We start from the raw sequence: 56,011 nt of genomic DNA, 5'->3' as shown, positions 1-56,011 counted from the left end.
TCGATTCCATCATGCAGCGACTTGGCGTGGCCGAAGCCCTGTACCGAGGGGGCGACTACGCCGTGGCCACCCCCACCGATGGCAGCGAGATCGGCCGGGTTCGCCTGGAGCGCGACGACGAGATCAAGGCGCGCATCGATCGCGCTCAAGAGGCCTTCGAAGCCTGGCGCCAGGTTCCGGCGCCGCGGCGCGGCGAGCTGGTGCGCCTGTTCGGCGAGCAGCTGCGCCGCCACAAGGAGGATCTCGGCACCCTGGTGACGCTTGAGTGCGGCAAGATCTACCAGGAGGGCCTCGGCGAAGTGCAGGAGATGATCGACATCTGCGATCTCGCCGTCGGCCAGTCGCGCCAGCTCTACGGCCTGACCATCGCCTCCGAGCGTCCCGGCCACCATATGCGCGAGAGCTGGCATCCGCTGGGGCCGATCGGCCTGATCACCGCCTTCAACTTCCCGGTGGCGCCGTGGGCCTGGAACGCCGCCCTGGCACTGGTGTGCGGCAACAGCCTGCTGTGGAAGCCCTCCGAGAAGACGCCGCTGTGTGCGCTGGCCTGCCAGGCGCTGCTGGAGCGCGCCATGGCCCAATTCGGCGACGAGGCGCCGCGAGACCTCAGCCAGGTCATCATCGGCGAGCGCGAGGCCGGCGAGGTGCTGGTCGACGATCCGCGCGTGCCGCTGATCAGTGCCACCGGCAGCACCCGCATGGGCCGCGAGGTCGCCCCCCGGGTGGCCGCGCGATTCGGCCGCAGCATCCTCGAGCTGGGCGGCAACAACGCCATGATTCTTGCCCCCAGCGCCGACCTGGACATGGCGGTGCGCGCCATCCTGTTCTCGGCCGTGGGCACCGCCGGCCAGCGCTGCACCACCCTGCGCCGGCTGATCGTGCATGAATCCGTGCGCGACGAAGTCCTCGAGCGGGTCAAGAAGGCCTACGCCAACGTCAGCATCGGCGATCCCATGGCGGGCCACCTGGTCGGTCCGCTGATCGATGCGCAGGCCTACGACCAGATGCAGTCCGTGCTCGACAAGGCGCGCAAGCAGGGCGCCAAGGTCTACGGCGGCGAGCGCCGCCTGGCCGAGGAGTATCCCAACGGCTACTACGTGACGCCGGCCATCGTCGAAGTCGAGCAGCAGGACGAGCTGGTCAAGCACGAGACCTTCGCGCCGATCCTCTACGTGATGACCTATCGCGACTTCGACGACGCCATGGCGCTGCAGAACGACGTGCCGCAAGGGCTCTCCTCCTGCATCTTCACCACCGACGTGCGCGAGGCCGAGGCCTTCGTCTCGGACACCGGCAGCGACTGCGGCATCGCCAACGTCAACATCGGCCCGAGCGGCGCCGAGATCGGCGGTGCCTTCGGCGGCGAGAAGGAGACCGGTGGAGGCCGCGAGTCGGGGTCCGACGTCTGGAAGAGCTACATGCGGCGCCAGACCAATACCGTGAACTACTCGCGCGAGCTGCCGCTGGCGCAGGGCATCCGGTTCGACTGACGGCCTTGCGGTGCGGCCCGTTGCCGACCGGGCCGGCGGCAACGGGCCACCCTCGCCGTGTCGGCCCGTGGCGATATCGATGGAGGCAGGCCGCCAGGCAGCTCAACAGCGGGAATGGAGAAGTGGCATGAAAGAGGAGTGCCTCTGGTACGACACGTCGCCCGAGCCGAAACCGGACCTGCCCGCCCTCGAAGGTGCCCAGGTCGCCGACGTGGTGGTGGTCGGCGGCGGCATCACCGGGCTGAGCACGGCCCTGCACCTGGCCGAGGCGGGTACGGCCGTGACGCTGGTCGAGGCCGGCGAGGTCCCCAGCGGCGGCTCGGGCCGCAGTGTCGGCCTGGTCAACGCCGGGCTGTGGATTCCCCCGGATGACATCGTCGAGGCCCTGGGCGAGGAGGATGGCGAGCGTGCCAATGCCATCCTCGGCGCCGCGCCTGCCGAAGTCTTCGCGCTGATCGAGCGCCACGGCATCGAGTGCCAGGCCACCGGCAGCGGTACCTTGCACCTGGCCCACAACGCCAAGGGGGAAGGGGAACTGGCGCGGCGTGCCGAGCAGTTTCAACGGCGCGGTGCACCGGTGGAGCTGCTCGAGGACGACGCCTGTCGCCGCAGGGTCGGCACGCGGCGTATCCGTCGAGCCCTGCTCGATCGCCGCGCGGGTACGCTCAACCCCACGGCCTATACGCGAGGGTTGGCCCGGGCGGCTGCCGCGGCCGGGGCGCTGCTCTATGCCTGCAGCCCCGCGCTGGGCGTCACTCGCGACGGGGACGGCTGGCGCGTCACGACCCCGCGGGGCAGCGTGACGGCACCGCGTCTGGTGCTGGCCACCAACGCCTACACCGAGGAAGACTGGAACCAGGTACGGCAGCACTTCTTCCCCGGCCACTTCTTCCAGGTCGCTTCCGCCCCGCTGGCGGACGAGATCGCCGGCGACATCCTGCCCGAGCGGCAGGGCGCCTGGGACACGCGAATGGTGCTGAGCAGCATGCGGCGCGACGCTGAAGGACGCTTGATCCTGGGCAGCCTGGGGCGTGGCGACGGGCGACCGCTGGCCTACGTGCGCTGCTGGGCAAATCGCATCCAGCGCCACTACTTCCCGCAGCTGGGACGAGTCGACTGGGCCTGTACCTGGACGGGGCGCATCGCGTTTACCCCCGACCATACGCTGCGCCTGTTCGAACCGGCCCCCGGCATCCTGGGCGCCACCGGCTACAACGGGCGCGGCATCACCACCGGCACGGTCGTGGGGAAGGGCCTTGCCCGGTACTTGACGCATGGCGACGACGCGCTTCTGCCGCTCCCGATTCGTTCGCCCAAGCCCATTTACGCCAAGCCCCTGTGGAGTTCGAGCTACGAGGGTGGCTTTACCCTCTACCACAGCGGGCAGTGCCTGCGCGTGCTGATCTGAGGGCCTGCGACGACGCAAGCACAGCGGTCGGCCGGACGCTGGCGCATCTGCCGTACCGACCGAACGCCGACAACCACAACGCCAACATCACGCCGAGGACAACAACATGAGCGACCCGGACGTATCCAAGCCAATCCGCAAGCCAAGCTTTCTCCTCGCCCTGACACCCGTCGTGCTGACGCTTGTCGCCATCGGGGTGCAGATCTTCTATTTCGGCGACTTCACGCCGCACATCCCCCTGGTCATCGGCCTGGCCATCACATCGCTGGTGGGGCTCAGGCTCGGCTTTCGCTGGAAGCGCATCGAAGAGGGCATCTTCCACGTCATCCATATCTCCCTGCCCTCGGTCTCGGTACTCATCTGCGTCGGCATGATCATCGGCGTATGGATTGCCAGCGGCACCGTGCCGAGCCTCATCTACTACGGCTTGACCCTGCTGTCGCCGGCCTATTTCCTGGCCGCCGCCATGCTGCTGTGCTCGCTCGTGTCGCTGTCGCTGGGGACTTCGTGGGGCACGGTGGGTACGGTGGGCCTGGCGCTGATGGGCATCGGTGCCGGGTTCGGCATCCCGGTGTACTGGACGGCAGGGGCCGTGGTCTCGGGGGCCTTCTTCGGCGACAAGGTGTCGCCGCTGTCCGACACGACCAACCTGGCCCCGGCCGTGACCGGCACGGACGTCTTTTCCCACATCAAGAACCTGTTGCCGACCACGATCCCGGCGATGCTGATTGCCCTGGCGATCTATCTCATCGCGGGCTTCATGCTGATCGACGATCAGTCGGCCTCCTTCGAGAGAATCAGTGCCATCACCGCCTCGCTGAACGAGAACTTCACGATTTCTCCCTGGCTGTTGCTGCCTGCACTGCTGGTCATCGTGCTGGCGGTGAAGCGCATGCCGCCCATCCCTTCGCTGTTCGCCGGTGTATTGGCGGGTGCGGTGACCGCGATGCTGGTCCAGGGGGAGGGCCTGCACGCGGTGGTCACCTACGCCAACGACGGCTACACCATCGAGACCGGCGTCGAGTCCATGGACAGCCTGCTCAACCGTGGGGGCATCCAGTCGATGATGTGGACCATCTCGCTGATCCTCATCGCCCTGGGCTTCGGCGGTGCACTGGAGAAGACCGGCTGCCTGGAGACGATCATTCGCGCGATCATGGCCAGGGTGCGCAGCTTCCGGGGGGTGCAGGCGTCGGCCATGCTGACGTCCCTGACCACCAACCTGGTCGCCGGCGACCCCTACCTCTCCATTGCCCTGCCGGGACGCATGTATGCGCCAACCTATCGCGGCCTGGGCTATTCGACGCTGAACCTCTCCCGCGCGATCGAGGAAGGGGGCACGCTGATGTCACCGCTGGTGCCGTGGAATGCCGGCGGGGCCTTCGTCATCAGCGTACTGGGGCTGGGGATCACCGAAGGTAACGTGGAGAACCTTCTCTACATTCCACTGGCCTTCGCCTGCTGGATCTCGCCGCTGATTGGCATCTTCTACGCCCAGTTCGGCCTGTTCTCGCCCAAGGCCAGCGAGGCCGAGCAACGCCTCTGGCAGGAACAGCAAGAGCATATCGCTACCCGCCAGGACCTTGGCGCTGCCGCCGATGCCGCCGTCTCGGTTCAGCCCCCGGCCTCGGCCCCGGCGTCGTCCACTGCATGGAGCCGCTAGGCTGACGCCACGGCACGGGGCGTAACCGCGAGGCGTCTTGCCGGGCATTACCGGCAGGGCGCCTTTCACCTGCCGGCGCCACCGCTGGACCGCCACCACTTCTCCACCGTTGGTGAGGTGCAGGTGGTGCGCTTCATGAACATGACCGGGGCTGCCCCCAGCTCCGCTCTCCCTCGCCTCTCCGATGACGCGGCGACCGTTAGCCGTCGCGCCTGCTCGTCTTTCCCCCTGGCTTGCACTCACGCCTGGCTCTGGCCTGTCGCGGCCCTCTCCGCGGCGGCATTGCCGATGCCAATGCCCCTATTTGCACTAGTCATTGGTGTTGCCGATCGGCGCTGGCCATAGTCCATCCAGACGGCTGGAGAACGCGAAATGAAACTTTGGCGATTGGTGCTGAGAGTGGCTTCCGACTCGAAGGTGTTACAGGACGCCGGTGAACTGAGGCGCAATGTCACCGCCTTCCTGCGCGTGGAAAAAACCTACCAAGTGGCCTGCCTCGGCATCGACATGTTCGGCATCGACTTCCTGGCGGAAGACGAAGAGTTCAATCACATCATGAGTCTGGTGAAGATTCTGGAAACCAGATACCGGCTTTCCATCATGCAGTTCAGCGAGCTTGATGCTGCCAATGAGCCTGGCGTGACAGTAAGGGTCGGTTCCCAACCTGCGACATGTGTCGCGTGAAGAGACGAAGGAGACAACAACATGAAGCTTCCATCGCTGATCGAAATCCCCAACGGTGACAAGGTCGTGCCGACCTTCTCGGATGCCGAGATGCAGGGGCGTCTTGCCCGGCTAAGGGAATACATGGCAGAAAACAATGTCGATGCCGTGGTCCTGACGTCCTATCACAACATCAACTACTTCAGCGATTTCGTTTACTGCAAGTTCGGGCGCGATTACGGGCTGGTCGTGACACAGGATCGGTTTACCACGGTCACCGCCAACATCGACGGCGGCCAGCCCTATCGGCGCAACCGCCTGGGCGACAACATCGTCTACACCGACTGGCAGAAGGACAACTTCTTCAAGGCCGTCAAGCAGCTGTGCGAGGGCAAGCAGCGCGTTGGCGTCGAGTTCGACCACCTCACGCTGCACAACCGGGAGAAGCTGCTCTCTGCCCTGGGCGAGGTGGAGCTCACCGACATCGGCGTGCCGACCATGAAGATGCGCATGATCAAGTCGGCCGAGGAGATCGCCCTGATCCGCCAGGGCGCGCGCATCGCCGACGTGGGCGGCGTGGCCGTGCGCGATGCCATCGCGGCCGGCGTACCGGAGTATGAGGTGGCGCTGGCGGGCCAGGCCGCCATGGTGCGCGAAATCGCCAAGACCTACCCGAACAGCGAGCTGATGGACACCTGGGTCTGGTTCCAGTCGGGCATCAACACCGACGGCGCCCACAACCCGGTGACCAGCCGCCGCGTGCAGCCCGGCGACATCCTGAGCCTGAACACCTTCCCGATGATCTCGGGCTACTACACCGCGCTGGAGCGCACCCTGTTCTGCGAGCACGCCTCGGACGAGCACCTGCGCCTGTGGGAGGTCAATTGCGAGGTGCATCGTCGCGGTCAGGAGCTGATCAAGCCCGGCGTGCGCTGCTGCGACATCGCCCACGAGCTCAACGAGATCTTCGCCAAGCACGACCTGCTGCAGTACCGCACCTTCGGCTACGGCCACTCCTTCGGCACCCTGAGCCACTACTACGGCCGCGAGGCGGGCCTCGAGCTGCGCGAGGACATCGAGACGGTGCTCGAGCCCAACATGGTGGTTTCCATGGAGCCGATGATCATGGTGCCGGAAGGGCGCCCCGGGGCGGGCGGCTACCGCGAACACGACATCCTGGTGGTGAACGAGCACGACGCCGAGAACATCACCGGCTTCCCGTACGGGCCGGAGCACAACATCGTCAAGTGAGCACTCGAGGGGGCGACAAGCCCCCCTTCTGCCTACAAGAACAACGTTACAGGAGTCCGATCATGGTCCTGCACTCCGGCCCCTTCCGGGGGGTCAACCCGCTGGTAACCATGGTGTCCATTGTCTTGATGGTCACCTTCATCGCATTCGCCATACTCTTCCCCCAGACGACGACCGAGCTGATCGACAGGGGGCGCACCTACGTCACGTTCTACTTCAACTCGTGGTATGTCGGGCTGGCCGCGAGCTTCCTTGTCTTTCTCCTCGCACTGGCGTTCAGCAAGTACGGCAGCCTGAAACTGGGCGCGGAGCATGACAAGCCGGAGTTCGGCTACTTCACCTGGTTTGCCATGCTCTACGCCGCCGGACAGGGGATCGGCATCATCTTCTGGTCGATCGCCGAGCCGATCATGCATCTCTCCCAGGGGACACCCTTCTCCGAGGCAGTGGGAAACGGGGAGGCGGCGGACGTGGCCATGCGGCTGGCCTATTTCCACTGGGGGCTGAACGCCTGGGCCATCTACTGCATCGTGGCCCTGAGCCTCGCGCTGATGGCTTATCGCTATGGAAAGCCCCTGAGCATTCGCTACACGCTCTATCCCATTCTCGGGGAGAAGGTCAATGGGTGGATTGGTAACCTCATCGATATCATTGCCGTCTTTGCCACTCTCTTTGGTATTGCAACCTCCCTGGGGCTTGGTGTTCAGCAAATCAATTCCGGTCTTAATTATCTGTGGGATGTGCCTGTCAACCGCCTGGTGCAAGTCACGCTGATCGCGGTCATTACCGTGCTGGCGCTGATCTCGGTGCTGACCGGCCTGAAGCGCGGTATCAAGTATCTCTCCCAGGCCAACATGTGGCTGACCTTCCTGCTGCTGGCGTTCTTCTTCATCTTCGGACCGACCCGCTACATCATCGGTGGTTTCCTCGATTCCACCGGAGATTACCTGAGATCGGTCATTCCCTTGAGCTTCTACACCGGCAGCAACGTAACGGCGGCCAACGGGGCGGACTCCTGGCAGGATTCCTGGCAGGGATGGTGGACGGTCTTCTACTGGGGCTGGTGGATGTCGTGGGCACCGTTCGTGGGGGTCTTCGTCGCTCGCGTCTCCCGCGGGCGGACCATCCGCGAATTCATACTTGGCGTGGTGGGCGTCTCCTCCCTGCTCTCCTTCGTCTGGCTGTCCGCCTATGGCGGCACCGCGCTGTACGAGGAGCTGTTCGGCAGCGGCGGCATCTCCGAGGCCGTGTCCAAGGACGTCTCGCTGGCGCTGTATGCCACCTTCAGCGCCATGGACCTGGGCGTCATCGGTGTGCTTGCCGGCTTCTTCGGCACGGTGCTGGTCGCCACCTATTTCATCACCTCCTCCGATTCGGGCACCCTGGTCATCACCACCATCCTCAGCGAGGGCAATCCGCATCCGCTCTCCCGGCATCGCGTTTTCTGGGGGCTGATGGAGGGGGCCATCGCGGCCGTGCTCTTGCTGGTGGGAGGGACCTGGGCGCTGTCGACACTGCAGACGGCCGCCATCCTCTCGGCACTTCCGTTCTCGCTGATCATGGTGCTGATGGGGATCTCGATACTGCGTGCCGTCCAGCAGGACAGCCTGTTTTGCGAGAAGCGCTCACTAAAGCCCGTTTCGGAGGTGAAAAGCTGATGAACAGCGTCAAGCTGGCGGAGATGGACTGGATGTCCTACCGCGACAGGGTCAAGGACGGCGAATGCACGATTCTGCTGCCGGTGGGGGCCATCGAGCAGCATGGGCCGCACATGTCATTGAACCCGGACGTGCTGATACCGGAGCACATCGCCTGCCGCGTGGCAGAGCGCAGCGGCAACATGCTGGTCGCGCCGCCGATTGCCTACGGCTACAAGTCGCAGGTGAAGTCGGGGGGCGGCAATTTCTTTCCGGGCACCACCTGCGTCAGCGGTCGCTCCCTGGAGGAGTACGCCTATGACGTGATCCTCGCCTACGTGGCGCACGGCAACCGGGAATTCATCGTGGTCAACGGCCACTTCGAAAACTCGATGTTCCTGGTCGAGGCGGCCGATCGGGCGGTCGAGCATGCCCGGCTATCCGGCATCGAAATCAAGGTGGTGCTGCTCTCCTACTGGGATTTCATCAGCGCAACCACCATCGAGAAGGTCTTCCCCGAAGGCTTCTCGGGCTGGGCGGTCGAGCACGGCGGCGTGCTGGAGACCTCGATCATGCTGAAGATACATCCCGAGCTGGTGGACATGTCGAAGGCGGTCGACATCCCGCCGGCCGAGTTCCCGCCCTACGACGTCTTTCCGCCGGATCCAGCCTGGGTGCCGAGCTCGGGTACCCTTTCGTCGCCGGCCAAGGCAACGGCGGAGAAGGGGAAGTGGATACTCGACGAGTGTATTGCCGGGATCTGCCGGACCTTCGGCTGAAGCAGGAGGCGTTGGCAACCGCTGCGGTTGCCAATGCGCCAGCTACAGGTTGGCGAGCCCGGAACGCAGGAAATCGAGCACGTGGCGGGAGGCCACATTGAGTTCCCGCTGTTTGTAGTAGAGGCCGATACACACCCTGCCGAGCTCGGGCAGAGTGCTTGAGCTGGCGGCGTGCTTCAAGTGTTCGGGTATCACCGACCTGGCCATCGCCGTGATGCCCAGCCCCTCTTCCACCGCCGAGAAGATGCCGAGCAGGCTGGTGCTCGTGTACATGAAGCGGAAGGGATGCTGCTGCGACTCCAGGGCGTCTTCCATCAGGGAGCGATAGACACAGCCTTGGGGGTAGGCGATCAGCGGAATGGGGTCGTCATGGCCGTTGATCAGTCGGCTATCCTTGTAGACCCACTCCAGCCCCTCCAGTCGATAATCGCGGGCGTCCCTGTCCTCGTCCTCCTTGGCATGCTCCATGGCCAGGGCGATGTCGTAGTGGCCCTTCTGGTAACGCTGCAGAATCACCTTGCTGATCTCGCAATCGACCTCGACGACGATGTTGGGGTAGACGCGAGACAGATTCCTCAGGGCCTTGGGCAGAAACGCCAGCTCGAAATCGTTGGGAATACCGAGCCTGACCTTGCCGGAAACGTTGTCGCCCCGAACCTTGGCGATGATCTGATCGTTGATCTCCAGCATCTGGCGTGCGGCCTCGTAGAGGTATTCGCCATCCTCGGTCAGTTCCAGGCTGGAGCCGCGCAGGAAGATCTTGGTGTTGAGCAGCTCCTCGAGCTTCTTGACCTGAAGGCTGATCGCCGGCTGCGAGCGGCCCAGCAGCTCGCCGGCGCTGGTGAAGCCGCCGAGGTCCTTGATGGTGACGAAGGTGCGCAGAAGGTCGGTGGGTATGTTGGTCATTGTCTTGCCGTTGTCGTGTCGGGTGCCGCCTCAGGTGGCTTCGACCTGCCGGAGGACGCAGGCAGCACATCGCCCTTTGCCTGAGTCTATCTTGTAATGGCTTCCAGAGTGTCACACAGCCGCTTGCCAGGCTCGCAGAATGCGATAGAGTCGAGGCGATGGGCCTCGTTCGCCCGGTAGTACCCTTCGTGACGCAGGAGCCGCCATGAATCTTCCTCTCAGGGGCGAGCCCCTCTCGGTCGGCTTCGTCCTGCTGCACCGCTTCACCCTGCTGCCGTTCGCCGCCTTCGTCGACTGCCTGCGCCTGGCCGCCGACGAGGGCGACCGCAGCCGCCAGCTGCGCTGCCACTGGACCTTCATGACCAGCACGGGGGGGCCGGCGACTTCCAGCTGCGGGGCTTCCATCACGCCTTGCGAGCCTTTCCGCGATCCGCAGGAGTTCGACTACATCGTGGTGATCGGCGGTGTCCTCGACGACGCCGATCAGCTCGATACCATGGCACTGGCCTACCTGCGTCGGGCGGCGAGTGCCCAGGTGCCGCTGGTCGGGCTGTGCACCGGGGTCTTCGCCCTGATCCAGGCCGGCCTGATGGGTGGCCGGCGCTGCTGCGTCAGCTGGTACCACCACCGCGACATGATCCAGCGCTTTCCCACCATCGAGCCGGTGGCCGACCGGCTGTTCGTCGATGATGGCGACCGGCTCACCTGTGCGGGCGGTTCGGCGGGGGCGGATCTGGCCGCCTATCTGGTCGAGCGGCACCTGGGCAAGGCCTGGGCCATGAAGAGCCTGCGCATCATGCTGCTCGACGAAGCCCGCATCGGTGCGCATCCGCAGCCGCAGCCGGTGGTGTTCGGCAAGATCGAGGATCGCCTGGTGCGTCGTTCCATCGCCGTGCTCGAGCAGCACCTGGGCGAGCCGATCTCGATGGAGACGCTGGCCGAGCGGGTCGGCACCTCGCGGCGCAACCTGGAGCGCCGCTTCCGCGAGACCCTGGGCGTCGGGCCGCAGAAGTTCGCCCGCGACCTGCGCCTGCGCTACGGGCTGTGGCTGCTGCACTACACCGGCAAGAGCGTCACCGAGATCGGCGAGCGCTGCGGCTTCGCCGATACGGCCCACTTCTCGCGCCACTTTCGCAGCGCCTTCGGCATGCCGCCGTCGGAGATGCGCAAGCGTGCCGAGGAGCCGGGAAGCGACCGCGTCGATCCCTTCTTCCTGCATATCGAATCCCGTCCGGCGGTCTGACCGCTGCGTCGCTATTTCCCGCCTCACGGGTGCTGTAGGCGTGCCGCCATGCTTGCCGGCCGCGCTTCGACGAAAGTGGCGGGCACCTTCACCGCGGGCCTGTCATTCAGCAAAGCTGTCGCATTTATTCAATCTTTCTCTCTCTTGTGAGCCTTTAATCGACGCATGAGCCGAAAACCTCCCCGCGAGGATGATCCAGGCATAAGGATTTCAAATTTCTCACCCCTGCGGGTTGCCGATAGATTCGCAAGACAGCACCCCGTGCAGACACGTCACCGCGACAACAGGTCACAACAACAGGAGTCAGTCATGAACCAAGCCGGTCTCGCATCCTTCGATGCCCAGGTTGCCGCCGCCATCGCCGACGAAGTGGCGCGCCAGGAGGCGCACGTCGAGCTGATCGCCTCGGAAAACTATGCCAGCCGCGCGGTCATGGAGGCCCAGGGCACCCAGCTGACCAACAAGTACGCCGAGGGCTACCCGGGCAAGCGCTACTACGGCGGCTGCGAGCACGTCGACGTGGTCGAGAAGCTCGCCATCGAGCGCGCCTGCGACCTGTTCGGCGCCGACTACGCCAACGTCCAGCCCCACTCCGGCGCCCAGGCCAACGCGGCCGCCTTCATGGCGCTGGTCAAGCCGGGCGACACCGTGCTCGGCATGAGCCTGGCCCACGGCGGCCACCTGACCCACGGCGCGGCGCCCAACTTCTCCGGCAAGCACTACCACGCCGTGCAGTACGGCCTGAATGCCGAGACCGGCGAGATCGACTACGAGGAGGTCGAGCGGCTGGCGCGCAGCCACAAGCCCAAGCTGATCATTGCCGGCTTCTCCGCCTACTCGCGGGTAGTCGACTGGCGGCGCTTCCGCGACATCGCCGACGAGGTCGGCGCCTGGCTGATGGTCGACATGGCGCACGTGGCGGGCCTGGTCGCCGCCGGGCTCTACCCCAGCCCGATTCCCCATGCCCACGTGGTCACCACCACCACGCACAAGACCCTGCGCGGCCCGCGCGGTGGCCTGATCCTCTCGGCCCACGGCGACCAGGAGCTTTACAAGAAGCTCAACGGCGCGGTCTTCCCCGGCCAGCAGGGCGGGCCGCTGATGCACGTGATCGCGGCCAAGGCGGTGGCCTTCAAGGAGGCCATGAGCCAGTCCTTCGTGCAGTACCAGCAGCGCGTGATCGACAACGCCCGGGCCATGGCCAAGGTCTTCGTCGAGCGCGGTTACGACGTGGTCTCCGGGGGCACCGACGACCATCTCTTCCTGGTCTCGCTGATCCGCCAGGGCGTCACCGGCAAGGATGCCGACGCGGCGCTGGGCCGCGCGCACATCACCGTCAACAAGAACGCCGTGCCCAACGACCCGCAGAGCCCCTTCGTCACCTCCGGCCTGCGCATCGGTACCCCGGCGGTGACCTCGCGCGGCTTCGACGTGGCCGACTGCGAGGCGCTCGCCGGCTGGATCTGCGACATCCTCGACGTGCTGGCCGAGCAGGGCAACACTGAGGCCGTGGAGGCCGAAGTGCGCGAGAAGGTCGCCGAGCTCTGCCTGCGGCACCCGGTCTACGGCACCGCCACACCGGCCGCGGCACACGAAACCGCCACCGCCTGAACCGCATGGGACCGGCCCTGTCCGCCAGGGCCGGTCGAGGAGAGAAAAGATGCAACGCTATTCGGGATTCGGGCTGGCCAAGCACGCCCTGAGCCACCATGAGAACTGGGAGCGCCAGTGGCGCAACCCCACGCCGAAGAAGCAGTACGACGTGATCATCGTCGGCGGCGGCGGCCACGGCCTGGCCACCGCCTACTACCTGGCCAAGGAGCACGGCATCCGCAACGTGGCGGTGGTCGAGAAGGGCTGGCTGGGCGGCGGCAACACTGCGCGCAACACCACCATCGTGCGCTCCAACTACCTGTGGGACGAGGCCGCGGCGCTCTACGAACACGCGATGAAGCTGTGGGAAGGGCTGTCGCAGGACCTCAACTACAACGTGATGTTCTCCCAGCGCGGCGTGATGAACCTCGGCCACACCCTGCAGGACATGCGCGACATCCAGCGCCGGGTCAACGCCAACCGCCTCAACGGCATCGACAGCGAGGTGCTCACCCCCGAGCAGATCCAGCAGATCGTGCCGATCATGGATTGCTCGAAGAACGCCCGCTATCCGATCCTCGGCGCCTCCTGGCAGCCGCGCGCCGGCGTGGCGCGCCACGACGCCGTGGCCTGGGGCTTCGCCCGCGCCGCCGATGCGCTGGGCGTGGACCTGCTGCAGAACACCGAGGTCACCGGCTTCAAGATCCGCGACGGGCGCGTCTTCGGCGTGCACACCAACCGCGGCGACATCGAGGCCAAGACCGTCGGCTGCGTGGCGGCGGGCAACTCCGGGGTGCTGGCGAAGATGGCCGGCTTCCGCCTGCCGCTGGAGTCGCATCCGCTGCAGGCGCTGGTCTCCGAGCCGCTCAAGCCGGTACTCGACACCGTGGTGATGTCCAACCACGTGCACGGCTACATCAGCCAGACCGACAAGGGCGACCTGGTCATCGGGGCCGGCATCGACGGCTACAACGGCTACGGCCAGCGCGGCAGCTACCCCACGGTCGAGCATACCCTGCAGGCCATCGTCGAGATGTTCCCGATCTTCTCGCGGGTGCGCATGAACCGGCAGTGGGGCGGCATCGTCGACACCTGCCCGGACGCCTGCCCGATCCTGTCGAAGACGCCGGTGAAGGGGCTGTTCTTCAACTGCGGCTGGGGCACCGGCGGCTTCAAGGCCACCCCCGGTTCCGGTCACGTATTCGCCTGGACCCTGGCCAAGGGTCAGGCCCACCCGCTCGCGGCGCCCTTCTCCATCGACCGCTTCCACAGCGGGGCACTGGTCGACGAGCACGGCGCGGCCGGGGTCGCACACTAAGGAGGCACTGCCATGTTTCATATCTACTGCCCCTACTGCGAGGAGCTCCGCGAGGAAGAGGAGTTTCACCCCAAGGGCCAGGCGCACATCGAGCGGCCGAAGGACCCCGAGGCCTGCAGCGACGAGGAGTGGGGCGACTACCTGTTCTTCCGCGACAACCCGCGCGGCATTCATCATGAGCTGTGGGTGCACGCCGTCGGCTGCCGCAAGTTCTTCAACATCACGCGTAACACCGTGACCTACGACATCCTCGAGACCTACAAGATGGGCGAGCAGCCCCGTGTCACCGCCGAGAGCCTGGCGAGCCAGCAAACGCAGGGCAACGTGCAAGTGGCGAGCGGTGGGCAACAGACCGTGGGCGCCAGCAGCGCCGCCGCGGAAGCGATCAAGGGAGAGCAGGCATGAGCAAGTCCTTGAAACAGCCGAATCGCCTTCGCGAAGGCGGGCGCATCGACCGTTCGCGCAAGCTGAGCTTCACCTTCAACGGGCAGCGCTATCAGGGCCATGCCGGCGACACCCTGGCCTCGGCGCTGCTGGCCAACGGCGTCGACATCGTCAACCGCAGCTTCAAGTACTCGCGCCCGCGCGGCATCGTCGCCGCCGGCGCCGAGGAGCCCAACGCGCTGGTGCAGCTGGGCAGCAGCGAAGCGGCCCAGGTGCCCAACGTTCGCGCCACCCAGCAGGCGCTGTTCGAGGGCCTCGTGGCGCGCAGCACCAACGGCTGGCCCAGCGTTCAGCGCGACCTGATGGGCATGGTCGGCAAGCTGAGCGGAAGCCTGATGCCGCCGGGGTTCTACTACAAGACCTTCATGGCCCCGGCCTCCATGTGGATGACCTACGAAAAGTACATCCGCAAGGGCGCGGGCCTCGGGCGCAGCCCCATGGAGCCCGATCCGGACATCTACGACCACCTGCACCAGCACTGCGACCTGCTGGTGGTCGGCGCCGGGCCGGCCGGCCTGGCGGCGGCGCTGACGGCGGCACGCAGCGGGGCCCGGGTGATCCTGTGCGACGAGCAGGAGGAAATGGGCGGTTCGCTGCTCGACAGCCGCGAGCTGCTCGATCACCAGCCGGCGGCCCAGTGGGCGGCACGTGTGCTGGAGGAGCTGGCCGGACTCGACAACGTCACGCTGCTGGCCCGCACCACCGCCAACGGCTACCACGACCACCACTTCGTCACGCTACACGAGCGGCGCACCGAGCACCTCGGCGAGACCGCCGCGGTGAAGGGGGGCTATCGTCCCGCGCGTTCGCGGATGCACCGCGTGCGTGCCGGTCAGGTCATCCTGGCCACCGGCGCCCACGAGCGTCCGCTGGTGTACGCCAACAACGACGTGCCGGGCAACCTGCTGGCCGGGGCGGTGTCGACCTACATTCGCCGCTACGGCGTGGTTCCGGGCAACAAGCTGGTGCTCTCCACCAGCAACGATCACGCCTATCGCGCCGCCCTCGACTGGCAGGACGCCGGCCGCGAAGTGGTGGCCATCGTCGATGCCCGCCTCTCACCCAGCGGTGACCTGGTCGAGCAGGCGCGCGAGCGCGGCATCCGCATCATCGAGGGCTCGGCGGTGCTCGAGGCCAAGGGTGGCAGCCGTGTCAGCGCGGCGCGTGTCGCCGCCATCGACATCGGCGCCTTCAAGGTCACCGGCCAGGCCGAGACGCTGGCCTGCGACACCATCGCCAGCTCCGGCGGCTACAGCCCGGTGATCCACCTGGCCTCGCACACCGGTGCGCGGCCGACCTGGAACGAAGAGATCCTCGGCTTCGTGCCCGGCCTGGTGAAGGGCGTTCATGCCGCCGGCAGCGCCCACGGCGTGCACGACCTGGGCGAGGGTTTGGCCGACGGCGTCGCCGTGGCCGCCCGGGCCCTGGAAGCACTCGGCGTGAGCGCCAGGGCGGTCGAGCTGCCGCAGGTCGATGCCCGCCGCGAAGGCCTCGCCTGTGCGCTCTACCAGGTGCCCCACGAGAAGCCGACGCTGCGCGCGCCCAAGCAGTTCGTCGACCTGCAGAACGATGTCACCGCGGCGGCCATCGAGATCGCCACCCGCGAAGGCTTCGAATCGATCGAGCACGTCAAGCGCTATACCGCCATGGGCTTCGGCACCGATCAGGGCAAGCTCGGCAACATCAACGGCATGGCCATCGCCGCCCGCTGCCTGGGCCGGAGCATTCCCGAGGTAGGCACCACGGTATTCCGCCCCAACTACACGCCGGTCACCTTCGGTGCCATCGCCGGGCGCCACTGCCGCGAGCTGTTCGACCCCGAGCGCTACACCGCGCTGCACCAGTGGCACGTGGAGCACGGCGCCGAGTTCGAGGACGTCGGACAGTGGAAGCGTCCCTGGTACTTCCCGCAGACGGTCAACGGCAAGCAGGAGACCATGCACGAGGCGGTGGCCCGCGAGTGCCTGGCGGTGCGCGAGAAGGTCGGCATCCTCGACGCCTCCACCCTGGGCAAGATCGACATCCAGGGGCCGGACGCCCGTGAGTTCCTCAACCGCGTCTACACCAACAAGTGGCTGAAGCTCGAGGTGGGCCGCGTGCGCTACGGCCTGATGTGCAAGGACGACGGCATGCTGATGGACGACGGCACCACCAGCTGCCTGGGCGAGAACCACTTCCTGATGACCACCACCACCGGCGGCGCCGCCGGCGTGCTGGAGTGGCTGGAGCTGTGGCACCAGACCGAATGGCCGGAGCTGCAGGTCTATTTCACCTCGGTGACCGACCACTGGGCGACCATGACGGTGACGGGCCCCGAGGCGCGCAAGCTGCTGGCCGAGGTCACCGACATCGATCTCGCACGCGACCAGTTCAAGTTCATGGACTGGCGCGAGGGCACTGTGGCAGGCGTGCCGGCGCGGGTATTCCGCATCTCCTTCACCGGCGAGCTGGCCTACGAGATCAACGTCCAGGCCAACTACGCCATGCACGTCTGGAAGACCCTGTTCGAGCACGGCGACAAGTATGGCCTGACACCCTACGGCACGGAGACGATGCACGTGCTGCGGGCCGAGAAGGGCTTCATCATCGCCGGCCAGGACAGCGACGGCTCGGTCACGCCGGAAGACCTGGGCATGCAGTGGGCGGTCGGCTACGACAAGCCGTTCTCGTGGATCGGCAAGCGCTCGCTGTCGCGCTCCGATACCCGCCGCTCGGACCGCAAGCAGCTGGTGGGCCTCAAGCCGAAGGACCCCACGGTGGTGCTGGAGGAGGGCGCGCAGATCGTCTTCGACCCGGAGCACGCCATTCCCATGCCCATGGTCGGACACGTGACCTCGAGCTACTACAGCCCGACGCTGGGCGGCGGCTTCGCTCTGGCGGTGGTCAAGGGCGGCCATCAGCGCATGGGCGAGACCGTCTACCTGCCCATGGCCGACGGCAAGACCCACGCCGCGGAAATCGTCGGCACGATCTTCTACGATCCCAAGGGAGAGCGCCAGAATGTCTGATTCCACAGCGACCCGGGCCAACGTCTACGATGTGCGCCCTGCCAGCGAGGTGCCGGCGGAGTCCCCGCTGGCCTGGTCCTGCCACACCAGCGGCCGCCCGAGCGTCAGCGCCAACAGCCGCGTGGTGCTGCGCGAGCGCGCCATGCTCGGCCACCTGATTCTGCGCGGCGGCGCCATCGTGCTCGACGAGGCGGTGCGCGGTGTGCTCGGCTTCGGCCTGCCGGCGCGACCCAACGCCCTCAGCCTGAGCGACGACGGCGAGCGCTCGATCCAGTGGCTCTCGCCGGACGAGTGGCTCGTGATCGTGCCCGGCGGCGAGGAGTTCGCCCTCGAGCAACGCTTGCGCGAGGCCCTGGGCGATGCCCACTACGCCATCGTCAACGTCGGCGGCGGTCAGACCCTGCTCGAGCTCGAGGGCGACAAGGCCCGCGAGCTGCTGATGAAGTCGACGCCCTACGACGTGCACCCCGACGCCTTCCCGGTGGGCAAGGGCGTGACCACGGTGTTCGCCAAGAGCAGCCTGATCCTGCGCCGCCCCGACGAGGCGCGCTGGGAGCTGGTGGTGCGCCGCAGCTTCGCCGACTACCTCTACCGCTGGCTGCTCGATGCCGGCGCGGAGTACGCCATCGGCGTGGAGCAGTGACTCGGCGTCTCGTTTGCCAGGCGCGTTTGGCCGGGGTTTCCCCGGCCCTTTTTCCATACGGTGCCCGTTGGCACCAGCCGCCGGAGGGGGCAGCATGAAGCGACACGACGACATCTGGATCATGGCCGCGCAGTGCCCCAGCCGCCTGGGCACCGTCGACGTGGTGACCCGCTTCCTCAAGGAGCGGCGTTGTTACATCACCGAGCAGCAATCCTTCGACGACCGCCTGAGCGGTCGCTTCTTCATCCGCACCGAATTCCGCCCCGAGGAGAGCGGCTTCGATGCCGGCGCCTTCCACGCCGCCTTCGCCGAGCGTGCCGCGGAATTCGATATGGCCTTCGAGCTGACGCCACCCGACAGGCGCCTGCCGGTGGTGATCATGGTCTCCAAGGCCGACCACTGCCTCAACGACCTGCTCTACCGCTACCGCACCGGGCAACTGGCGATCGACATCCGCGCCATCGTCTCCAACCACCCCGACCTGGCGTCGCTGGCGGAGTGGCACGGCATTCCCTACCACCATTTCCCGATCACCGCCGAGACCAAGCCCGAGCAGGAGGCCCAGGTGTGGCGGGTGATCGAGGAGAGTGGCGCCGAGCTGGTCATCCTGGCGCGCTACATGCAGGTGCTGTCGAGCGAGATGAGTGCCAGGCTCGCCGGCCGCGCGATCAACATCCACCACTCGCTGCTGCCCGGCTTCAAGGGCGCGCGCCCCTACCATCAGGCCTACGAGAAGGGGGTCAAGCTGGTCGGCGCCACCGCGCACTACATCAACGACGACCTCGACGAGGGGCCGATCATCACCCAGGGCGTCGAACCGGTCAGCCACGCCGACTACCCGGAGGACCTGGTCGCCAAGGGCCGCGATATCGAATGCCTGACCCTGGCCCGGGCGGTGGCGCTGCATGTGGAGCGACGTGTGTTCCTGAACAGGAACCGCACGGTGGTGTTCCAGCGCTAGGCGATGCCTGAAAACTGCATTCGCTCGCCAACTTTGTCAGACAACGCCTTGTGCGCATTGAGTCCCTGGCCGTAGCGGGCTAGCTTGGTGGGCAACCGTTACCACCAGGAGACCCGCATGGCGGCCCCCTTCGACGAGCACGACCCTTACCTGTGGCTGGAGGAGGTCGAGGGCGAGCGCGCCCTGGCCTGGGTGAAAGCGCGCAATGCCGAGTGCCAGGCCAGGCTCGCCGATGCGCCGGGCTTCTGTGAGCTGCGCGACGACCTGCAGGCGATCCTCGAGGCCGATGACCGCATCCCCTTCGTGGTCAAGCGCGGCGAGTACCTCTACAACTTCTGGCAGGACCGCGACCACCCCCGCGGGCTGTGGCGGCGCACCACGCTCGAGGAGTACCGCAAGGTGCGGCCCGAGTGGGAGGTGCTGATCGACCTCGACGCGCTCAACGCCGAGGAGGGCGAGAACTGGGTGTGGCACGGCGCCCACTGCCTGCGTCCCGCCTCGCCCGGTGCGCCCTGGCGCCACTGCCTGGTGTCGCTCTCCCGCGGCGGCGCCGACGCCGACGTCACCCGCGAGTTCGATCTGATCGAGAAGCGCTGGGTCGACGAGGGTTTCTACCGCCCCGAGGCCAAGGGCAGCCTGGGCTGGATCGACCGCGACACGGTCTATGTCCAGACCGACTTTGGCGAAGGCTCGATGACGACCTCCGGCTACCCGCGCATCGTCAGGCAGTGGCGGCGCGGTACGCCGATGGCCGAGGCCGAGACGGTCTTCGAGGGCGAACCCGACGACATGGCGGTGGGCGCCGGCCACGATGCGACGCCGGGCTTCGAGCGCGACTTCGTCAGCCGCGCCCGGGCCTTCTACGACAGCGAGCTCTACCTGCGCCAGGCCGGCGGCAAGCTGCGGCGCATCGAGGTGCCCAACTCGGCCCACAAGCAGGTGCACCGCGAGTGGCTGCTGGTGGAGCTGCGCGAGCCCTGGGAGGTCGCGGGCACCACCCATCCCGCCGGCGCCCTGCTGATCGCCGACTTCGCTGCCTTCATGGATGGCGAACGCGAGCTGCGCGTGCTGTTCACCCCCACCGAACGCACCTCGCTCTCCGACGTCACCTGGACCCGCCGCCACTTGATCCTCAACGTGCTCGACGACGTCAAGCACCGGCTCTACGTCATCACCCCGAGCGAAGGCCAGTGGCAGCCCGAGCCGCTGCCCGGCGTGCCGACGCTGGGCAGCGTCAGCGCGAGCGCGGTGGACGACGAGGAGAGCGACGAGGTGTTCGTCATCGTCAGCGACTACCTGACGCCGACCACGCTGCTGCACGGTCGGGTCGGCGAGGAGCTGGAGACCCTCAAGCAGGCCCCGGCGCTGTTCGACGCCGAGGGGCTGGAAGTGACCCAGCACTTCGCCACCAGCGAGGACGGCACGCCGATTCCCTATTTCCAGGTGGCGCGCCGCGGCCTCGAGCCCAGCGGCGAGCATCCGACCCTGCTCTACGGCTACGGCGGCTTCGAGGTGCCGCTGCTGCCCGGCTACAGCCCCGGCGTGGGGCGCGCCTGGCTCAGCCGCGGCGGGGTCTACGTGGTGGCCAACATCCGCGGCGGCGGCGAGTACGGCCCGCGCTGGCACCAGGCGGCGCTGCGCGACCAGCGCCACAAGGCGTTCGAGGACTTCGCCGCGGTGGCAGAAGATTTGATCGAGCGCGGCGTCACCTCGCCGCGGCGGCTGGGCATCCAGGGCGGTTCCAACGGCGGCCTGCTGGTGGGCAACATGCTCACTCGCTATCCCCAATTGCTCGGCGCCGTGGTGTGCCAGGTACCGCTGCTCGACATGCGCCGCTACCACCTGCTGCTCGCCGGCGCCTCGTGGATGGCCGAGTACGGCGACCCCGAGAGCGACGACTGGCAGTTCTTGCGCGATGTGTCGCCCTACCACAACCTCGATCCCGCGGCCCACTACCCGCCCATGCTGCTGATGACCAGCACCCGCGACGACCGCGTCCACCCCGGCCACGCGCGCAAGATGATGGCGCGCCTGGGCGAGCAGGGGCACCGGGCGCTCTACTACGAGAACGTCGAGGGCGGCCACGGCGGCGCGGCCGACCATCGCCAGCGCGCCCATATGCAGGCCCTGGCGTTCAGCTTTCTCGTCCAGCAGTTATTCGGCGATGAAGCGCTGGCACCGCGCTAGTCGGTGGTTTCCAAGGCATAGCCATGTCGGGCCTGGAAGCGTTGCAGTTCCTGGGGGCGCGGCGGTTGCCCGGTGAAGATCTCGACATAGGCGGGGATGCGCTGCATGCGAACCTCGAGGGCTTCCTGGGTCTTCATCGAGATGTAGCCGATCTGGGTGAGGTAAATGGTGCGGCCGCGCACGTTGGCCGCCAGCGGCGCATAGCCGAAACGCTCGAACATGCGGGTCAGCGCCTCGATGCGCATTTCGTCCGCAATATCGATCTCCCTCGATACTCCCTCCGACTGCAGCGCCCAGCTGCGCATGGCGAACTCCAACGGGGAGTCGAACAGCCCGGGGTCCAGCCAGCAGTCGAAGACGTTGAGGATCGCCTCGGTAATGCTCTCGGCATAGGCCTCGGTCTGGCGCACCAGGCCCTGGGTGTTCTTCTCCCGCCAGCGCTCGATCAGGGCGTCGAGCAGCGCCTCGCGATCCTTGAAGAACCAGTAGAAGCTGGTGCGCGACACCTTGAGCCGCTTGGCCAGCGGCAGGATGCGTACGCTATCCACGCCGGAGTCGAGCAGCAGTTCGAAGGCCGCATCGAGCCAGGCCTCGCGGGAGCCTTTCCATTTGGTATCGCGGTCGGTGCCACTCGGCATCAGCGGTTGTCTCCGTTTAGATATCCTTCACCAGCCGCAAAGCATCATAGATCGCCGCATGGGTATTGCGCGACGCGACGGCATCGCCGATGCGGAACAGCTGGAAGCGGCCTTGCGGGTTGCGTACGACCGCCTGGGGCCGGCCGGCGATCAGGTCATCGTAGTCTACCTTGCCGCCGTTGCTCGAATGCGGCTTGAGCTCGAAATAGACGTCGGCCATCGGCGTGATGCCATAGTTGACCACCACCTGGTCGATGCGCCGCTCCTGGTCCAGGTCCTGCTTGCCTGGAGAGACGTAGTCGCTGGTGATCCTGGCGAGCAGCTCGCCGCCAATCCGCTCCACGGACTTGAGCCGGTAGGTGGGGGTGAAGGTGACGTCGGGTCGCTGCAGGGCGCGCATGTAGGGCACCAGGTTCATGGCCATGATCTCCGCCGAGAAGGTGCGGTCCGGGGTCATGATCTCGAGTTCGGCCCCGGTGGCGGCAATGATCTCCGCCGCCTGCATGGCGGCATGATCGCCGGCATCATCGAACAGCAGCACGCGGCTCCCCGGCGCCACGTGGCCCGACAGGATATCCCAGGTGTTGACCACCAGGTCGTGCCCCACCGCTGGCTGGTCCTCCATGGGGTAGCCGCCGGTAGCCACGATCACCACGTCCGGTTGCTCGGCGAGCACGTCCTCGACCTCGGCCCAGACGTTGTAGCGGATCTCGACGCCGAGCGCCTCGCAGCGCGCCAGGCGCCAGTCGATGATGCCCATCATCTCGCGGCGGCGCTCGCTCTGCGCCGTGAGGCGTACCTGACCGCCGGCATCGCTGGCCGCTTCCAGCACCACCACGTCATGGCCTCGTTCGCCGGCGACGCGGGCGGCCTCGAGCCCGGCGGGTCCGGCGCCGACGATCACCACCCGGCGCTGCTGTGCTGCCTTGGGGATGGTGTGGGGCATGGTGGTCTCGCGCCCGGTGGCGGCGTTGTGGATGCAGTAGGCGGCGCCGCCCTGGTAGATGCGGTCGAGACAGTAGTTGGCGCCGACGCAGGGGCGGATCTCCTCCTCGCGCCCCTCGACGATCTTGCGCACGATGTGCGGGTCGGCCATGTGGGCGCGGGTCATGCCGATCATGTCGACCTTGCCCGAGGCGATGGCATGGCGGGCGGTGGCGACGTCCTGGATCTTGGCGCCGTGGAAGGTGGGGAAGTCGACCTGGCGCTTGATCTCGCCGGCGAAGTCGAGGTGCGGGGCGCTGGGCATGCCCTGGATGGGGATCACGTCGGTGAGACCCGCGTCGGTGTCGATATGCCCGCGCACCACGTTGAGGAAATCGATCAGGCCGCTCTCCTTCAGGCGCCGCGATATCGCCATGCCGTCGCTGGCCGTGAGCCCGCCTTCCAGCATCTCGTCGCCGGTATAGCGCACGCCGACGATGAACTCGTTACCGACCCGCTGGCGAATGGCCTGCAGTACGTCGAAGGTGAAGCGCAGCCGGTGGTCCAGATCGCCGCCATAGGGGGCCTCGAGGGTGTTGGTCAACGGCGACCAGAACTGATCCATCAGGTGGCCGTAGGCCTGCAGCTCGATGCCATCGAGGCCGGCGGCGTGCATGCGCTCGGCGGCGTCGGCGTAGTCGCGGATCAGGCGCTCGATGTCCCACTCCTCGACCTGCTTGGGGAAGGCGCGATGGGCCGGCTCGCGGCGATGGCAGGCCGATACCGCCGGCAGCCAGTCGCCCTTGTCCCAGCGGGTGCGCCGGCCCAGGTGGGTGAGCTGGATCATCACCGCGGTGCCGTGTTCGTGGCAGGCGTCGGCGAGTTCTCGCATCCACGGCACCACCTCGTCCTTGTAGGCGAGGATATTGTTGAACACCGGCGGGCTGTCCCTGGCCACCGCCGCGGACCCGGCGGTCATGGTCAGGCCCAGGCCGGCCTTGGCCCGCTCGACGTGATAGGCGCGGTAGAGCGCCTTGGGCATCCCGTCCTCAGGGTAGGCCGGCTCGTGAGAGGTCAGCATGAGCCGGTTCCTGAGGGTGAGGTGCTTGAGCCGGAAGGGCTGCAGCAGCGGGTCGTTGGCCATGCTCGGGACTCCCTGTTGTTGTATATCCAACAACAGTAGATGGGAGTGTACACTTGTGTCAATTTAGTGTTCAGCCGTGTCTCGTTTGCGGAGAACTGCGCCGGTGAAGGTGTCGGGACCTTTCCTCAACGCCGCGGAATGCCGATACGCCGCCCGGCCGCCTCCGGCCAGGCGGCGGCTTCGGCTCGCGGCAGGGCGTCGATCTGTTCGGCGACCGCAGGCGGGAAAGGCGCGGGGCGGTGGATTCCCGTGTCGATGCCCATCAGCATCTGCTCGCTGGTGGCGAGTGCCTCACCGGCGTCGTCGCGCATCGTGAAGAAGACGTGCAGCCGCTTGGCGTCACGGTCGAGCAGCAGCACCTCGACGGCCAGCGCCTGGTCCTGGTGGGCCTCGCGCCGGTAGCAGAGATGGGTCTCCAGAGTGAAGAGCGTGTAATCCAGGCGCGCGCGCCCCTCGGCATCCAGCCCGATCCCCTCCATCAGCGTATCCACCGCCAGCGAGAACACCCTCGCGTACTCGGCATCGTTCATGTGCCCGTTGTAGTCGACCCATTCCGGGGCGACCCGGGTCGTCAGCAGTGTCATGGGTGGCTCTCTCCCGCTTGCATCAGTAGTTGCGTCTATTGTCGGCGAGGCGAAACTGGCCGAGTGGTTTGCCAAGAATCGGTCTCGATACCGTAAATGCAACTGCCAACAGTCGAAACAACGCTGAAAAGACTTCCTAAGGTAATTCTGGCTTTCTTGACTAAGGTATGGGAGAAACCTCTCCAGGGCGACTGCCCATCAAACGCTTGATTGAGGACATAACAAGATGCTACCCAAGAAGACCCTTCTGGCCACTGCCGTGATCGGCGCCATGCTGGCCACCGCCGCGAATGCTGAAACCCTGCGCTGGACCCGCTCCGCCGACAGCCTGACCATGGACCCCCACTCGCAGAACGAGGGGCCGACCCACTCGGTCAATCACCAGATCTTCGACACCCTGATCTACCAGGACATGGACGTCGAGTACCAGCCGGGCCTGGCCACCGAGTGGAGCGTGAAGGAGGACGAGCCCACCGTCTGGGTGTTCAAGATTCGCGAGGGCGTGACCTTCCACGAGGGCCAGTCGCTTACCGCCGACGACGTGGTGTTCTCCATCAATCGCGCGCGTCATGAAAATTCCGACATGCGCGGCCTGCTCACCTCCATCGCCGAGGTGCGTGCGGTCGACGATTACACCGTCGAGGTCGAGACCAGCGAGCCCAACCCGCTGCTGCCCAACAACTTCACCAACCTGTTCATCATGAGCCGCGAGTGGGCCGAGGAGCACGGCGTCGAGGAGCCGCAGAACTATGCCGCCGGCGAAGAGACCTACGCCGTGCGCAACGCCAACGGCACCGGTCCGTTCCGTGTCGAGAGCCGCGAGCCCGACGTACGTACCGTGTTCGTGCGCAACGATGACTACTGGGGCATCGACCACTACCCGATGGAGATCAGCCGCCTGGTGTTCACGCCGATCGAGTCGGCGTCCACCCGCGTGGCGGCGCTGCTCTCCGGCGAGGTCGACTTCCTGCAGGAGACCCCGGTGCAGGACATCGAGCGCCTGGCCGAAGCCGACGGCATCAAGAACGAGCAGGGCGCCGAGAACCGCACCATCTTCCTCGGCATGGACATGGGCTCGGCCGAGCTGCGCACCGCCGACACCGACGACAATCCCTTCGCCGACCGCCGCGTTCGCGAGGCGATCAACCTGGCGGTGGACGCCAACACCATCCAGCGCGCGGTGATGCGCGGCAACTCCCAGCCGGCCGGGATGATCGCGCCGCCGTTCGTCAACGGCTACAGCGAGGAGATGGACGAGGTTCTCGAGGCCGATACCGCACGCGCCCAGGAACTGATGGAAGAGGCCGGCTACGGCGACGGCTTCCGCGTCACGCTGAACTGTCCCAACGACCGCTACGTCAACGACGAGCAGATCTGCCAGGCGGTGGTCAGCATGCTGGCGCGCATCGGCATCACCGTGGACCTGGAGGCCCAGACCCGCTCGCTGCACTTCGCCGAGCTGGCCCGCGAGGAGTACGACTTCTACCTGCTGGGCTGGGGCGTGCCCACCATGGACTCCGAGTACATCTTCAACTATCTCTACCACACCAAGGACGGCGACCGCGGCTCGTGGAACTTCACCGGCTACTCCGACGAGCGGATCGACGAGCTGACCGTGGCGATGGGCCAGGAGATCGACGAGGAGGCGCGCAACGAGATGATCGCCGAGGCGTGGGAGATCGTCCACGACGAGATCCTCTACATCCCGATCCATCACCAGATGCTGACCTGGTCGATGCGCGACGACATCGACTTCCAGGTGCAGAGCGAGAACACGCCGCACTTCAAGTATCTCAAGTTCAATCAGTAAGTCTGACTAGACACGACCCCTGGCCGTCAAAAGCGGCCAGGGGTATCGTCGTTATTTGGTGATCCCATGCTAGCGTTTCTGATCCAGCGCGTGCTGCAGGCCATCTTCGTGATGTTCGTGGTCGCGCTCATCTCGTTCTCGCTGTTCCACTACGTCGGCGACCCGGTGCTCAACATGCTCGGCCAGGAGGCCACCGAGGCCGACCGCGCCGCGTTGCGGGCCCAGCTCGGCCTCGACCAGCCGGTGGTGGTGCAGTTCTGGAAATTCGTCGTCAATGCCGCCCAGTTCGAGTTCGGCATTTCCTACCGTTCGGCCCGCCCGGTCACCGACCTGATCCTCGAGCGGCTGCCCGCCACCCTGGAGCTGGCGATCATCTCGGCGATCTTCGCCGTGGTCATGGGCATCGGCCTGGGCATTTACACCGCGCTGCGCCGGCGCAGCTGGCTGGCCAACTTCATCATGACCGCCTCGCTGATCGGCGTGTCGCTGCCCACCTTCCTGATCGGCGTGCTGCTGATCTATGTCTTCGCCGTCGAGCTCGGCGTGCTGCCGGCCTTCGGGCGCGGCGAGACGGTGCGCCTCGGCGACTGGTGGACCACCGGCCTGCTGACGGCGAGCGGCCTGCGCTCGCTGATCCTGCCGGCGATCACCCTGGGGCTGTTCCAGCTCACCCTGATCATGCGCCTGGTGCGCGCCGAGATGCTCGAGGTGCTGAGTACCGACTACATCAAGTTCGCCCGGGCGCGGGGGCTGTCGAAGCGGGTGGTGAACCTGCGCCACGCGCTGAAGAACACCATGATCCCGGTCATCACCATCATCGGGTTGCAGCTCGGCACCATCATCGCCTTCGCCATCATCACCGAGACGGTGTTCCAGTGGCCCGGCGTGGGGGCGCTGTTCATCACCGCGGTGCGCTTCGTCGACGTGCCGGTGATGGCCGCCTACCTGATGATGATCGCGCTGGTGTTCGTGGTCATCAATCTGGTGGTGGATCTGCTCTACTACGCCGTCGACCCGCGGCTGCGCGTGCAGGGAGGTGGCAAATGAGCCAGGATGTCCAGACCCGAAACGACACGGCGCCCGTCGTGCCGCCCAAGCCGAGCAAGTGGCGCACCTTCCTCGACAGCGACATCGTCTACTCGTGGAAGCGCCAGCCGGTAGTGATACTCGCCACCCTGGTGACGCTGGTGATGTTCGCCGCGGCGCTGTTCGCGCCGTGGATCGCGCCGCAGAACCCGTTCGATCCGCGCCAGCTGGAGCTGATCGACGCCTTCGCGCCGCCCATGACCACCTCCGACTTCACCGGCAACTTCTACCTGCTGGGCAGCGACAGCCAGGGCCGCGACGTCTTCTCGGCGATTCTCTACGGCTCGCGCATCTCGCTGCTGGTGGGCTTCGCCGCGGTGATCTTCGCCCTGGTGCTGGGCACCGCCCTGGGCCTGCTGGCGGGCTTCCGCGGCGGCTGGCGCGACGCCCTGATCATGCGCATCGCCGACGTCCAGCTCACCTTCCCGTCGATCCTGATGGCGCTGCTGATCTTCGGCGTGATCCGCGGCTTCCTGCCACGCTCGATGCACGCCGAGGTGGCCATCATCGTGCTGATCATCGCCATCGGGCTCTCCGACTGGGTGCAGTACGCCCGCGCCGTGCGCGGCGCCACCATGGTCGAGAAGAGCAAGGAGTACGTGCAGGCGGCCAGGGTGATCGGCCTGCCGGCGCGCAAGATCCTGTTCCAGCACATCCTGCCCAACGTGCTGCGGCCGGTGCTGGTGATCGGCACCATCGGCCTGGCGCTGGCGATCATCGCCGAGGCTACGCTGTCGTTCCTGGGGGTCGGCATGCCGGCCACCCAGCCGAGCCTGGGCACCCTCATCCGGGTGGGCCAGGACTACATGTTCTCGGGAGAGTGGTGGATCCTGCTCTTCCCCGGGATGGCGCTGCTGCTGCTGGCGCTCTCCGTCAACCTGCTGGGAGACTGGTTGCGTGATGTCCTCAACCCCAAGCTCCGTTAACCAAAGCGCTGGCATCGGCCACGAGCCTACTGCCGCGGCGCAGGAACCGGTACTCTCCGTGCGCCATCTGCGGGTGGAGTTCCCCACCCGCCACGGCACCCTGGTGGCGCTCGACGACGTCTCCTTCGACATCGCCCCCGGCGAGGTGCTGGGCGTGGTGGGCGAGTCCGGTGCCGGCAAGTCGATGACCGGCAACGCCGTGATCCGGCTGCTCGAGCTCCCTGGACGCATCGCCGCGGGCGAAGTGCATCTTTCGGGCAAGCGTATCGACGACCTGCCGGAAGAGCAGTTCGTGCCGCTGCGCGGCCGCCATATCGGCATGATCTTCCAGGACCCGCTGACCAGCCTCAACCCGCTGTTCTCGATTGGCGACCAGCTGGTGGAGACGATCCGCGCCCACCTGCCGATGAGCGAGCGCGAGGCCCGCGAGGAGGCGCTGAGGCTGCTGCGCGAGGTCGGCATACCGGCCCCCGAGAGCCGCCTCGACAGCTACCCGCACCAGTTCTCCGGCGGCATGCGCCAGCGCGTGGTGATCGCCCTGGCGCTGGCGGCGCGCCCCGAGTTCATCATCGCCGACGAGCCCACCACCGCCCTCGACGTCTCGGTGCAGGCGCAGATCCTCGCCCTGCTCAAGCGGCTGTGCGCCGATCACGGCACCGCGGTGATGCTGGTGACCCACGACATGGGGGTGATCGCCGAGACCGCCGATCGCGTGGCGGTGATGTACGCCGGCCGGCTGATCGAGATCGGTCCGGTCGACGAGGTGGTGCGCAACCCCCAGCACCCCTACACCAAGGGGCTGATGGCCTCGATCCCCGGTATCGCCAGACGCCTCGAGCGGCTCTACCAGATCGAGGGCGCCATGCCGCGGCTGGCGGCGATTCCCCCAGGCTGCGCCTTCAACCCGCGCTGCCCCCACGCCCAGCAGCGCTGCCGCGACGAGAGGCCGGACCTGATGCCGGCCGGCGGCAGCCGCGCCGCCTGCTGGCTGCACGACCCGGTCGACCCGCTGCCGCCAAGGCTGGACCTGGAAGGACAGGAGGTGAGCCATGTGCGCTGATACGGCAGTGAAACCGGCGAGCCCGGCGGCGCAGGGCGAGATCCTGCTCGAAGCCCAGGACCTGGCGCGCTACTTCGACGTCTCCAAGCCCTGGCTCAACCGGGTCATCGAGCGCAGCGAACGGCTGACGCTCAGGGCAGTGGACGGCGTGGGCTTCTCCATCCGCCGCGGCGAGACGCTGTCGCTGGTGGGCGAGTCGGGCTGCGGCAAGTCCACCGTGGCGCGGCTGGTGGTGGGGCTCTACGGCCTCACCCGTGGCAGGCTGACGTTCGACGGCGAGGACATCAGCGACCTGGCCAGCCGCACCGGACGCCAGGCCGCGGGGGTGCGCAAGCGCTTCCAGATGATCTTCCAGGACCCCTACGCCAGCCTCAACCCGCTGTGGCGAGTGGGCACCATCATCGGCGAGCCGCTGCGCTTCTTCCGCCCCGAGATGAGCAGCACCGACCGCCGCCGCCGGGTGGGCGAGCTGCTCGAGCAGGTGGGCATGTCGGCCATGGATGCCAACCGCTATCCGCACGAGTTCTCCGGCGGCCAGCGCCAGCGCATCTCGATCGCCCGGGCGCTGGCCAACGAGCCGGAGTTCATGATCTGCGACGAGCCGACCTCGGCGCTCGACGTCTCGGTGCAGGCGCAGATCCTCAACCTGATGCGCGACCTGCAGGACGAGTACGGGTTGACGTATCTCTTCATCAGCCACGACATGGCGGTGGTCAAGCACATGTCGGACCGCATCGCGGTGATGTACCTGGGGCGCATCGCCGAGATCGCCCCGGCGGAGCAGCTCTTCGAGCACCCGCACCATCCCTACTCGAAGATGCTGCTGGCCGCGGTGCCGTCGCTGGAGGGAGTGGGCAAGGAGCGCAGCGTGATCCAGGGCGAGGTGCCCAACCCGGTGCACCCGCCTTCGGGCTGCGCCTTCCACCCGCGCTGCCCCCACGCCAACGCCCGTTGCCAGGCCGAGGTGCCGCGGCTGATCGCGCGCAGCGACGGCAGCGAGGTGGCCTGCCATGGCGTCGAGGAGGGCCGGTTGCCATGAGTCGGCCTCGCTGATGCTGGAGCTGCTCTCGCCACTGTCGGCCGGAGTCAACCTGGGCCTGGTGCTGCTCTCGGCGATCACCTCGGCGCTCTCCGCGGCGGCGGGCATCGGCGGCGGCACCCTGCTGATCATCGCCATGGCCCAGGTGATGCCGGCCACGGCGCTGATCCCGGTGCACGGCATGGTGCAGCTCGGCTCCAACGGCGGCCGTGCGGCGATGACCTGGCGCCACGTGCGCCGCGACACCGTCGCCGCCTTCCTGCCTGGCGTCATCGTGGGGGCCGTGGTGGCGGCGTGGTTGCTGATCCGGCTGCCCTACGGCGTGCTCGAGCTGTGCATCGCCGCCTTCGTGCTCTACTCCTGCTGGGGGCCGGGCCTGCCCCAGCGCGCGGTGGGGCGTACCGGCACCGTGATCGCCGGTGCCGTGACCACGCTGCTCTCCAGCCTGGTGGGCGCCAGCGGGCCGATGGTGGCGTCGTTCATCAAGCTCGGCATGAGCGAGCGCCTGCCGCGGGTGGCGACCTTTGCCTCCTGCATGACCCTGCAGCACCTGACCAAGGCCTTCATCTTCGGCTTTGCCGGCTTCGTCTTTCGCGACTGGCTATGGCTGATGCTGGCGATGGTGGCGGCCGGCTTCCTCGGCACCTGGCTGGGCCTGCGCCTGCTGCACCGGGTCAGCGACCGGCGCTTCGATACCTTCTTCAAGTGGACCCTGACCCTGCTGGCACTGCGCCTGATCTGGCTGGGCGCGCAGCGCCTGTTGGGGTTAGGCTGAGCAGGTAGGCCGACCTGTCCGGAAAGGAGTCTGTCATGAAGCGCTTCGTCTCTTCCCTTGCCTTGATCCTGCTGCTGGCCGGCTGTGCCGGCATGGGCGACCCGCGGGACAGCGCCGTCGAGCTGGAGCCCGGCCGGCCGTACGAGGTCATGTCGCCCGGGCATCGCTATTTCACCTTCACCCTGGACGCCCCCGCCCGCGTGGTGCTCGAGAGCCATACCTTCCCCGGCGATACGGGACCCGTGGCGCCCGCCGGGCAGCTGCTCGACGTCGATGGCGAGCTCGTGGTGCGGGACTGGAACAGCGGGCGTAACAGCAACTTCCGGATCGAGCGGCAGCTCGAGGCGGGCACCTGGTACCTGCGGGTGACCACACCGCATTCGAGCCCAGGCTCCTTGGGCATGATGGAGCGCGACTACCGCTATTCGGTGACGCTGACCATCGACAGGCGGCGTTGATCGAGGGGTCGGCTTGCCAACGTCACGCCCCCGCCCGGCGAGCCGGCGGGCGGGGGCGAGCCGATCAGGCCTCGGACGGGGCGCGCCAGTCGTCGGAGCCGGAGGTGCCGGCGACGGTGTGTTCCCAGTCGATCTTGCGGTAGGCCAGGGAGACGTCCATCAGCTGAGTGAACTCGGCCTTGGTGGCATCCTGGGCGTGCGGCATGCGCAGGTTGATGTCGACGATGGTGGCGTCGGTCAGGGTGGTGGTGAAGAAATGCTCCTGCTTGCCCTCGACGGAGGTGCGGTACCACTTCAGCTCGACGTTCGGCAGCATTTCGCCGGAGGCCAGGGCGTTGTACATCAGCGGCACGGCCTTGTTCAGGGCCACGGTGAAGACGAACGGCTTGTGGGCGCGCTGGCCGGAAGGCTGGCCGGACTGCGGGTCGGTGGGCACGGTCACGACGTGCTTGAACTCCTGGACCAGCATCTCGTCCTCGTGGCCTTCCACGTAGATGTTGCCCACGGAATCCGGGGTGAAGGCACCGGCGGTGATGTTGCCCTGGGTCTGGCCTTCGATGCTGATATAGCAGGGAGTCGGCATGGTCTGCTCCTTGACGATGTGAATGGATGTCCCGATGGACGATTCAGCAAGAGCAGAATGTGTGCCGTTCTTATGTTTGGTAATACAAAACAATGAGTTGCAAGATTGCTCTTCTGTTTGGCTAAGTGAGGCTAGGCAATAAGTTGCCCGTTCCAGGCAAGATCTTGCCCGGTGGGCAATGACTTGCCCGGCCTTGTCGGCGGGGCGGGCAGGCATCGAGGCCCTGTGCTGTGTCTCGCTCAAGTGTTATGTTATAACATATTTATTTGTGGAGAGGATCTCATGCTAGCCGACCCCGAGGCGCAGCGACTGCTGGCCATGCCCGATGAGGCATACATGAACGAGGAGCAGCTGACCTTCTTTCAGGCGCGCCTCTTGGCCGAGCAGGCCGAGGTGGAGGGGCACCTGGAAGAGGTGCGCAAGGCCATTGCCGAGAACGAGCGCAGCGGCGACGAGCTCGATCGCGCCGCCGTGGAGGAGGAGCTGCGGTTGCTGCTGCGCCAGGCCGACCGCGAGACCCGCCTGCTGCGCAAGATTCGCCAGGCGTTGCGGCGCATCGAGGCGGGCGACTACGGCTTCTGCGCCGAAACCGGCCAGCCCATCGGCTTGCCGCGGCTGCTGCTCAGACCTACGGCCGAGCTGTGCCTGGAAGCCAAGGAGCGCCAGGAAATGCGCGAACACCACTACAGCAAGCTACGAGGAGATCAGTGATGACTCGCACTACCCTGCCCGTCACCGTCCTGTCCGGCTTTCTCGGTGCCGGGAAGACCACCCTGCTCAATCATATCCTGGCCAACCGGGAGGGCCGCCGCGTGGCGGTGATCGTCAACGACATGAGCGAGGTCAACATCGATGCCGCCCTGGTGCGGGGCGGGCCGGGCGGCCAGGAGGGCGAGGTGGCCCTCAACCGCGCCGAGGAGCGTCTGGTGGAGATGAGCAACGGCTGCATCTGCTGCACCCTGCGCGAGGACCTGCTGGTGGAGGTGAGCCGGCTGGCGCGCGAAGGGCGCTTCGATCATCTGGTGATCGAATCGACGGGGATCTCCGAGCCGCTGCCGGTGGCGGAAACCTTCACCTTCGAGGACGAGGAGGGGCAGAGCCTGTCCCGCATGGCGCGGCTGGATACGCTGGTCACGGTGGTCGATGGTGCCAATTTTCTCGCCCAGTATCAGGAGGCACGATCCCTCGCCGAAGCGGGCGAGAGCCTGGGCGAGGAGGACCGGCGCAACGTGGCCGACCTGCTGGCCGATCAGATCGAGTTCTGCGACGTGCTGCTGATCAGCAAGACCGACCTGATCGACGGGGCGCAGCTGGCCGAGGTGAAGGCCGTGCTGCGCATGCTCAATCCCGACGCCGAGCTGATTCCCATGACGCAGGGGCGGGTGTCGCTCGACAAGGTGCTCGACACCGGGCGCTTCAGCTTCGAGCGGGCCCGGCTCGCGCCGGGCTGGCTCAAGGAGCTGCGCGGTGAGCACCTGCCCGAGACCGAGGAGTACGGCATCTCGAGTTTCGTCTATCGGGCCAGGCGGCCCTTCCATCCGCAAAAGTTCCACGCGCTGTTGCATGGCGACTGGTTCGGCGGCAAGCTGTTGCGCTCGAAGGGCTTCTTCTGGCTCGCCACGCGTCCGCAGTTCGCCGGGCAGTGGAGCCAGGCGGGCGGCATCGCCCACTATGGCTTCGCCGGCATGTTCTGGAAGGCAGTGCCCGAATCGCGCTGGCCCAAGGATCCGGAGAGCCGTGGCTACATCATGGCGCAGTGGGAAGAGCCATTCGGCGACATGCGCCAGGAGCTGGTCTTCATCGGCCAGGACCTCGATGCGGCGCGGATATGCCGGGCACTGGATGCCTGTTTGCTTGGTGATGCCGAACTGGCGGATGGGCCCGAGGGGTGGACACTGCTATCCGATCCGTTCCCGGCCTGGGAGCTGCCCGGCTGATACGGAAGACGTCGAAAGATATTCCTAATCGTTTAATTAACGGATGCTTGATGGAAGCAGCCGGTATATACGTAAAAAAACTCGTTATTCCGGCTGTCAAGCGCTCCGTTAGCGGCCATACTGGATCTAGGTCCGCTCAAGAATCGGGCTACAGGGAATCACAAGGGAACCAGAGGTCTTCGTCATGCGCTCCTACAACCGACACTACCTCGGTGTGGCCATCTTTTTCTTGCTTTGCATACAGTTCTTGACCATTGGCACGGCGCAGGCCAACCCCCGCTATGCGGCCATCGTGATCGACGTGGAGAGCGGCGACGTGCTGCATGCCGCCAATGCGGACGCCTCCCGTTATCCCGCCTCGCTGACCAAGATCATGACGCTTTACCTGTTGTTCGAGGCCCTCGAGAACGGCAGTGTGAGTATCGACCAGCCGCTGCCGGTCTCGTCCCATGCTGCCTCGATGCCGGCTTCCAAGCTGTGGCTCTCGGCGGGCAGCAGCATTACGGTGGAGGAGGCCATCCAGGCGCTGGTGGTTCGTTCCGCCAACGACGTGGCCGTGGTGGTGGCCGAGGCGCTGGGCGGCACGGAGTCGAACTTCGCGAGCATGATGACCCAGCGGGCCAACGAGCTCGGCATGGCCGACACCATGTTCCGCAACGCCTCGGGCCTGCCGGACAACGCCCAGGTGACCACGGCGCGCGACATGGCCACCCTGTCGATTCGCGTGATGCAGGATTTCCCGCAGTACTACCACTACTTCTCGACCCAGAGCTTCGCCTACCGCGGCACCACCCACACCAGCCACAACCGGCTGCTGCGCAATTACGCCGGCGCCGATGGCCTCAAGACCGGTTTCATCCGCGCTTCGGGTTTCAACGTGGCGACCTCGGCGATCCGCAACGACCGCCGCATCGTCTCGGTGGTGATGGGGGGCTTTACCGCCGCCTCGCGCGATACCCACATGGCCGACCTGCTCGATCGCGGCTTCGCCCGGCTCTCCATGCTGCAGCGCGGCGACTGGATCGCCCGGGCCGACGTGCTGGGCGACCGCATGGAGCTGCCGGAGAGTCCCCCCGCCTCGGCCCAGCAGTTGGCGGCCGCACCGGAGGCGAGCGACACGGTGGCCAGCACCGACACGGAGCGCCGGCTCTCCTTCCAGTCGGAGATGGAGATCGAGATGGGCTCCGCCGACGATCCGATTCGCGCCCTGATCGCCCGGGCCGATTCGCCGCGCGCCGCTTCCGACGGCGGCAACTGGGCCGTGCAGGTCGGTGCCTTCAACGACGCCGACCAGGCCCGTAGCCTGGCGACCCGCGCCGCCGACCAGTTGGCCAGCCTGCTGAACGAGGTGCGCGTCTCGGTGGCGGAATCGGAGGGGGAACGGCGGGTCTTCCGCGCCCGCCTGGTCGACTTGCAGGAGAGCGATGCCCATTCCGCCTGCGACAGCCTGCGCGCCCAGGGCATGGACTGCATGGTGGTGGCGCACTACTGACGCCTACCTTCCGTTCCGTTTCGACATCGCCCCGCCCATGCGGGGCGATGTCGTTCCACGGATCGCTCAGGCCAGCGCCGGGTCGAGTTCCGGTTCCACTTCGCGCAGGCGCCCGTCACCGAGTGCGATCCGCCTGTCGCAGATGCGTTCGATGAGTGCCGGATCATGGCTTACCAGCATCACCCCGCAACGCCGCTCGCGGGCCAGCTCCACCAGCAGTTCGAGCGTCTGGCGCTGGGTGATGGGGTCGAGCCGCGACGTGGGCTCATCGGCGAACAGGAAGCACGGCTCGAGCAGCAGCACGCGCAGGATGGCGAAGCGCTGCAGCTCGCCGCCCGAGATTTCGCCGGGGCGCCGCGCCAGCAAATGGTCGTCGAGCCCCAGTCGCGCCATCAGCGGACCGATGGCGGCACGATCGAGGCGGTGACGGCGCACCAGGTCGTCGAGCAGGCGCGAGAGCCGCCAGTGAGGCGAGAAGGCCGCCGGCGGGTCCTGGTAGAGCTTCTGAAAGCCGAAGCGGTGGTCGACGGCTCGATGGATGTCGCCGTTGTCGGCCGGGGTCATGCCGAGCAGCATGTCGCCCAGGGTGCTCTTGCCGCAGCCGGAGGGGCCGACCACGCCGACGATCTCGCCGGGGCTGACCGCCAGCGAGAGATCGCGGAACAGCTCGCGTCCGCCGCGCGCCTTGGCCAGACCACGGGCGCTCACGACCGCCGCCTGTCGCTCACCCAGCGGTGCCGGGCGCGGCCAGCGGCCGGGTTCGGCCTCCAGCAGGCGCTGGCCGTACTCGCTCTGTGGGTGAGTGAGCACTTGCCGGGCCGGGCCGCGCTCGACCACCCGGCCCTGGCGCAGGATGACCACTTCGCCGCCGAGGCGGCGGGCCACGTCGATGTCGTGGGTAATGGTGACCAGGGCCCCGCCGCGCTCGGGCGTACGCGCCAGCAGCTCGACCACCGCGTCGCGGCGCGGCGCGTCGAGCCCCTTGGTGGGTTCGTCGGCGATGACGATGGGAGCGCCGCCGGCACTGGCGGCGGCGAAGGCCACGCGCTGGGCCATGCCGCCGGAGAGTTCGCCGGGCAGCTTGCTGCCCGCTGTGGCCAGGCCCAGCTCGGTCAGGTCGGCCCAGGCGGCACGGTGAGCGGCGCGCCGGTCGCGCCCGGCCACGTGGCGGTGGCTCTCGGCGACCTGGGCCACGGCGCGCATGGTCGGGTCCAGCGCATGCCAGGGCTCCTGGGGCAGCAGCGCCAGGCGCCGGCCCCACAGGGCGCGGCGCGACCTGCCGTCGGCGGCAGCGAACCTCTCGCCATCGATGAGGAGCCGCCCGCGGGCGACAAGCCCCCGCGGCAGCGAGCCCATGATCGCCTGGGCGATCAGGCTCTTGCCCGAGCCGGTTTCGCCGAGCAGGGTCAGGCGCCCGCCGGCTTCGAGCGCGCAGGAGAAGGGGGCGATGGTGACGCCCTCGCCCTGGATCGACAGGTCCTCGGCTTGTAGCAAGTAGACACTCATCGTGGATCCCTCCCCGCCAGCAGGTTGAGGCTCAGTACCAGCACGAACAGCACCAGGATCGGCTGGGCCATGGCCCAGGGCGCCTCGTGGTAGTAGGGCAGCAGCTCGATCATCATCAGCCCCAGCTCGGCGGTGGGCGGGCGCAGGCCGACGCTGACGAAGCCCAGTGCGGCCATGGCGAGTATCGCGCTGGCGGCGCCGAAGGCGGCCAGGGTCAGCACCTGGGGGGCGAGCTCGGGCCACAGGTGACGGCGGAACAGGGCGAGCGGACCGAAGCCGAGCAGGCGGCTCGCCTCGAGCTGCGGCGAGGCGACCAGGATGCGAGTGCGTGCCCGAACCACGCGAAAGTACTCGATCCACAGCACCAGCGAGATACCGACGTAGAGCGCCCAGAAATTGCCCGGGGCGATGGCCACCAGCAGCAGCACCAGCAGCAGGCCGGGCAGCGCCAGGCAGGCGTCGGCCAGGCTGCCCAGCACGCGGTCGAGCCAGCCGCCGCGCCAGCCGGCCATCACGCCGAGAATCACGCCCGGTATCGCGGCGCTGGCCACGCTGAGCAGCGCCATGCCGAACGAGAGCTGTACGGCGGCCGCCAGCCGAGCCAGCAGGCTGCGCCCCAGGTGGTCGGTGCCCAGCGGCTCGGCCAGCGACGGCAGCTGCAGGATGCGCGTCATCTGCTGGCGCGCCGGGTCGGCGTCGAACAGCCAGGGCACCAGCCAGGCGAAGGCGAGCAGCAGGGCCAGCAGCACGGCGCCCAGGCCCTGGCGTGGGCTGAGCGCCGGCAACCAGCGGCGCGTGGCGTGAAGCGTCAGGGTGGTCATATGCGCCTCCTGGGATCGAGCCAGTGGCAGAGCAGGTCCACCACGGTATTGAGCGCGACGAACATCAGCCCCATCACCAGGGCGGTACCCTGGATCATCGGCACGTCGCGGGCGACGATGGCGTGCACCAGGGCGTGGCCGATGCCGGGCCAGGCGAACAGGGTCTCGACCACCATCACGCCCTCGATCAGGTAGACGAACTGCACGCCTAGGTAGGCGACCACCGGCACCGCGGCGTTGCGCAGGCCGTGGCGCAGGAAGCTGAGGCGCTCGTTCAACCCCTTGGTGCGCGAGAAGGCGTAGTAGGCCGACTGCGACACGTCGGCCATGGCGTTGCGCGCCACCCGGCTCGAGATGGCGGCCAATGCCAGCGCCAGGGTCAGTGCCGGGAGCACGCCGTGGGCGCCGCGGCCGTGACCGGCGGCCGGCAGCCAGCCCAGGCTCACCGAGAAGATCAGGATCAGCAGCAGGCCCACGGCGAAGGGCGGCAGGGCGCGCAGCACGCTGGCCGCCACTTCGCTCACGCGATCCAGCCAGCCGTTGGGCTTGAGCCCGGCGATCAGCCCCAGTGGTGGGCCCAGCAGCAGCGAGAGCAGCACGGCCATCGCCGCCAGGCCCAGCGAGTGGCCGAGCTGATGCCACAGCTCGGCCATCACCGGCTCGCCGCTGACCAGCGAGCGACCCAGGTCGAACTGCACCAGGTCCCACAGCCAGCCGAAGTAGGCGCCCAGCGCCGGCTGGTCCAGCGCCAGCTCGGTGCGCACCGCCTCGGCGGCGCTGGTGTTGACCATGTCATGCCCGTAGCGCCCGGCGGCGATGCGGTAGGCCATGTCGCCGGGCAGCGAGCGGGTCAGCACGAAGGTCAGGGTGCCGACCATCCACGCCACCAGCCCGGCCTGGAATAGACGCTGCAGCAGCAGGCCGCCCAGGCCTGCCGTCCAGCGGGGAGTCGCCCGTGAGGCCAGCGCTACGCTCATTCGCCCCACCTCAGCTCGTCGATGCGATAGCTGCGCTCCAGCGGATCGATGGAGAAGCCCTCCAGCTCGGCGTCGACCGCGGCGGTCTGCTGGTACCAGGCCACGGGCACGACCGGCATGGCTTCGTTCAGGCGGTGTGCCACCCGGCCCGCCAGTTCGCCGCGGGCTGCGCTGTCGGCTTCCTGACGCAGGGTGTCGAGCCAGGACGCCAGATCGTCATCGCGCCAGCCCATGGCCCCCCAGTCGCCGCCCATCGCTTCGGGATCGGTGCCGAAGTCGTCGAGCAGGGTGCCGAGCGGGTCGGGTACCAGGCCGTAATTGCGCGCCATCAGGCCCAGCTCCAGGCTGCCGTCGCGGTGGCCGGAGGGGATCTCGCTGGCGTTGCCCACGGCGACTTCCAGCGCCACGCCGATCTCGCGCCACTGATCCTGCAGGGCGGTGGCCACCAGCGGCAGCTCGGGGCGGTCGGAGAAGGTGCGCAGGGTCAGCTCGAAAGGCTCGCCGTTGCGCTCGAGCACGCCACTGCCGTTGGCCTGCCAGCCCAGCTCGGCGAGCAGCTCGCGGGCGCGCTCCAGGTCCTGCGCCTCGCCGGCGTCGAGGCCCAGGTGCCAGGGGCCCAGGCTGGCGGGGAACAGCTCGGCCGCGGCGGCTTCGGGATTGCGCAGCAGGCCGGCGGCGATGCCACCGCGATCGATGGCCAGGCTCAGCGCCTGGCGGGCGCGCTCGTCCTCGAGGAGTGGGTGTTCGGCATTGACCTTGAGCACGATGGTGCGCGGCAGCGGCTCGGCATGCAGCGTCAGGCGATCGTCTCGTGCCAGCCGCGCGCGGCTGGCCGGTTCGAGGGTGAAGACCACGTCGGCATCGCCACTCTCGGCCATCAGCGCGCGGGTCTCGCCGCGGCCCACCGCCAGGTAGCTGGCGCTGTCGATGGCGGGCGCCTCGCCCCAGTAGTCGTCGAAACGCTCCACCTCGAGCCGCTGCGGGGGAGCCACGCTCTTCACCCGGTAGGGCCCGGTACCGATCACCTTGGTGACACGCCCCTCGTCGTCGAAGGCGCCCGGGGCGAGGACCAGGGTGGAAGAGTGGGCCAGCAGCGCCGGCAGCGGCGCGAAGGGGCTGTCGAGCCGGATCACCACCTCGTCGCCCTCGGCCTCGATGGCGGCGATGGGCGCCGAATCGAGCATGCCCGGTTTGGCCTGGGCATGTTGCAGGCTCGTGGCCGCGGCTTGTGCCGTCAGCGGGCTGCCATCGTGGAAGGTGACGTCGTCGCGCAGGGCGAAGCGCCAGGTCAGGCCATCGTCGCCGGGCTGCCAGGAGCCCGCCAGCCCCGGTGCGGGCTGGCCGTCGGCATCGGTGTCGACCAGGGTCTCGGCGACCCGCATGCGGGCGTAGACATAGCCGGCAGTCGAGGGATCGGCACCGGTGATCTCCCAGGGGGCGACCACCGAGAGCGGCCGGTCGGCGGCGGCTGACAGGGGCAGCAGGGCCAGGGCAAGGAGAAGGGAACGAGGGGGTCGCACCATTGCAGGATCTTCCTAGCGTCGTCGAAAAATAGACATATACGTTATAACATAACTTTTTTGAGTGGAAGCTGCACCTGCCTATATCCCGACCTCGACCTGCCCATGGTTGGATGCGCCATTTTGGGGCGCCGTGCTTGCCGAAGCCTGCCCCAGCCATTAGGTTGTTAATCATCAAGCCCCGCCGCCCTCTCGGTCGGCGGGGTGGTTTTTTGCCAGCCAGGGTGGAGCCGAGGGGGCATCATGTCGCCATCATTGAAGGGCATTCTGTTCATGTGCGCCGGGGTGCTGTGCCTCGCCATCGGCGATGCCATCGCCAAGTGGCTGGGCGAGGTGCACTCGCCGCTGCAGATCATCTTCTTTCGCACCCTGGTCTCGCTGCCGCTGATCGCGTTGCTTGCCCACTTCGGTGGGGGGCTGACCAAGCTGCGTACCCGCCGCCCCGGGGTACACCTGGTTCGCGGCCTGATCTACACCGGCACCATGTTCTTCTTCGTGCTCGGCCTGACGCTGCTGCCGCTGGCCGAGGCCACGGCGATCGCCTTCGTCGCCCCGCTGTTCGTCACCCTGCTCTCGGTGCCGCTGCTGGGGGAGAAAATCGACCCTCCGGTGCTGGCGGCGTCCCTGCTGGGCTTCGTGGGGGTGCTGGTGGTGGTGCGACCCGGTGGCGATGCCTTTCACCCGGGGGCGCTTGCGCTGCTGGCGGCAGCCGTCTTCTATGCGCTGATGATGATCACCGCGCGACGCTATGGTGCCCGCGAGCATCTCTGGGCCATGGTCTTCTACATGACGCTGGTGCCGATGGTGCTGACCGCCGTCGCGCTGCCGTGGGTCTGGCAGACCCCCCAGCCCTGGCACTGGCTCGGTTTCCTCGGCGCAGGGATCATCGGAGTCGGGGCCACGGCCTGCATCACCCTGGCCTTTCGCTTCGCCCCGGCGGCCATTGCCGCCCCCTTCGACTACACCGCCATGCTGTGGGCGGTACTGCTGGGCTGGTGGTTCTGGGGCGAGATGCCCGATGTCTGGGTATTCGTCGGCAGCGCGCTGATCGTCGGCAGCGGCCTGGCGATCGCCTATCACGATCGGCGGACGACCCTGAAGCGCCGTCCGACGTCCTAGCCTGGCAGCACACCGCCGGCACTCGGCCAGGCGTCGTCAGCCCCGTCATGCCTGGGCGCGATTGAGCCGCCAGCGCCGCCAGTGTCGGGCCACCAGACCATGCTTGGGCGCCGCCAGCAGGGCGACGAGGAACAGCCCCGAGGCCACCAGCACGATGGCGCCGCCCGAGGCGACATCCAGCGACACCGAGAGCACCAGCCCCACCACGGCGGAGGTCACGCCGACGGCGACCGAAATGGCCAGCATCGAGGTGAAGCGGTCGGTGAGCAGGTGGGCCGTGGCGCCGGGGGTGATCAGCATCGCCACCACCAGGATGATGCCCACGGTTTCCAGGCTGGCGACGATGGTCAGCGTCAGCAGCAGGATCAGCCCGTAATGGATGAGGCCAGTATTGAAGCCCAGCGCCTGGGCCTGCTGCGGGTCGAAGGTGTAGAGCAGCAGCGGGCGGTAGGCCAGCCAGATCGCCAGCAGCGTCACCACGCTGGCCAGCAGGGTCAGCACCAGCGCCGAGGTCTTCACCCCCAGCACGTTGCCGAACAGGATATGCAGCAGGTGGGTGCTGGTGGCGATCTTGCTGATGATCACGATGCCCAGCGCGAAGGCGGCGGTGAACATCAGCCCCATGGCCGCATCCGACTTGATGCGGGTGTGGCGTTCAATGGCGCCGATGCCCAGCGAGGTCAGCGCGCCGGTGACGAAGGCGCCGATGAAGAACGGCCAGCCCAGCAGGTAGGCGATGGCCACGCCGGGCAGCACCGCATGGGAGATGGCGTCGCCCAGCAGCGACCAGCGCTTGAGCACCACGTAGCAGGAGAGCAGCCCGCAGATCGCCCCCACCAGCACCGAGGTGAGCAGGGCGCGCTGCATGAAGCGGTATTCGAAGGGCGCGGCGAGGTGCTCCGGCAGCAGGTCGACCGCCATCATCAGCAGCGCCGTCAGGGCGTCGATCACGCCCAGGGCGAACGGCTCAAGCTGCGACACGGGCACCCCCCCGCGCCGGCTCGGGTGCCCCCACCGCCAGGCGCGCCAGCATGGCGTCGCTGAGCATCTCGTCGGGGGCACCCATGCCGACCAGCGTGCGGTTGATCAGCAGCACGTTGTCGGCATGGACGCGCGCGCTCGGCATGTCGTGGGTCACCATGATGATGGTGCGCCCGGCGCGGCGTTCGCGCTCGAGGGTGGCGAGGATCAGCTTCTCGCTGGGTGGGTCCACCCCCGCCAGCGGCTCGTCGAGCAGCAGGATCCTGGCTTGCTGCGCCAGGGCGCGCGCCAGCATCACGCGTTTCTTCTGGCCGCCGGAAAGCTCGCCGATGGGGCGGGCGGCGTAATCGGCCATGTCGACGGCCTCCAGGGCCGCCTCCACGGCCTGGCGGTGGCTGGGATTGGCCCAGCGCCGCGGCACCAGGCGCTGCCACAGCGGGTCATGGCGCATCAGGCCGTAGCGGCCGGTCAGTACCGTGTCGCGAACCGAGATGGGGAAGTCCCACTCCATGTGCTCCTGCTGGGCCATGTAGGCGATATTGCCGGCCCTGCGCTGGGCGGCCGGGCTCTGGCCGAGAATTCGCAGGTCGCCGCGCAGCGGGGCGAGGCTGCCGATCACCAGGTTGAGCAGGCTCGACTTGCCGGCGCCGTTGGGGCCGACGATGGCCGTCCACTGCCCCTGGGGCAGCGACAGCGTGATCTCCTCGAGCACGGGCTGCTGGTGGTAGGCCGCGCTCAGCCGGTGCGCCTGCAGGGCCGGAACGGGGTCAGTCATGTTCGCCTCCCAGGGCTTCGAGCAGCAGCCCGACGTTGTGGCGCAGCATGCCGGCGTAGTCGGGTGCCTCGCCGTCCTGTTCGCTGAGGGAATCGACGTAGAGCGGGCCGGCGATCTCCACCTGGGCCTCGCTGGCGACGCTGCGCACGTGGCGATCGGAAATGGTGCTCTCCCAGAAGATGGCGGCCGGCTGTCGCTCCTCGATCTTGTCGACGATGCGCATGACTTGCTGCGGCGAGCCCTCCTGCTCGGCGTTGTTGCCCCAGATGCCGTCGTGCTCGAAGCCGAAGGCGTCGGCGAAGTAGAGGAAGGCGGCCTCGCTGGTGATGAGCAGGCGCCGCTCCTCGGGAAGGTCGGCGAGGCTCTCGGTGAGCTCGTCGTGCAGGTCGTGCAGCGATTCGCTCAGCGCCTCGGCGCGGGCCTGGAAGTCCTCGGCGGCGTCCGGCCGGGCCTCGGCGAGGCTGTCGGCGATCACCCGGGCGAACTCGGCAGCGGCACGCGGGTCCATCCACATGTGCGGGTCGGGCTCGCCGGCGAAGTCGCCGGTGGCGATAGGCTGGGTGGCGTAGCCGCTCTCCTCGGCCAGGGCGACCAGGGGCACCTCGTCTCCCACCGTGGCCTCGACCTGGCCGATCCACTGCTCGAGGCCGTAGCCGTTGTAGAACACCACGTCGGCCCGCTCGAGCACGATGAAGTTGCTCGGCACCAGCTCCCATTCGTGCACCTCCGCGCCGACCGGGGTCAGCACGTCGACCTGGGCATCGTCGCCGGCCACTTCGCGGACCAGGTCCCCCACCACCGAAAAGGTGGTTGCCACCCGTAGCGGCGGCTCCTCGGCGAGGGCGGTGGTCGGCAGGGCCAGCGTGAGGGCGCTGAGCAGCATCCATCCCTTGGGTAGCGGCATCGGGTCACTCTCCTCTGACGACAGGGCCGTTGAACGAAGGTTGTTTCGTTACAGTGATATTCTAAGTGTACAGCTAATATTTTAGCCAAGGTTAACTTGTAGGGTAGTAGGAAATCTCTATCGGGTCACTGTTGCTGCCCTATCGGGACATTGGCTATATTGGCGCGATGACCGACTCCTCGAACGATGTGACGCCTGATCGCCTGTGCAAGGCGGATGCACTGCCGCCCAGCGACCAGCATGCGCAGCAGTACGTCGCCGTGCGCAATGCCCATGAAACCGAGCTACTCGAGGACTACGTCGAGCTGATCGCCCATCTGCTCAAGCATCAGGGCGAGGCGCGCTCGACGGATATCGCCGCGCGCATGGGGGTCAGCCAGGCCACGGTGTCGAAGACGGTGACCCGGCTCAAGGCGCTGGGGTTGGTGTCCAGCAAGCCCTACCGCTCGCTGTTCCTGACCGAGAAGGGGGAGGCGATGGCGGCCATGTCGCACCAGCGACATGCCATCGTGCTGCAGTTCCTGCGTGCCCTAGGTGTCAGCGATCGTACCGCACGCATCGATGCCGAGGGCATGGAGCACCACGTCAGCCAGGAGACCCTGGACATCATGCAGCGCTACACCCGCGAGCAGGAGCGACGCAGCTCCTGAGGCGCCGGCGCCTGCCGGGCGCCACCCATACCCCCGCTTTTCCCGTCACACTGGCGCTGCTGCAGCACACCTCAACCGGCGAAGAACGCCCGGGCGGCGGCCTGCGGGTCCGGCTGGCCGCAGATCGCCGACACCACCGCCGGCCCCTGCGCCCCGGCCGCGCGCACCTGGCGGGCGTGCTCGGCCCTGAGCCCGCCGATGGCCACCGCCGGCAGGGGGCTGGCCGCCACCAACGCTGCCAGGCCATCGAAGCCGAGCGGCGTGGCGTGGTCCTGCTTGGTCGAGGTGGCGAACACCGGGCCGAGGCCGAGGTAGTCCAGGGCGGCCGGATCGAGGCGGGCGAGCTGGCCGTGGTTCTGCACCGAGAGGCCGAGAATCGCGTCTTCCCCCAGGGCGGCCCGAGCCGCGGCCACGTCGCCGTCGTCCTGGCCGAGGTGCAGGCCGTCGGCACCGCTCTCCACCGCCACCGTCAGGCGATCGTTGATGATCAGCGGCACACCGCTGCCGGCCAGCGCCGCCCTGAGGCGCCGCGCCTGGTCGATCATCTCGCCGTCGGAGGCCTGCTTGTCGCGCAGCTGGACGACGGTCACGCCGCCGCGCACCGCGGCGACCACGGTTTCCACCAGGCCGTGGCGGGCGCAGAGTTCGGGGTCGGTGACCAGGTAGAGGGAAAGGTCGAGTCGCATCGCATCACCGCATGGGTTGGGAGGACCACCATGTTAGCTCCCCATCGAAGCCGCGTCAGGGGGCGGGAGCGGCGGCACCCAGAAACCTCTCCTCCCAGTAGGCCACGTCCAGCGGCACGCTGGTGACCTTGCGTCCGCTGCCCGGGGCGTGAATCATCTGGCCGTCGCCACGGTAGATGCCCACGTGGGTGGCCTTGCGCCGGTCGCCGAAGAAGAGCAGGTCGCCGGGCTGGGCGCGCTCGACCGCAGGCAGGCGGCGGAACTGCTCGTCGGCGGTGCGCGGCACCCGGATGCCCGCCGAACGGTAGGCCAACTCCACCAGCCCCGAGCAGTCGAGCCCCTGCGGCGTGTTGCCGCCGAGGCGATAGGGCGTGCCCAGCGCCTCCTGGGCGGTGGCGAGAATCAGGGCGCGCTCGATGGAGAGGGTATCCGAGCCGGGCCGCGGGTCGTGGGTGGCGAGGTCGCGGCTGGCGCAGCCGGCCAGCAGGGCCAGCGCCAGCAGGCAGGCCACCAGCTGCAGGAGACGCTCGGTGGCACAGCGTATCGGACGTGCTGCCGCGGGGAGTGACGAGGTCGGCATCGGCGTATTCCCAGGAACGATACTTCCCTACTTTAGCGCGGACCAGGGGAGCATGGCAGCCGATTGTCACTGGAAAATCGTCGAAGCGAGCCGCATCATCGGTGTGGTATACGACGGCCAAGGAGCAGTCAATGAGCTTCAAGGGAGAGCAGCATCCTGGCGTGAGGACCCCGACGGCGGATTCGCAGGGCTTTCGCCTCAACCACACCATGCTGCGGGTCAAGGACCCGGAGAAGGCGCTGGCCTTCTACACGCGGGTGTTCGGCATGCAGGTCATGCGCCGGCTCGATTTCGAAGAGATGGGGTTCTCGCTCTATTTCCTGGCCAAGCTGGACGAAAACGAGCAGATACCCGAAGAAAAAGGCGAGCGCACGGTGTGGACCTTCCGCCAGACGGGCCTGCTCGAGCTGACCCACAACTGGGGTACCGAGAACCAGGACGACTTCGCCTACCACGATGGCAATGCCCAGCCCCAGGGATTTGGCCACATCTGCTTCTCGGTGCCGGACCTCGAGGCCGCCGAGGCGTGGTTCGAGGCCAACGGCGTCACCTTCGTCAAGCGCGCGGACCAGGGCAAGATGAAGGACGTGGTGTTCGTCAAGGACGTGGACGGCTACTGGATCGAGGTGGTCCAGGCCGACCGCCTGGCGGCGCTGGGGGATTGATCCGATTCCGGGCCGCCTTCAGGCGAAGGCGTAGACGTCCATCGCCAGCACGCCGTGCTCCACGCTGTGGTGCAGCCGGCTGGCTTCGCCGCCCGCGCCCAGCGCCACCAGCAGCGGCTGGAAGTGCTCCGGCGTGGGGTGGTTGCGTCGTGCCTGGGGCGCGGTTTCCCACGCCAGCAGCGCGTCGCGCTCGCCGCCCGTCAGCTTCTCATGTATCCAATCGCTGAATTCGCCGACCCAGGCCGGCATCGGCGTGCCTTCTGCCTGCATCTCGGCGAGGTTGTGTGTCAAGCTGCCCGAGCCGACGATCAGCACGTTTTCTGACCTCAACACTGCCAGTGTTGCGCCCAACTCGACCAGCGCCTGGTTCGACCAGGTCACCGGCAGCGACAGTGACACCACCGGCACCTCGGCCGCGGGGAACATCAGCGACAGCGGCACCCAGGCACCGTGGTCCAGGCCGCGCTCCACCGGCACCGCATTGAGCCGGCGAGCCAGCTGCAGGGCCAGCTCGGGGTCGCCCGGTGCCGGGTACTGGCATTCGAACAGCTCGCGCGGAAAGCCGCCGAAGTCGTGGATGGTCTCGGGCCGCGCGCTGGTGCTCACCAGCAGCCGCTCGCTGGCCCAGTGGGCCGAGACCACCACGATGGCCTTGGGTGAAAGGCCGCTGCCGAGCTCACGCAGGAAGTCGTGCGCCGGCCCCGGGGTGAGGGCGAGCATGGGCGAGCCGTGGGAAATGAACAGGCTGGGCAACATGGCATAGCTCCTTGGCAAAGCTCCTCGAAGCCTGGCGCCGCGGGGCGGCACCAGGCAGTGGACCAGATCAGGCACAAAGGTCAGGCGAAGCGGCGGTTGAGGACCAGGCTACCGCTGCCGAGGCCGGCCTGCACCAGCAGTGTCACGGCCCAGAACACCGGGTACTCCCAGCCGCCGCCCGGGTTGGAGAAGACCCAGCCGTTGCCGGCATGCACCCAGGCGGCGCCGAGCAGTACCGGAATCAGCGCCAGGCTGACCCAGCGGGTATAGACGCCCAACAGCAGGGCCAGGCCGCCGCCGACCTCGGCCAGGATGGTCAGGTAGGCGACGAAGCCGGGCAGGCCGATCGATTCGAAATAGCCGACGGTGCCGGGCACGCTGAAGACGAACACCTTGAGCAGGCCGTGAGCCAGGGCCATGACGCCGAGCGACACGCGCAGCAGGGCGGTGGCATGGGCCTGGAGGCTCTGCTCGCGAGGGCTGCTGAGCGGCAGGGTCTGAGACGGCGTGGGGTGGGATTGCGTGGCTTGCATGGGAGAGACTCCGTGTTGTGTCAGGGTTGATGTCACTCTATGTCGTCTCTCGTTCGAGATAATCATCAGCCTGCGAACAACATTATTGCGAAATAGGCGACAATCCCAGCTCCCGCTCCCACGCGGGCGGGTCGCCCCAGGCCTCGGCCAGGAAATCGAGCAGCCGCTCGACCTTGGCCGGCAGGTGGCGCCGCGCCGGGTAGACGCCATGAATGCCGATGGTCACGCTGGCCTCGTCGACCAGCAGCGGCACCAGGCGTCCGCTCCTGATGCTCTCGTTGATCAGGAAGCTGGGCTGGTGGGCGATGCCCAGCCCGGCCTCGGCGGCCTGGGTCAGCACGTCGCCGTTGTTGCTCTCCAGCGGGCCCTGAACCGTCAGGCGCTGGCCGCCGAACTGCCACTCGCTGCCGCTGGCCGTGCGGTAGCGCAGGCAGCGATGCTCGGTCAGCTCCGCCAGCGTGCGCGGTTCGCCGAAGCGCGCCAGGTACTCGGGCGAGGCGCACAGCAGCAGGCGGCAGCGCGCCAGGCGGCGCGCCACCAGGCTGGAATCCGGCAGCTCCCCGATGCGGATCGCCAGGTCGTAGCCCTCCTCCAGCAGGTCCACGCGCCGGTCGTTGAGGTCGAGGCGCACTTGCAGCGCAGGGTGTTCGACCATGAAGCGCGCGATCAGCGGCGAGAGGAAGCGCGTGCCAAAGGACATCGGGCCGTTGACCCGCAGGCGTCCGCACACCTCGGTGCTGCCGGCGCCGAGCTCGGCTTCGGCCTCTTCCAGCGCCTGGAGGATGCCCTGGGCGCGAGCCAGGTAGCTTTCGCCGGCCTCGGTGAGATGCAGGCGCCGCGTCGTGCGCTGCAGCAGGCGCACGCCCAGGTGGCTCTCGAGCTCCATGATCAGCCGCGAGACCCGCGTGCGCGACAGGTCCAGGGCCTCGGCCGCGCGGGTGTAGCTGCCGAGCTCGGCGACGCGCACATAGGCGGTCATGGCGTCCAGCAGGTTCATGGGCTCTCCTCGTGCTGCGTCAGTAGCCGGTCATTTCCAGGTAGCCTACGCCCCTTCGCCTGTCCCTATCTTGGCCGCTGTCGGCGTCGCGGGCGATCACCTCGCCCTCCCAGTAGGGCACGCTGGTGTCCATCCAGCGCTCGGCGTGGGGCGCCTCGACGATCAGCTCGACACCGGCGCGGGGGACCTCCAGGCGCCAGCGGGTCGGGACCTCGCGGCCCTCGACCTCGCGGGAGGCGAGCGGCGTCAGGCCGATCTCGTCGGGGCCCAGTGCGGTGGGCTCGCCCGCCGGCGAGATCCAGGTACCCGAGCGGTAGTCGCCGCCGTCGGGGCCGCCGCCGCGCAGCTGGAAGGCCATCAGCCGGTGGCCGTCTTCCAGGTGCAGCGAGAACCAGTCCCAGCCCTGCTGGCGCTCGTCGAGCAGTTGGCTGCTCCACTCGCGGTCGAGCCAGCCGCGCCCGCTCACCTCGCGCGTCTCGCCATCCAGCGTCACCTCGCCTTCGATGCGCCAGAATGGCTGACTGTAGTACATCGAACCCTGGCCGTCGGCGGCCTTCTGGCTGAAGCCGGCGGCGCCATGCGCCACCAGCGGCCCCTCGGCGGTGAGCGTCAGGTCATAGCCGAAGCCGCCGTGCTCGTCGTCCTGGTGTGCCGTCAGTTGCAGCGCGGCGAAGGTGTCGTCCGTGTTCGCCTCGTCTGACGCGTCGACCCGGCTGGCCAGCTGCCAGTGGTCGACCCAGGCGCGAAACGGCTCGGCGCGCGTACCCGCTTGCCCCCCTGTCTCGGCCGAATGAGAGCGGGCGAAGCGTTCGGCCACGCGGTGGGTGTCGCCCCGGGAGACCGCCATGTGGGCCATCCACAGCTGGTCGGCGGCCCAGGGGGTGGGGGCGGGGCGCTCGTCCGGCGGGGTGAGCGCCTGGCGGAACAGGGTCCACTGCAGGCCCAGCGGCTCGCCGCGCGCGTCCGCGAGGTTGGCGGTGAGATACCACCACTCGATGCGATAGTCCGGGTGGGCGGCGTGATCCTCGGGGAAGCGCAGGGCGTTGCCCCGGCGGGCCTGGGCGAAGTCGCCGGCCGCTTCGCCCAGCCCGGCGAAGCCGGCGGGGTCTTCTGGCGCCGTTCGCTCGCCGCAACCGGCCAGCGTCAGCAGCAGCAGCGCGGCAACGAACCAAGGCCTCATGTGCCACTCTCCTCGGCCAGCAGGGCGCGGGGCGGCGTGCGCCACAGCCTGGTCGCCGGCAGGGCGGCCGCCGCCAGGGCCACGCCCATCGCGGTGGCCAGGGTCACGGCCAGGTCGCCGGGGAACACGTGCAGCGGCAGCCGCCAGCCGAAGGCGGCGACGTTGATCACCGCCACCAGCCCCAGCGCCAGCAGCGCGCCCAGCGGCAGCGCCAGGGCGCCGACGCTAAGCGCCATGCCGCCCAACTGTGCCAGCTGAATCGTGACCAGCCGGGCACGCGGTACCCCCAGCGCCCACAGCGGGGCGAGCTGGCGTCGGCGCTCCCGGGCCTGGGCCAGCAGGCTCGCCAACAGCGCCAGGGCCGCCACGCCCAGGGTCAGCGCGGAGAGCGCCCGGGTGATGGTGAAGGTGCGCTCGAAGATCTCGACGGACATGCGCTTCACCTCGCGCTGGTCGACCAGGGCGTCGCCGCCGAGCGCAAAGCGTCGGCGCAGCGCGTCACGCAATGCGGCCTCATCCGCTTCCGCGGCGAGCACCAGGCCGATCGAGCTGGGCGCGGCGGCGAAACGCTCGGCCAGCCGCGGCGTGGCCAACAGCACCTCGCCGCGGGGGTTGCCGTAGTCGGGATAGACGGCCGCCACCGTCAGCGTCTCCTGCCCAGCCGGGGCCGTCAGCGTCAGTCGGTCGCCCGGTTCGAGTCGCTGGTCGATGGCGAGCTGCTCGTTGACGAAGGCGGCCTCGCCCGCGGCGAACGCCTGCCAGGCGGCGTCGCGGCCGGCCCGGGTCGCGAGCAGCGGCCAGCTCGGGATCAGCGACTCGCCGGGGGTAATGCCGTAGAGGCCGACCGGCAGATGCGGCGCACGCAATCCGTCGGGACCGTCGATCTCCACCAGCGTGGCCTCGGCATGGCGGGTCGGCAGCAGCTCGGCGACCTCGGGGCGCTCGGCCAGCCAGGCCTGCACCGTGTCGAACTGCTCGGGGGCCGGGCGCAGGTAGTAGTCCGCCACCAGGCGCTGGTCGAGCCAGTCGAGGAAGGTGAGGCGAAAGCCGCCGACCATGCTGCTCACGCCCAGGTTGGCGGCGAGCGCGATGAGCAGCGCCATCATGGCGAGCGCCAGCCTGGGCAGCTGCAGCTGCAGGTCGGCCAGGGCCCACTGCGCCAGCGGATGGCGCCGCACCAGCCGGCCGAGCCCGGCCAGCGCCAGGGCCAGCAACGGCGGCAGCCACAGGGCGCTGGCCAACAGCAGCGCGGCGATCAGGCCGAAGCCGGCGACCAGCCCTTCGCCGGGGGGCTGGCGCGAGAGCCACGCCCAGAGCACGAGCCCGAGCGCCGTGACGCCGCCGCCCGCCAGGGCCATGCCGCGCAGCTGGCGCAGAAAACCGCTGCGCCAGGCCTGGGCCTGGCCCAGCCCCAGCACGCTCAAGCGGGCCGCCCGCCACAGCACGCCGCTGCCGGCCAGCAGCAGCCCGCCCAGGGTCACGGCGAGACCACCGAGCCAGTAGTGCCAGGGCAGGTTGAGGGTAACCGCCACCTCGGCGCCGTACAGGCTGCCCAGGGTGGCGGCCACGTCGGGCAGCAGCAGGCTGGCCAGCCACACCCCACTGACGATGCCGGCCACGGCGCCGACGAGCCCCAGCAGCGCCAGTTCCAGCGCCAGCAGGCCGACCAGGCCGCGCCCCGACACGCCGAGGGCGCGCAGCGTGCGCAGCATGCCCAGGCGCTGCTCCAGGGCCAGGCCCAGCGCCGCCTGGACGATGAACAGCCCCACCACCAGGGCCAGCAGCGCCATGGCGGTGAGGTTGAGATGGAAGCTCTCGGTGAGCTGGCCGGGCGAGACCAGCGTGGCCGCGCGAGTCAGGACCAGCCCCTCGGGGGCGCGTTCGAGCATGCCGGGGGCGCTGACCAGGCGGGTGATGCGCTCGCCGCTGTCGAGCAGGCGCGCCGCCGCGGCGATATCCATCACCAGGGTGCCGGGAGGCAGCGTGGGCGACGGCATCAGCGGCGGCAGCCGGCCTTCGGCCAGGCGCGGCTCGGCGCCGTGGGCCTGGCGCGCGTTCACGCCCAGGCTGGGCAGGGTGTCCGGGGCGACGCGGGTCTGCCACGGCGGGGTGAGAAAGGCGGTCAGCTCCCCCTGGCGGGAGGCGGCGGCGAAGGCGTTGTCGCCGGGCAGGGTCAGGGGATCGATGCCGATCACCGTCAGTTGGGTACCGTCGAGCCCCTCCAGCGAGCCCTCCAGCAACGGCGAGACGGGCAGGCCGGCGCGGCGCAGGCGCAGGTAGTCGTCACGGGTCAGCGGTTCGCCGTCGCGGCGCTCCAGGCGGTCGAGCCCGGTGGTGAACAGCGCCTCGGCTCGGGAATAGCTGTCGCGTGCCGAGGCGTTGATCGCCTGCACCCCGCTCCACAGCGCACCGGCCACCCACAGCCCCAGCAGCAGCATGGCGAGCTGGCCGGGATGGCGCCTGTAGTGGGACAAGAGCGTTGCCAGCGCGGTCAGCATCGGCGCGCTTCCGGGCCGGCGGCGGGGCCGAGCCGACCGTGGGTCAGGCGCAGGCAGCGATCGAGCGGCGCCGCCACCTGGGGGCTGTGGGTCACCATCAGCAGCGCGCTGCCGGCCTCGCGCACCAGCGCGAGCAGCAGCTCGAGCACCTCGCCGGCGGTGGTCTCGTCGAGGTTGCCGGTGGGCTCGTCGGCGAGCAGCAGGGCGGGCCGCGGCGCCAGCGCGCGACCGATGGCCAGGCGCTGCTGCTGGCCGCCCGAGAGCTGCTCCGGGTAGCGCCGCTCGAGGCCGGCGAGGCCCAGGCGTTCACTCAGGTGCGCCGACCACTCCGGTGTTTCGCGCTTGGCCAGCCGCGCCTGCAGGCGCAGGTTGTCGCTCACGTTGAGGCTCGGCACCAGGTGGAACTGCTGGAACACCAGCCCCAGGGTGTCACGTCGCAGGCGGGCGCGGCCCGCTTCGTCCAGGGCGGCGATCGAGTGCCCGGCGAGCCGCACCTCGCCGGCGTCCGGCAGGTCGAGACCCGCCGCCAGGTGCAGCAGGGTCGACTTGCCGCTGCCGGACTCGCCCATCAGCGCCAGGCTCTCGCCGCTACCCAGCTGCAGGTCCACCCCTGCGAGCACCGCCAGCGGCCCCTGGGGCGTGGCGTAGGTCTTGTGCACCTGGCGGAATTCGAGCATGGCCGGGCCTTCCTGGGAAAAGGGGCATCGTCCCACAAGCGGGCGGCTCAGGCGAAGATGCGCTGCGCCGATCAGCCGCTGCGCGGCCTTGGCGGCATCTCGATACGCGATCCTCGTGGCGGCCGCCATAGGCCCTGCATGGATTGCCTGCTGCCGAGCGCCTCCAGCGAACGGCTCAAGCTGAAGAGCCTCTTCGAAACGCATGGGGGGACTTGCCTGTCCAGCGCTTGAAGGCTCGCCTGAAGTTCGCGCTGTCACTGAACCCCAGCCTCGCCGCGATATCCTCGGTGCTCATTCTCGTTGCCTGCAGGTATTCGGCAGCCAACGTGCAGCGGGCATCATCCAGGATGTCCCGGTAGCTCGTTCCTTCGGCATCCAGCTTTCTTCTCAAGGTGCGAGTGGTGATGCAGAGCAGGTTGGCGACGGCCTCCATGCTGGGAAAGCGGGTCGGCGACATCATCAAGATCTGATAGACCTCGCCCGTGACCCCTGAGGACATCTTGGTCTGGCCGAGAAGTTGATTGCAGGTCTCCTGGAGCAGCTTGATGGAGAGCTGGTTGCCTAGCAGAGGGGCTTGCTCGAGGATTTCCTTGGGGTAGTGGATTTCGCTGGTTTCCTGGTCGAAGTGGCAAGCGCACCCCAGGTATTTCTCATGGATCTCCGCTACCTCGTTGCCGGGGTAGGAAAGCAGCGCCCTCATCGGCGTCAAGCTGGGGCCCACCGCATCGCGAATATGAATGATGTTCTGCGCCACTTGTTGTTGTATCAGGAAGTTGCGTGTCTTGACGCTGGTGATGTAGGAGTAGGCCTCCCGGAACTCGAAAATGGCAGCTTCTTCCGACTCACGCCAGGTCATGTGCATTGTCGGCGTGGCCAGGGGGTGGTACTTCACGCCGAAATTGAAATAGTCCCTTATGGTGGGGCTCGTGAGCAGGGCGTAACCGTACATGCCGTAGGCGGTCAAGTGCAGCCTGGCGGCCGTTGCAAACGGGGTCGACAGGCTGGCTCCCGCTTCGATCACGTTCGTGCAGGCGTCGATGTACTGCTTTATCGAGACCAGCGTGGCGGGGTCCGTGAGGGTCTCCTGGCTCAGGCCCAGGCCCTTCAGCACCTCGTCGGCCGAGATGCCCTGCTCTGCCACCGCTCCCACCAGGGCGACGATCTTGTACGGTGCATAAATCTTCTGATTCAGTAAGTTGGATGGAAAGCTGGGCATGCTGAGCCTCGACAGGAGTGTCCGAAAAAGACCTCATGTAGACCGCTTTCGACCTTCCGCTCGCCCAGAATACCTTTGTAGAGTAGCCCCAGGCAATACGGCTTCTCAGCCCGAAGGTAGGAACCCGCCATGGCTACAACAATACCGGTTTGCGTCGTCGGCGCCGGCCTCATGGGGCACGGAATCGCTCAGGCCTTTGCCCAGAGCGGCCATGCCGTCGTGCTGCACGATTCCCGCCCGGAGGTATTGGAAACGGCCCCGCGCCGTATTCGCGAGAATCTCGAGCAAATGGGTGTGGATGCCGGCCCGGTAATGGCGAACCTGGAGGTCTGCGCCGATCTGGCGCGCGCCGCCTCGTCATCGAGCCTCGTCATCGAGGCTGTACCTGAAATACTCGAGTTGAAGCAGGAGTTGTTCGGCGACTTGGCAAGAGTATCGCCTTCCGATGCCATCCTCGCGAGCAATACCTCCGTCATACCCATAACCCGAATAGGCGAGAGACTGCCCGATGCGGCCCGCGCCAGGCTGGTCGGGATGCACTGGTGGAACCCGCCTCACCTCATTCCGCTGGTGGAGGTCATAAAAACGGAGTGTTCCCGCGAGGACGTATTTGAAGCGGCTTTCGATCTTCTTCTGGCCATGGGGAAGAAGCCCGTCAAAGTCTTTCACGAGGTTCCGGGTTTTATTGGTAACCGGCTTCAGCATGCCATGTGGCGGGAAGCGCTGCACCTGGTTGCCGAAGGCGTGTGTACCCCAGAAGCCATCGATGAGGTCGTCAAGCATGGTTTCGGCAAGCGTTTGCCTTATCTAGGCCCCATGGAGAATGCCGACCTGGTCGGTCTTGCGCTGACCCGGCAAGTCCACCGGCTACTTTTCCCCCATTTGTGCCGGGATCCTGTGCCGAGTCCCGTTCTCGAAACGTTAATTGAGCAAGGAAATACCGGCATGGAGAGTGGAAAAGGGCTGCGTGCCTGGAGTTCCAGCGAAGCGGAGAACCTACGCCATGAATTGAATAGAAGGCTGTTGGAGGCCGATTAGGCCATTGACAAGAACAAATCATGAACGGGTTTAAATGCAATTCCGAGGAGAACAACATGAACACTCAGTACGCCACCATGCTCACCGGGCTTGCCCTCGGGGTAGGCTTTGCCACTGCCAGCGCCAATGTTGAGGCCCAGCAAACCTGGACGATGACGTCGACCTGGCCCGACAATATTTCCATCGTTGAGGTCGATCGCCGTTGGGTGGAACTGGCCAACAAGCTGGCCGGCGACGAGCTCGAGATCGAGTTCCGCGCCGGCGGCACGCTGATGCCCGGCA

The 56,011-nt window shown here is 67.7% G+C and carries 50 protein-coding genes and 1 pseudogene (1 of these 51 cut by a window edge); 30 read left to right on the top strand and 21 right to left on the bottom strand.

The window, feature by feature from the left end; genetic code table 11:
* The 7 genes from amaB to DIS04_RS13790 form a co-directional block, all read left to right on the top strand.
* On the top strand, window positions 1-1,490 hold the 3' portion of the coding sequence (amaB, locus tag DIS04_RS13825; protein ID WP_111414373.1) for an L-piperidine-6-carboxylate dehydrogenase. The gene continues 4 nt to the left of window position 1, outside the view; only the last 1,490 of its 1,494 coding nucleotides appear in the window; its start codon lies off the left edge, out of view; it ends in the stop codon at window positions 1,488-1,490.
* Window positions 1,491-1,617: 127 nt separating this feature from the next.
* Window positions 1,618-2,898: an L-pipecolate oxidase gene (gene amaA / locus DIS04_RS13820; protein ID WP_111414372.1), complete on the top strand. Its 1,281-nt coding sequence runs from the start codon at window positions 1,618-1,620 to the stop codon at window positions 2,896-2,898.
* A 106-nt stretch (window positions 2,899-3,004) separates the two neighbouring features.
* The gene (nhaC, locus tag DIS04_RS13815) at window positions 3,005-4,561 is read left to right on the top strand and encodes a Na+/H+ antiporter NhaC (RefSeq protein ID WP_111414371.1); all 1,557 of its coding nucleotides are present in this window, start codon (window positions 3,005-3,007) and stop codon (window positions 4,559-4,561) included.
* Between the two features lie 372 nt (window positions 4,562-4,933).
* Window positions 4,934-5,245 carry a hypothetical protein gene (locus tag DIS04_RS13805; RefSeq protein WP_111414369.1) on the top strand — a complete coding sequence of 104 codons (312 nt, stop codon included), beginning with the start codon at window positions 4,934-4,936 and terminating at the stop codon, window positions 5,243-5,245.
* A 21-nt stretch (window positions 5,246-5,266) separates the two neighbouring features.
* Window positions 5,267-6,475, top strand: coding sequence for a M24 family metallopeptidase (locus DIS04_RS13800; RefSeq protein WP_111414368.1), 1,209 nt, complete (start codon window positions 5,267-5,269; stop codon window positions 6,473-6,475).
* 62 nt (window positions 6,476-6,537) lie between these two features.
* Entirely contained in the window at window positions 6,538-8,133 is a 1,596-nt protein-coding gene (locus tag DIS04_RS13795; protein WP_111414367.1) for a BCCT family transporter, read from the top strand.
* Entirely contained in the window at window positions 8,133-8,891 is a 759-nt protein-coding gene (locus tag DIS04_RS13790) for a creatininase (RefSeq protein WP_111414366.1), read from the top strand. The genes DIS04_RS13795 and DIS04_RS13790 overlap by 1 nt, the downstream gene beginning before the upstream one ends.
* A 42-nt stretch (window positions 8,892-8,933) precedes the next feature.
* On the opposite strand, the gene DIS04_RS13785 is transcribed toward DIS04_RS13790, so the two are convergent.
* On the bottom strand, window positions 8,934-9,797 hold the full coding sequence (locus DIS04_RS13785) for a LysR family transcriptional regulator (RefSeq protein ID WP_111414365.1): 864 nt from the start codon (window positions 9,795-9,797) through the stop codon (window positions 8,934-8,936).
* A 205-nt stretch (window positions 9,798-10,002) separates the two neighbouring features.
* Between DIS04_RS13785 and DIS04_RS13780 the strand changes: the two genes are divergently transcribed.
* From DIS04_RS13780 to DIS04_RS13745, 8 genes are all read left to right on the top strand, one after another.
* Complete coding sequence (locus tag DIS04_RS13780) at window positions 10,003-11,040, top strand: GlxA family transcriptional regulator (protein ID WP_111414364.1); 1,038 nt, start codon at window positions 10,003-10,005, stop codon at window positions 11,038-11,040.
* Window positions 11,041-11,349: 309 nt separating this feature from the next.
* Complete coding sequence (gene glyA / locus DIS04_RS13775; protein WP_111414363.1) at window positions 11,350-12,651, top strand: serine hydroxymethyltransferase; 1,302 nt, start codon at window positions 11,350-11,352, stop codon at window positions 12,649-12,651.
* 49 nt (window positions 12,652-12,700) lie between these two features.
* Window positions 12,701-13,951, top strand: a complete 1,251-nt coding sequence (locus tag DIS04_RS13770) for a sarcosine oxidase subunit beta family protein (RefSeq protein ID WP_111414362.1) — start codon at window positions 12,701-12,703, stop codon at window positions 13,949-13,951.
* A gap of 12 nt (window positions 13,952-13,963) precedes the next feature.
* Entirely contained in the window at window positions 13,964-14,356 is a 393-nt protein-coding gene (locus DIS04_RS13765) for a sarcosine oxidase subunit delta (protein ID WP_111414361.1), read from the top strand.
* Window positions 14,353-17,403 carry a sarcosine oxidase subunit alpha gene (locus DIS04_RS13760; RefSeq protein WP_111414360.1) on the top strand — a complete coding sequence of 1,017 codons (3,051 nt, stop codon included), beginning with the start codon at window positions 14,353-14,355 and terminating at the stop codon, window positions 17,401-17,403. The genes DIS04_RS13765 and DIS04_RS13760 overlap by 4 nt, the downstream gene beginning before the upstream one ends.
* Entirely contained in the window at window positions 17,396-18,046 is a 651-nt protein-coding gene (locus tag DIS04_RS13755) for a sarcosine oxidase subunit gamma (protein ID WP_111414359.1), read from the top strand. Before DIS04_RS13760 ends, DIS04_RS13755 begins: the two co-directional genes overlap by 8 nt.
* A 94-nt stretch (window positions 18,047-18,140) precedes the next feature.
* Entirely contained in the window at window positions 18,141-19,007 is an 867-nt protein-coding gene (purU, locus tag DIS04_RS13750) for a formyltetrahydrofolate deformylase (protein WP_111414358.1), read from the top strand.
* A 117-nt stretch (window positions 19,008-19,124) separates the two neighbouring features.
* Window positions 19,125-21,194 (top strand): prolyl oligopeptidase family serine peptidase, encoded by a 2,070-nt coding sequence (locus tag DIS04_RS13745; protein WP_111414357.1) that lies wholly within the window; start codon window positions 19,125-19,127, stop codon window positions 21,192-21,194.
* On the opposite strand, the gene DIS04_RS13740 is transcribed toward DIS04_RS13745, so the two are convergent.
* From DIS04_RS13740 to DIS04_RS13730, 3 genes are all read right to left on the bottom strand, one after another.
* Entirely contained in the window at window positions 21,191-21,832 is a 642-nt protein-coding gene (locus DIS04_RS13740) for a TetR/AcrR family transcriptional regulator (RefSeq protein ID WP_111414356.1), read from the bottom strand. The two genes, DIS04_RS13745 and DIS04_RS13740, sit on opposite strands and share 4 nt — an antisense overlap.
* Window positions 21,833-21,848: 16 nt before the next feature.
* A complete protein-coding gene (locus DIS04_RS13735; RefSeq protein WP_111414355.1) occupies window positions 21,849-23,900 on the bottom strand; it encodes an NADH:flavin oxidoreductase in 2,052 nt (683 codons plus the stop codon).
* A gap of 125 nt (window positions 23,901-24,025) precedes the next feature.
* Window positions 24,026-24,484 (bottom strand): thioesterase family protein, encoded by a 459-nt coding sequence (locus tag DIS04_RS13730; RefSeq protein ID WP_111414354.1) that lies wholly within the window; start codon window positions 24,482-24,484, stop codon window positions 24,026-24,028.
* Window positions 24,485-24,710: 226 nt separating this feature from the next.
* Between DIS04_RS13730 and DIS04_RS13725 the strand changes: the two genes are divergently transcribed.
* The 7 genes from DIS04_RS13725 to DIS04_RS13695 all read left to right on the top strand — a co-directional run bounded on the left by DIS04_RS13725 (window position 24,711) and on the right by DIS04_RS13695 (window position 31,638).
* Window positions 24,711-26,294: an ABC transporter substrate-binding protein gene (locus tag DIS04_RS13725; protein WP_111414353.1), complete on the top strand. Its 1,584-nt coding sequence runs from the start codon at window positions 24,711-24,713 to the stop codon at window positions 26,292-26,294.
* A 66-nt stretch (window positions 26,295-26,360) separates the two neighbouring features.
* The gene (locus tag DIS04_RS13720) at window positions 26,361-27,341 is read left to right on the top strand and encodes an ABC transporter permease (protein WP_111414352.1); all 981 of its coding nucleotides are present in this window, start codon (window positions 26,361-26,363) and stop codon (window positions 27,339-27,341) included.
* Window positions 27,338-28,306, top strand: coding sequence for an ABC transporter permease (locus DIS04_RS13715; protein ID WP_111414351.1), 969 nt, complete (start codon window positions 27,338-27,340; stop codon window positions 28,304-28,306). Before DIS04_RS13720 ends, DIS04_RS13715 begins: the two co-directional genes overlap by 4 nt.
* Window positions 28,307-28,364: 58 nt before the next feature.
* Window positions 28,365-29,366 (top strand): ABC transporter ATP-binding protein, encoded by a 1,002-nt coding sequence (locus tag DIS04_RS13710; protein ID WP_179951277.1) that lies wholly within the window; start codon window positions 28,365-28,367, stop codon window positions 29,364-29,366.
* Complete coding sequence (locus DIS04_RS13705; protein ID WP_111414350.1) at window positions 29,356-30,405, top strand: ABC transporter ATP-binding protein; 1,050 nt, start codon at window positions 29,356-29,358, stop codon at window positions 30,403-30,405. Before DIS04_RS13710 ends, DIS04_RS13705 begins: the two co-directional genes overlap by 11 nt.
* Window positions 30,377-31,180, top strand: coding sequence for a sulfite exporter TauE/SafE family protein (locus DIS04_RS13700; RefSeq protein ID WP_245904569.1), 804 nt, complete (start codon window positions 30,377-30,379; stop codon window positions 31,178-31,180). Before DIS04_RS13705 ends, DIS04_RS13700 begins: the two co-directional genes overlap by 29 nt.
* Before the next feature lie 35 nt (window positions 31,181-31,215).
* Window positions 31,216-31,638 (top strand): hypothetical protein, encoded by a 423-nt coding sequence (locus DIS04_RS13695; RefSeq protein WP_111414348.1) that lies wholly within the window; start codon window positions 31,216-31,218, stop codon window positions 31,636-31,638.
* Window positions 31,639-31,702: 64 nt separating this feature from the next.
* Here the strand turns inward: DIS04_RS13695 and DIS04_RS13690 are convergent, their stop codons facing one another.
* Window positions 31,703-32,221 (bottom strand): Hcp family type VI secretion system effector, encoded by a 519-nt coding sequence (locus tag DIS04_RS13690; RefSeq protein ID WP_111414347.1) that lies wholly within the window; start codon window positions 32,219-32,221, stop codon window positions 31,703-31,705.
* 282 nt (window positions 32,222-32,503) lie between these two features.
* Here DIS04_RS13690 and dksA point away from each other — a divergent pair, with 282 nt between their 5' ends.
* The 3 genes from dksA to DIS04_RS13675 all read left to right on the top strand — a co-directional run bounded on the left by dksA (window position 32,504) and on the right by DIS04_RS13675 (window position 35,650).
* Window positions 32,504-32,932: an RNA polymerase-binding protein DksA gene (dksA, locus tag DIS04_RS13685; protein ID WP_111414346.1), complete on the top strand. Its 429-nt coding sequence runs from the start codon at window positions 32,504-32,506 to the stop codon at window positions 32,930-32,932.
* Window positions 32,932-34,158, top strand: a complete 1,227-nt coding sequence (gene zigA / locus DIS04_RS13680; protein ID WP_111414345.1) for a zinc metallochaperone GTPase ZigA — start codon at window positions 32,932-32,934, stop codon at window positions 34,156-34,158. Before dksA ends, zigA begins: the two co-directional genes overlap by 1 nt.
* A gap of 184 nt (window positions 34,159-34,342) precedes the next feature.
* Window positions 34,343-35,650, top strand: coding sequence for a serine hydrolase (locus DIS04_RS13675; RefSeq protein WP_111414344.1), 1,308 nt, complete (start codon window positions 34,343-34,345; stop codon window positions 35,648-35,650).
* A gap of 66 nt (window positions 35,651-35,716) precedes the next feature.
* Here the strand turns inward: DIS04_RS13675 and DIS04_RS13670 are convergent, their stop codons facing one another.
* From DIS04_RS13670 to DIS04_RS13655, 4 genes are read right to left on the bottom strand one after another with little or no spacing between them, the layout of a single operon-like run.
* Window positions 35,717-37,156 carry an ABC transporter ATP-binding protein gene (locus tag DIS04_RS13670; protein WP_111414343.1) on the bottom strand — a complete coding sequence of 480 codons (1,440 nt, stop codon included), beginning with the start codon at window positions 37,154-37,156 and terminating at the stop codon, window positions 35,717-35,719.
* Complete coding sequence (locus DIS04_RS13665) at window positions 37,153-37,977, bottom strand: ABC transporter permease (RefSeq protein ID WP_111414342.1); 825 nt, start codon at window positions 37,975-37,977, stop codon at window positions 37,153-37,155. Before DIS04_RS13665 ends, DIS04_RS13670 begins: the two co-directional genes overlap by 4 nt.
* Complete coding sequence (locus tag DIS04_RS13660; protein WP_218938166.1) at window positions 37,974-38,954, bottom strand: ABC transporter permease; 981 nt, start codon at window positions 38,952-38,954, stop codon at window positions 37,974-37,976. The genes DIS04_RS13665 and DIS04_RS13660 overlap by 4 nt, the downstream gene beginning before the upstream one ends.
* On the bottom strand, window positions 38,951-40,477 hold the full coding sequence (locus tag DIS04_RS13655; RefSeq protein ID WP_111414341.1) for an ABC transporter substrate-binding protein: 1,527 nt from the start codon (window positions 40,475-40,477) through the stop codon (window positions 38,951-38,953). The genes DIS04_RS13660 and DIS04_RS13655 overlap by 4 nt, the downstream gene beginning before the upstream one ends.
* A 240-nt stretch (window positions 40,478-40,717) precedes the next feature.
* On the opposite strand from DIS04_RS13655, the gene DIS04_RS13650 reads away from it, so the two are divergent.
* The gene (locus DIS04_RS13650; protein WP_111414340.1) at window positions 40,718-41,593 is read left to right on the top strand and encodes a DMT family transporter; all 876 of its coding nucleotides are present in this window, start codon (window positions 40,718-40,720) and stop codon (window positions 41,591-41,593) included.
* 45 nt (window positions 41,594-41,638) lie between these two features.
* Here the strand turns inward: DIS04_RS13650 and DIS04_RS13645 are convergent, their stop codons facing one another.
* The 3 genes from DIS04_RS13645 to DIS04_RS13635 are packed head-to-tail and all read right to left on the bottom strand — an operon-like array spanning window position 41,639 to window position 44,253.
* Window positions 41,639-42,517 (bottom strand): metal ABC transporter permease, encoded by an 879-nt coding sequence (locus DIS04_RS13645; RefSeq protein ID WP_111414471.1) that lies wholly within the window; start codon window positions 42,515-42,517, stop codon window positions 41,639-41,641.
* A gap of 43 nt (window positions 42,518-42,560) precedes the next feature.
* The gene (locus tag DIS04_RS13640; protein ID WP_111414339.1) at window positions 42,561-43,349 is read right to left on the bottom strand and encodes a metal ABC transporter ATP-binding protein; all 789 of its coding nucleotides are present in this window, start codon (window positions 43,347-43,349) and stop codon (window positions 42,561-42,563) included.
* Entirely contained in the window at window positions 43,342-44,253 is a 912-nt protein-coding gene (locus tag DIS04_RS13635) for a metal ABC transporter solute-binding protein, Zn/Mn family (protein ID WP_111414338.1), read from the bottom strand. Before DIS04_RS13635 ends, DIS04_RS13640 begins: the two co-directional genes overlap by 8 nt.
* Before the next feature lie 167 nt (window positions 44,254-44,420).
* Here DIS04_RS13635 and mntR point away from each other — a divergent pair, with 167 nt between their 5' ends.
* Window positions 44,421-44,903: a manganese-binding transcriptional regulator MntR gene (gene mntR, locus DIS04_RS13630; RefSeq protein ID WP_179951276.1), complete on the top strand. Its 483-nt coding sequence runs from the start codon at window positions 44,421-44,423 to the stop codon at window positions 44,901-44,903.
* Window positions 44,904-44,974: 71 nt separating this feature from the next.
* Here the strand turns inward: mntR and thiE are convergent, their stop codons facing one another.
* Both thiE and DIS04_RS13620 read right to left on the bottom strand, forming a co-directional pair.
* Window positions 44,975-45,589, bottom strand: coding sequence for a thiamine phosphate synthase (gene thiE / locus DIS04_RS13625; protein ID WP_111414336.1), 615 nt, complete (start codon window positions 45,587-45,589; stop codon window positions 44,975-44,977).
* 55 nt (window positions 45,590-45,644) lie between these two features.
* Window positions 45,645-46,169, bottom strand: a complete 525-nt coding sequence (locus DIS04_RS13620; protein ID WP_111414335.1) for a C40 family peptidase — start codon at window positions 46,167-46,169, stop codon at window positions 45,645-45,647.
* Window positions 46,170-46,300: 131 nt separating this feature from the next.
* Between DIS04_RS13620 and gloA the strand changes: the two genes are divergently transcribed.
* Entirely contained in the window at window positions 46,301-46,834 is a 534-nt protein-coding gene (gloA, locus tag DIS04_RS13615; protein WP_111414334.1) for a lactoylglutathione lyase, read from the top strand.
* A gap of 18 nt (window positions 46,835-46,852) precedes the next feature.
* On the opposite strand, the gene DIS04_RS13610 is transcribed toward gloA, so the two are convergent.
* The 7 genes from DIS04_RS13610 to DIS04_RS13580 form a co-directional block, all read right to left on the bottom strand.
* Window positions 46,853-47,590, bottom strand: a complete 738-nt coding sequence (locus tag DIS04_RS13610) for a DODA-type extradiol aromatic ring-opening family dioxygenase (RefSeq protein WP_111414333.1) — start codon at window positions 47,588-47,590, stop codon at window positions 46,853-46,855.
* An 80-nt stretch (window positions 47,591-47,670) separates the two neighbouring features.
* Window positions 47,671-48,123, bottom strand: coding sequence for a DoxX family membrane protein (locus tag DIS04_RS13605; protein WP_111414332.1), 453 nt, complete (start codon window positions 48,121-48,123; stop codon window positions 47,671-47,673).
* An 82-nt stretch (window positions 48,124-48,205) separates the two neighbouring features.
* Window positions 48,206-49,120 (bottom strand): LysR family transcriptional regulator, encoded by a 915-nt coding sequence (locus DIS04_RS13600; RefSeq protein WP_111414331.1) that lies wholly within the window; start codon window positions 49,118-49,120, stop codon window positions 48,206-48,208.
* Window positions 49,121-49,139: 19 nt separating this feature from the next.
* A complete protein-coding gene (locus DIS04_RS13595) occupies window positions 49,140-50,300 on the bottom strand; it encodes a lipocalin-like domain-containing protein (protein ID WP_111414330.1) in 1,161 nt (386 codons plus the stop codon).
* Window positions 50,297-52,798 carry an FtsX-like permease family protein gene (locus tag DIS04_RS13590; RefSeq protein WP_111414329.1) on the bottom strand — a complete coding sequence of 834 codons (2,502 nt, stop codon included), beginning with the start codon at window positions 52,796-52,798 and terminating at the stop codon, window positions 50,297-50,299. Before DIS04_RS13590 ends, DIS04_RS13595 begins: the two co-directional genes overlap by 4 nt.
* Complete coding sequence (locus tag DIS04_RS13585) at window positions 52,792-53,475, bottom strand: ABC transporter ATP-binding protein (protein ID WP_111414328.1); 684 nt, start codon at window positions 53,473-53,475, stop codon at window positions 52,792-52,794. Before DIS04_RS13585 ends, DIS04_RS13590 begins: the two co-directional genes overlap by 7 nt.
* A gap of 175 nt (window positions 53,476-53,650) precedes the next feature.
* Window positions 53,651-54,691: an AraC family transcriptional regulator gene (locus DIS04_RS13580; protein ID WP_111414327.1), complete on the bottom strand. Its 1,041-nt coding sequence runs from the start codon at window positions 54,689-54,691 to the stop codon at window positions 53,651-53,653.
* 129 nt (window positions 54,692-54,820) lie between these two features.
* On the opposite strand from DIS04_RS13580, the gene DIS04_RS13575 reads away from it, so the two are divergent.
* Together DIS04_RS13575 and DIS04_RS13570 are read left to right on the top strand one after the other, a co-directional pair.
* The gene (locus tag DIS04_RS13575; protein WP_111414326.1) at window positions 54,821-55,729 is read left to right on the top strand and encodes a 3-hydroxyacyl-CoA dehydrogenase family protein; all 909 of its coding nucleotides are present in this window, start codon (window positions 54,821-54,823) and stop codon (window positions 55,727-55,729) included.
* A 56-nt stretch (window positions 55,730-55,785) separates the two neighbouring features.
* Window positions 55,786-56,011 (top strand): annotated as a pseudogene (locus DIS04_RS13570) (ABC transporter substrate-binding protein); the annotation flags it as partial.

The organism is Billgrantia lactosivorans (assembly GCF_003254665.1).
Taxonomy (GTDB): domain Bacteria; phylum Pseudomonadota; class Gammaproteobacteria; order Pseudomonadales; family Halomonadaceae; genus Halomonas; species Halomonas lactosivorans.
This window is presented reverse-complemented; position numbering and strand designations above follow the sequence as displayed.

Bases quoted from the DNA above. Each gene is read 5' to 3' on its own strand.
- amaA (WP_111414372.1), top strand. From the start codon at position 1,618: ATGAAAGAGGAGTGCCTCTGGTACGACACGTCGCCCGAGCCGAAACCG.
- nhaC (WP_111414371.1), top strand. From the start codon at position 3,005: ATGAGCGACCCGGACGTATCCAAGCCAATCCGCAAGCCAAGCTTTCTC.
- DIS04_RS13805 (WP_111414369.1), top strand. From the start codon at position 4,934: ATGAAACTTTGGCGATTGGTGCTGAGAGTGGCTTCCGACTCGAAGGTG.
- DIS04_RS13800 (WP_111414368.1), top strand. From the start codon at position 5,267: ATGAAGCTTCCATCGCTGATCGAAATCCCCAACGGTGACAAGGTCGTG.
- DIS04_RS13795 (WP_111414367.1), top strand. From the start codon at position 6,538: ATGGTCCTGCACTCCGGCCCCTTCCGGGGGGTCAACCCGCTGGTAACC.
- DIS04_RS13790 (WP_111414366.1), top strand. From the start codon at position 8,133: ATGAACAGCGTCAAGCTGGCGGAGATGGACTGGATGTCCTACCGCGAC.
- DIS04_RS13785 (WP_111414365.1), bottom strand. From the start codon at position 9,797: ATGACCAACATACCCACCGACCTTCTGCGCACCTTCGTCACCATCAAG.
- DIS04_RS13780 (WP_111414364.1), top strand. From the start codon at position 10,003: ATGAATCTTCCTCTCAGGGGCGAGCCCCTCTCGGTCGGCTTCGTCCTG.
- glyA (WP_111414363.1), top strand. From the start codon at position 11,350: ATGAACCAAGCCGGTCTCGCATCCTTCGATGCCCAGGTTGCCGCCGCC.
- DIS04_RS13770 (WP_111414362.1), top strand. From the start codon at position 12,701: ATGCAACGCTATTCGGGATTCGGGCTGGCCAAGCACGCCCTGAGCCAC.
- DIS04_RS13765 (WP_111414361.1), top strand. From the start codon at position 13,964: ATGTTTCATATCTACTGCCCCTACTGCGAGGAGCTCCGCGAGGAAGAG.
- DIS04_RS13760 (WP_111414360.1), top strand. From the start codon at position 14,353: ATGAGCAAGTCCTTGAAACAGCCGAATCGCCTTCGCGAAGGCGGGCGC.
- DIS04_RS13755 (WP_111414359.1), top strand. From the start codon at position 17,396: ATGTCTGATTCCACAGCGACCCGGGCCAACGTCTACGATGTGCGCCCT.
- purU (WP_111414358.1), top strand. From the start codon at position 18,141: ATGAAGCGACACGACGACATCTGGATCATGGCCGCGCAGTGCCCCAGC.
- DIS04_RS13745 (WP_111414357.1), top strand. From the start codon at position 19,125: ATGGCGGCCCCCTTCGACGAGCACGACCCTTACCTGTGGCTGGAGGAG.
- DIS04_RS13740 (WP_111414356.1), bottom strand. From the start codon at position 21,832: ATGCCGAGTGGCACCGACCGCGATACCAAATGGAAAGGCTCCCGCGAG.
- DIS04_RS13735 (WP_111414355.1), bottom strand. From the start codon at position 23,900: ATGGCCAACGACCCGCTGCTGCAGCCCTTCCGGCTCAAGCACCTCACC.
- DIS04_RS13730 (WP_111414354.1), bottom strand. From the start codon at position 24,484: ATGACACTGCTGACGACCCGGGTCGCCCCGGAATGGGTCGACTACAAC.
- DIS04_RS13725 (WP_111414353.1), top strand. From the start codon at position 24,711: ATGCTACCCAAGAAGACCCTTCTGGCCACTGCCGTGATCGGCGCCATG.
- DIS04_RS13720 (WP_111414352.1), top strand. From the start codon at position 26,361: ATGCTAGCGTTTCTGATCCAGCGCGTGCTGCAGGCCATCTTCGTGATG.
- DIS04_RS13715 (WP_111414351.1), top strand. From the start codon at position 27,338: ATGAGCCAGGATGTCCAGACCCGAAACGACACGGCGCCCGTCGTGCCG.
- DIS04_RS13705 (WP_111414350.1), top strand. From the start codon at position 29,356: ATGTGCGCTGATACGGCAGTGAAACCGGCGAGCCCGGCGGCGCAGGGC.
- DIS04_RS13700 (WP_245904569.1), top strand. From the start codon at position 30,377: ATGGCGTCGAGGAGGGCCGGTTGCCATGAGTCGGCCTCGCTGATGCTG.
- DIS04_RS13695 (WP_111414348.1), top strand. From the start codon at position 31,216: ATGAAGCGCTTCGTCTCTTCCCTTGCCTTGATCCTGCTGCTGGCCGGC.
- DIS04_RS13690 (WP_111414347.1), bottom strand. From the start codon at position 32,221: ATGCCGACTCCCTGCTATATCAGCATCGAAGGCCAGACCCAGGGCAAC.
- dksA (WP_111414346.1), top strand. From the start codon at position 32,504: ATGCTAGCCGACCCCGAGGCGCAGCGACTGCTGGCCATGCCCGATGAG.
- zigA (WP_111414345.1), top strand. From the start codon at position 32,932: ATGACTCGCACTACCCTGCCCGTCACCGTCCTGTCCGGCTTTCTCGGT.
- DIS04_RS13675 (WP_111414344.1), top strand. From the start codon at position 34,343: ATGCGCTCCTACAACCGACACTACCTCGGTGTGGCCATCTTTTTCTTG.
- DIS04_RS13670 (WP_111414343.1), bottom strand. From the start codon at position 37,156: ATGAGTGTCTACTTGCTACAAGCCGAGGACCTGTCGATCCAGGGCGAG.
- DIS04_RS13665 (WP_111414342.1), bottom strand. From the start codon at position 37,977: ATGACCACCCTGACGCTTCACGCCACGCGCCGCTGGTTGCCGGCGCTC.
- DIS04_RS13660 (WP_218938166.1), bottom strand. From the start codon at position 38,954: ATGAGCGTAGCGCTGGCCTCACGGGCGACTCCCCGCTGGACGGCAGGC.
- DIS04_RS13655 (WP_111414341.1), bottom strand. From the start codon at position 40,477: ATGGTGCGACCCCCTCGTTCCCTTCTCCTTGCCCTGGCCCTGCTGCCC.
- DIS04_RS13650 (WP_111414340.1), top strand. From the start codon at position 40,718: ATGTCGCCATCATTGAAGGGCATTCTGTTCATGTGCGCCGGGGTGCTG.
- DIS04_RS13645 (WP_111414471.1), bottom strand. From the start codon at position 42,517: ATGATGGCGGTCGACCTGCTGCCGGAGCACCTCGCCGCGCCCTTCGAA.
- DIS04_RS13640 (WP_111414339.1), bottom strand. From the start codon at position 43,349: ATGACTGACCCCGTTCCGGCCCTGCAGGCGCACCGGCTGAGCGCGGCC.
- DIS04_RS13635 (WP_111414338.1), bottom strand. From the start codon at position 44,253: ATGCCGCTACCCAAGGGATGGATGCTGCTCAGCGCCCTCACGCTGGCC.
- mntR (WP_179951276.1), top strand. From the start codon at position 44,421: ATGACCGACTCCTCGAACGATGTGACGCCTGATCGCCTGTGCAAGGCG.
- thiE (WP_111414336.1), bottom strand. From the start codon at position 45,589: ATGCGACTCGACCTTTCCCTCTACCTGGTCACCGACCCCGAACTCTGC.
- DIS04_RS13620 (WP_111414335.1), bottom strand. From the start codon at position 46,169: ATGCCGACCTCGTCACTCCCCGCGGCAGCACGTCCGATACGCTGTGCC.
- gloA (WP_111414334.1), top strand. From the start codon at position 46,301: ATGAGCTTCAAGGGAGAGCAGCATCCTGGCGTGAGGACCCCGACGGCG.
- DIS04_RS13610 (WP_111414333.1), bottom strand. From the start codon at position 47,590: ATGTTGCCCAGCCTGTTCATTTCCCACGGCTCGCCCATGCTCGCCCTC.
- DIS04_RS13605 (WP_111414332.1), bottom strand. From the start codon at position 48,123: ATGCAAGCCACGCAATCCCACCCCACGCCGTCTCAGACCCTGCCGCTC.
- DIS04_RS13600 (WP_111414331.1), bottom strand. From the start codon at position 49,120: ATGAACCTGCTGGACGCCATGACCGCCTATGTGCGCGTCGCCGAGCTC.
- DIS04_RS13595 (WP_111414330.1), bottom strand. From the start codon at position 50,300: ATGAGGCCTTGGTTCGTTGCCGCGCTGCTGCTGCTGACGCTGGCCGGT.
- DIS04_RS13590 (WP_111414329.1), bottom strand. From the start codon at position 52,798: ATGCTGACCGCGCTGGCAACGCTCTTGTCCCACTACAGGCGCCATCCC.
- DIS04_RS13585 (WP_111414328.1), bottom strand. From the start codon at position 53,475: ATGCTCGAATTCCGCCAGGTGCACAAGACCTACGCCACGCCCCAGGGG.
- DIS04_RS13580 (WP_111414327.1), bottom strand. From the start codon at position 54,691: ATGCCCAGCTTTCCATCCAACTTACTGAATCAGAAGATTTATGCACCG.
- DIS04_RS13575 (WP_111414326.1), top strand. From the start codon at position 54,821: ATGGCTACAACAATACCGGTTTGCGTCGTCGGCGCCGGCCTCATGGGG.